Consider the following 57,671-nt stretch of genomic DNA (forward strand, 5'->3'; position numbering starts at 1 on the left):
TCAAATCCGGCTGCACCTTGCCTCCAGTGGCCACCCTGTAATCGGGGATCGCCTCTACGGGACGGCATCGGCACAAAGGCTCCTCCTGCATGCGTATCGACTGAGCCTGCTCCATCCTGCGACAGACCAGCCGCTGGTCTTGACCGCCCCCGTCCCGGCGGGCTGGCCGGAGCCACACGAGTTGGCTATCTCCCCCTGTAACGCCCCAGCGTTATGTTTTAATACTTGCGGGTCTACTTTTCCATAAGGAGTCTACTTTGAGCAAGGTGATGATCATCGGTGCAGGTGGTGTCGGCGGAGTTGTGGCGCACAAGTGCGCGCAGGTGCCGGAAGTCTTTTCGGAAATTGTGCTGGCCAGTCGAACGTTGGAAAAATGCCAAAAGATTCGCGCTCAACTGGCAAGACCCATAGAAACAGCCCGGGTGGATGCGGATAACACATCGGAATTGATTGATTTAATACGAAACGTTCAGCCCCGACTGATCATCAATGTGGCTCTCCCCTACCAGGATCTCTCCATCATGGATGCCTGCCTGGAAACCGCGGTCGACTATCTGGACACCGCCAATTACGAACCACCCGACGAGGCCAGATTTTGCTACAAGTGGCAGTGGGATTATCAAGAACGGTTCCGGCAAAAGGGTCTGATGGCGCTCCTGGGCTGCGGGTTTGATCCGGGTGTAACCAACATTTTCTGCGCCCACGCACTCAAACATCACTTCGATGAGATCCACACCATCGACATCATGGACTGCAATGCCGGAGAACATGGCCATCCCTTCGCCACCAACTTCAATCCCGAAATCAACATCCGCGAAGTGACCGCCCGAGGCAGGTATTATGAAAATGGGAAATGGATAGAAACAGACCCTCTTGCGATACATAAGAGCTTTGATTTTCCGCAAATCGGACCGCGCGAAATGTACCTCATGTACCACGAAGAACTGGAATCTCTGGTAAGAAATATTCCCGGTATCAAGCGAATCCGTTTCTGGATGACCTTCTCCCAAGAATACTTGACCCATCTCAGGGTGCTGCAGAATGTTGGCATGACGCGCATTGATCCGGTGCATTACAAGGGATGTGAAATTATCCCTTTGCAGTTCCTCAAAGCGCTTTTGCCCGAACCTTCATCCCTCGGGGAAAATTACACAGGCAAGACTTGCATCGGCTGCATGATCACAGGCGTACAAGACGGCCGGGAAAGAAAATATTACATCTACAACATCTGTGATCATGCCGCAGCGTACAAAGAAGTGAAGGCTCAGGCCATAGCTTACACCACGGGAGTCCCCGCCATGATCGGAGCAATGCTCATGCTGCAGAGGACCTGGCGAGGCGCAGGGGTGTTCAACGTCGAAGAATTCGATCCTGCTCCCTTTATGGAGAAACTGCCCCAATACGGCCTTCCCTGGACGGAAAAATTTTTGGCGTGAAATGACCATCAACAACATTGCAGACATCCGGACACCCTGCTACATCGTCGATAAAGACGCTCTGCAGCGCAACCTCGAGGTGTTGGACCGGGTGCAGCGCAACTGCGGCTGCAAGATTCTTATGGCCCTCAAAGGTTTTGCCATGTTCAGCGTCTTTCCCCTCATCCGCAGATACCTTCATGGAGTCGCTGCCAGTTCGCTGGATGAGGCGCGTCTGGGACATGAAGAATTCGCCAAACAGGTTCACGTGTTCTCGCCGGCCTACAAACCGGAGGAGTTCGCGGAGCTGCTCACCTACGCCGACCATATCGTGTTCAATTCGTTTACCCAGGTGGAGCGCTTTCGACCTTACCTGTCCACGGCAAACGCAACGGTTTCGTTCGGCATCCGAGTGAATCCCGAACATTCCGAAACCAAGCCGTCCATCTATGACCCGTGTGCGCGGTTTTCCCGGTTGGGAGTAACGCTGAAGCATTTCGATGCGGACCGGCTGGACGGCATCAGCGGGCTGCACTTTCACAATCTGTGCGAACTGAATGCCGATTCCCTGGAGAGGACGCTGGCGGTATTTGAGGCAAAATTCGGGCGCTTTTTGCAGGGCATGCGCTGGGTGAACTTTGGAGGCGGACACCATATCACCAGAAAAGACTACGACATTGATCTATTATGTCGCCTCATCTGCGACTTCAAGAGTCGCTATCCGCTGGAGGTCTTTCTGGAACCGGGTGAAGCCATCGCATTGAACACCGGTTTTCTGGTGACCTCGGTTCTGGACATCGTTCATAACGAAATGGCCATCGCCATACTGGACACTTCGGCGGCGGCCCATATGCCCGATGTATTGGAAGTGCCTTATCGACCTGAAATTCCAGGGGCGGGCAAAGCCGGCGAGTTACCCTTCACCTACCGGCTGGGAGGTCTCACTTGCCTGGCTGGAGATGTGATTGGGGATTATTCATTCGCCCAGCCCCTCGAGGTAGGCTCCAAGCTGGTGCTGCTCGACATGGCTCACTACACCATGGTCAAGAATAACACCTTTAACGGTGTGCGATTGCCGGCCATTGCCATTCAGGAACACGGAAAACCTCTCTGCGTCATCCGCACTTTCAGCTATGAAGATTATCGCAACAGGCTCTCGTGAATCCGCGCCGCGATCGCCATCAACAAACACCGGCTGATCCCGGCACTTGTGTCGGAGCCGCTCCGCTGTTTTCGTCTTGCGCTGACCAATCCAGAGTGACTGCACACCTGAAGCCATCGAGCTCCTCGACCATCGCTTCGCTCATTTGGCCGATCCGATCGAGAGCCTCGAGCATCCGTCGACGCTCTTCCCCTTCCACTTCGCTTTGTTTGAGAAGATTGGCGAAATCCAGCTGCGCCATTTCCGCACGGCTTTTAAACTCCTCCAGCAGTTGGCCGGTTCCTTCATCCAGGATTTTGTACAGGTAGCCGTACTTAAAATTTTGCCGGTAATCCCTGAAATTGTAGATCAGCTCGGACTTGGTTTCCGCTTTTACCAAACCGACAGCCTCCTGAAAGCTCTGGCTCTGTTGGGATTCACCTTCTGCAGGAGTCTTACGCCGGCCGATTTTTCCCTTCAGCTGATTGAGGAAGCGAGTCAGCCTGCCCAGCCCAAACTTCATGAGAAGCGTGCCACGACCGACCACCTGGTTGTCGACGAAAGCACTGAACGAAGGCGGGGTTGTTTTCTCCATGGTTGACCAGCCCCCCTCTTGCGCAACCCCTATCACCCGGAGTTCGATGTTGTATTTGTTGAGCTCCTTGCGGTAATCCTCGAGAGCTGTCGTAAACAGGGACCAAAACGCGCGCGATGAGTGTCTGAGGCGATCCTGCAAAAACTCTTCCTGCTCCTTGGCAAATTCGATCACGCTCAGGTTGACTTTTTCAATCAGGTAGCGCGATAAAGACTGTCTGAATTCCAGGTAGAAACGGTGCAGCTGGCGGAGCAGCTGACGGTAGTCGGACAAATCCTTTTGGTACTGAGAATCGACAGGATAGTGCTCGACTACCTCCAGAGTCTCTTTGATAACCGGCCCATACGTCAGATCAAAATAGCTGCCCACCGCATTATCCATCTCCCTGCGGAGCGATTCCCTGAGCCCGGCTATGGCATTTTCCAGAGTACCCAGCGTGCTCTGCAAAGCTTTCTGTTTGCTCTTGAGATGTTTGCTGGACTGCTTGAGGCTGCCCAGGTCGTGGTCCATGAATCGTTTGTGCACCCGGGTGGTGTCGTTTATGCCCCCCGCCACCATGGTGAGCCTGCTGAGGCCGCTGCCCAGGAGCACTCGCGTCCTCTGGCCGGAGATGCGCTGGGCCACTTCGTCTCGAAAACGGGCATAACCGGCTTCTGTTCGAGCAATCAGCGCGCGATCCTCGCGCCACATTGCAAGTCGTCGCTGGTCCCGCTCTGGAGCCGCTCCTTCAAGCGCTTCAATGAGATGATAGAGAGCCGAAAAAGCATAGAGGCGGGGATTGGGTACAATCCAACTGAGCTCGGTGCGCACCCGCTCGGTGAGCTCCTCCAGGTCCTCTGCCTCGCTGTGCACATCCAGGTCGGCGTTGACGATGAACAGGGTCTGTGGGAACATGCGTAACGTTTTGATGAAATCCAGAAGTTTGAAATCAGCCTCACGCAGCCCGGTGCGACTACTGATCACATAGAGAATGAAGTGGCATTTCAGCAGGTACTGCTGCAGGAGGGCCAGATGGAGGGGGTTGGGTGAATCGCTGCCTTGGCAGTCGGCCACTTCGATTTTGTCGCCGAGCCAGGGCACCGGATAATGTAATTCCATGTCACGAATATAGACGGCCTGCCCTTCTTGCCCCACATAGTTCTGATGCTGTGAAAGGGAATCCCTGTCAAAAATGAGACGATTGACGCTGTCTCCAACATTTGTGTGCAGTCGTTTATATCCTTCCAGGTACGCATTGAGCAGAATGAAATTGGGATCAAGCTGCCCGCCGCTGGTCTGCTGCCATTCTCTCTGAGTTTTGGCAAGCCATTTTTTCAGACGTTGGCGATCTTCGGACGAACGCACATCGACAAGCTCCCCCTCACTCAGCTCTTCTTGGGAAATCGGCAGCATGCGAATGGCATGGTTCATTTCATCGGCAATTTGCGACCAGGATTTCAGTTCAACCCATCCGCTCACCTCCCCATTGGTAAGAATGCGCGTGATGAATGCGGTGATAATACCCGCCCCCCTCTTCAACAGGTCTTTGCCCGCCAGGGCGTTGATCAATGTACTTTTGCCCGATTTGACCGACCCGACAACGGCCATGCGCAGCAAGGAATCCTCGAGCGAACTTTTCACCTGGAGCAAATGCTCACGCCAGCGGGAAGCACTGGATTGGTCGACCAGTTTGAGTTGTTCCAGTTCCTGAATGGATTCTTCCAGAATTTCCAGTCGTTGTTCAATTTTCCTTTTGAATTGAAGATATTCGCTCATGATTCTCCATCATCATCGTCAACCGCAGATAATCCAATCCCATTCGAATGGTGCCGCAGCACCTGCCGAGTTGCCAAACCGAGAACGGAACCGAGATGTGTCGATTTTCCTTATTTCCTCTGGGACTCGAGAAACGCTGCCGTCTGTGTTCACCGGCAGCGGAGCGCTTCGGCCGCGTCAAGCCCGGTAAGGCCGGATCCGCATCCATTGGGCGCGATCGGGCACCCTGTTTTCCCGAGCGGCCTATGACAAGGCGGATGAACCTTTCGAATAGACAGGTGCTACTTATCCAGAAATTAGAGAAAAAATCAAGGAAAGTTAGGAAACTCGGGATGACAGAGAAGAACCGCCCCGAATACCGCTCGCAACACAATCCATGACCTTTTCCAAGTCCTCAGCATGAATCCAGACGAATTCAGGATCGCCACGGAACCAGGTCATCTGCCGTTTGGCGTAACGTCGTGTGTCTCTTTGTATGCGGCCGACCGCTTCCTCCAGGGAAAGCTGTCCAAGCAGGTACCGGCACAACTGTTTATATCCCAGGGATTGCATGGCCTTGAGCTCTGCTCCATAACCCATTCCCATCAGCTTCTCGACCTCTCCAAGAAAGCCCTTGTCCATCATTTCATGGACGCGCCGGTCAATCCTTCGGTAGATCTCCGCACGGTCTCGATAAAGAAATATTTTGACGGTTTGGTGACGTCTCACCTGGAAACGGTGCTGCTGCTGCCAGTGGGACAGGGGCCTGCCGGTCATCCGGAAAACTTCCAGGGCACGCACAATGCGCTGCCGGTCGTTGGCATGTATTTTTGCGGCAAGCAGAGGATCAACCTCGCCCAGTTCCTCGTACAGCACCGGCAGGCCATATTCGTGCAATTCCCTCAGCAGCTGCCGACGGACATTCACATCGGTGGGGGCTGCCTGGCAAAGGCCGCGTATCAGGACCTTCATGTAAAGCCCCGTTCCGCCCACCACCAGAGGAACTCGATTGGCCTGATGGAGGTTTTCGAGGGGCGCGCTTGCCGCCTCCAGATAACGCGCGGCGTCAAAGGATTCATCCGGATCCACAATATCCAGCAGATGATGCCGAATGCGCTTCCTTTCCCCAACTCCGGGCTTGGCCGTACCGATGTCCATGTGGCGGTAGACCTGCATGGAATCGGCATTGATGATTTCAGTTTGAAGCCGTTCGGCAAGATCCAGGGAAAGGGCGGTTTTCCCGACAGCCGTTGGACCCGACAGCAGGATGAGGTAATTTTCGACCGGCAAGGGCAACTCCGCAGGGATCATTTTTGTCGAGAAGGGAACACAATTTGAATTTCTTGTGATCTTTTCAGGCATTCATTCCTTCTATCGCTACAAGGCCTTCCATTAATACTGTGCGAAAGCTTCCGGGTTTAATGTCAGCGCGGACCAGAACAAGCACAAAGGTCGCCGGTTAAGTCCGGTTAAAGATACGGGCGATTTCAGCGTGGGTGAACTTGTGCCAGACAGGCCTTCCATGGGGACAGGTGGCGGAAATGAGCGTACCGTCCAAATCTTCCAGCAACTGTCGGATCTCTTCCTTGTGAAGCCTTTGCCCGGCTCTGACCGCCCCGTGGCAGGCGGCGCTTTTGGCCAAACCGCTGCAGACGTCCCAGTCGGGACCGGGTTGTTCTTCTTCCGCCTGCTCCAACATTTCCCGCAATAAAACTTCCGGCGACTGCCCTCTAAAGATGTCCGGAACCGCCTGTATAATAAAGCTGTGGGGCCCAAAGGGTTCAATTTCGAAACCCACCTGGCTCAGTTTGTTCATCCACCGTCGCAGCATGGCCGCTTCTCTGGGAAAAAGCTCCAGTACAACGGATCTGGTCAGGCGCTGTGTGCCGGATTCACCCAGGTTCCCGACGGAAAGTTTATCATACAGAATTCTCTCATGGGCGGCATGCTGGTCAACCATGACCAACCCGTCCGGTGCTTCCAAAAGGATGTAGGCATTGGCCAACTGGCCCAGCACAAGCAGTTTCGAAAAACATATGCGGGCGGGCGGCGCACTGGTCATCCCCTGTTCGGCAGGACCATCCCATGCTATCTCCCCCGTAGGCTCTGCAGGAAATCCCATCTGACGCGGCGCCGCAGCCGCCGGGCCCGCCCACGGCGCCGTGGAATCGGTCAAGCTGATTTGTCTTTCCCGGATCACCTGCGAGGGACTCTGCAGTCCATTCCCAGGGGCGTTCGGGAGGGGCAGACCGAGGTGACGGGCATGACCCGTTCGAGCCCCCTCCAACACCTTTCTGATGCCGGTTTGTACCAGTTGCATGATCTCGCCGGGTCGGCGAAAACGAATCTCTCTTTTGGTCGGATGCACGTTGACATCGACCAGGGTGGCAGGCAATTTTAGGAACAATACGACCAGCGGGAATTTCCCCCTGGGTATTAACGTGTCGTAGGCTCTCATAATGGACTGATTCATCAATCGATCCCAGATGGGGCGGCCGTTGACATAAACAAAGAGGGATTTGCTGTTGGACCGCTGCACTTCTGGAGATCCGGCAAAACCGTGAATTTCGTACGGCGGACTTGCACAATCAAAGGCCCTCAGATCGCGCGCAGAGTCGGCACCCAAATATTGAAGAATCCTGTCCTCGTGGTTCTTGTCCCGGGGGAAATTGTACAGCATGCGATCTTGATGGGAGAGCTGAAAATGGATGTGCGGATGGGCCAGACACAACCGCACAAATTGGTCGGCAATATTGGCCATTTCGGTTTCCACCGAGCGCAGGAATTTGCGGCGCACGGGCACATTATAAAACAGATCGCGAACCGTCACCAGGGTTCCCGCCGAACAGCCCGTTTCCCGCACATCCTTCAATACCCCTCCTTCCACCCGAATGAATGCCCCGGAAACGGCTTCCGGTTCCCTGGTAGTCAATTCAAAGCGGCTTACCGCAGCGATGCTGGGAAGTGCCTCTCCGCGGAAACCCAAAGACTGTACCGACTGCAGGTCGTCCAGGCTTCTCAGTTTGCTGGTGGCGTGCCGTTCCAAAGCCATGAGCGCATCGTCCGGACTCATCCCCGATCCGTTGTCCGCTACGCGCAGTTCTTTACGCCCGCCTTGGATCAGATTGACGGATATCTTTTTGCTGTCCGCGTCGATGCTGTTTTCCACCAGCTCTTTGACCACCGCGGCGGGCCTCTCAACAACCTCACCGGCGGCTATCTGGTTGCACAGGGTATCGGACAGAATTGCAATTTTCGCCATATTCTATTGCACTCCGGTTTTCCGCGACCTGATCAAGAATTCTACTCTATTGACAGACCGGGAGTCTTACAGTATGCATTCTTGTAACCCACGCCCAATCCAGGCAACTTATCATACCAGACCAGCGCTGGTAGAAATGAGAAACACAGATGCATCCGAATCCTTTCCAGCCGCTTGTAGATCTGCTCAGTAACATATTGGAAGCCCACACTACCGCCTTCTTTCTTGCCAATGCCAAACAACGTAGTTTTCATCTGGTCGCAGCACAATCTTTGAGCCGCCATCTCGGCGAAAATCTCACACTTCCCATGGAGCAGAGCGGTATTCTATCGCAGGTTCATAAAGCAGGTCAGGCAATCCATCTGGATAAGATGCATGAAATAACAATGGCACTCTCTTCTACCCTTCCTTTTTATCGCGAAGGCGAGTCCCACATCAAGGGTCTTTTGATTCAACCGGTCGGACACGGGGACGGGGTGCTTTACGTAGACACCAAGTACAGCTGGGGATTCAACACAAAACAGCAGAAATGGATAAAAGAGATTGCCGAATTACTGCATGAACTGGTCAGGCAGCAGGATTCGGCGCTGCGGCAAATGACCTTCGACCGCATCTGGCAGCTTTTTCGGCGCCTGGATTACGTCAACTACACCGGCGGCACCTTCCAGGATTATTGTCATACACTGGTTCATGAGTGCGCCCAGTTTTTGGGTACCGAGTATGGACTCATGGCCTTAAAAGACGCCTCCGGATCAAAATACCACTTGTTCACCGCGACCCCGAACATTCCCCAAGCTTATTTCCATCAGAAATTCGACATCAAGCAAGGCCTGATCGGATGGATTTTCCGGAACCAGAAACCCCTGTTCATTCCAAGACTCAACTCAGACTCCCCCGAACATTACCTACTGAGTTCGCGGGAAAGCCTCCCCCACCACGGCACGCTGTGGGGCCTGCCGGCAGCATCCACCCTGGGGCATTCGGTAGTGCTGGCATTCCTCGCTCGCGATGTCATGGAATGGAGCGCTGAAGATCGCCATGCCATTTCCCACATATTGTACTATGTGCACCTGCTTCTGGAGCAATCTTATTTCAAGGAAGAGTACGCACACGTGCAGACCTACGATCTTTCAACGGGCCTTTTGAACAACCTGGCATTCGAAGCAAAAGTGGAAGAAACACTGGTTGCATCCATGCAAAAAAGCGTGCCCTGCACCTTGGCTCTGCTGCAACTGGAACCCTGGCAAATCCTGCACACCCGAGTTCCCCCGAAGCGCATTCGAAAATGGCAGCAGCAAATCGCCGAAAATTTTTATCGAGCGGCTCCATCCCATGTATTTGTCGGCCAGGTAGCAGAGAACCGTTATGGCATATTGCTCACGGAATTGTCGCCACAGGAAATAAACCAAATTCTTAAGACGTTGATGGCTGCCGGCCAGCAGTTTGCTCCCGGCGGGTCAAAGCTGGCCACGATCCAGCCGTACTTGAGTACGGCCAGTTTTCCGCAAGATGTGACCAGCTGCGAAGAACTTTGGACCCTGGTGTATCAACGCCTGTTTCAAGCATTTCGGTCAACCAGCTGACGGCGCCCCTTCGTGACTGCATAATCAGTTGGAATCACAAGATTATTTATGTTCGGCATGAGGTCTTGCAAGCTCGTCTCATGCGGCTGTCGGTTGGCGGCGTCAATCAACAAAAGAATTGACCCATGAAATCATTATCGCTACACTTGGCGGCCATTGAAAATCGTTTGATGGAACTGCAGAGGAGAAGGGTTGCGCATGCTCGATAGACTTTTTAGTTATTTTTCCAAAGATCTGGCTATGGATTTGGGAACCGCCAATACCCTCATATACTTGCGGGGCAAGGGCGTGGTCTTGAATGAACCATCTGTAGTAGCCATCAATCAAGATACCCATGAGGTGATCGCCGTCGGGCAGGATGCCAGAAACATCATAGGGCGACACGGTCAGCGCGTGGTGACCATCCGGCCTTTGAAGGATGGGGTAATCGCTGACTTTGAAGTCACCAGCGTGATGATCAAGTATTTTCTCAACAAGGTGCTCAAGAGGCGGCAGCTGGTGCGACCAAAACTGGTTGTGGCGGTACCCACCGGAATCACGGCGGTAGAAAAAAGAGCGGTCATTGAAGCCGCCGAACAGGCTGGGGCCCGCCATATTCATCTGATCGAAGAACCCATGGCCGCCGCCATCGGCACGGGTCTTCCCATAGACCAGCCCTACGGCAATATGGTGGTCGACATTGGAGGCGGGACGACCGAGGTGGCGGTCATTTCCATGTTCGCCATTGCCTACAGCGAATCCGTCAGGGTGGCCGGCGATGAAGCCAACGAAGCCATCTTGCGTTACATGCAGCGGGAACGTCAGATGATCATCAGTGAGGTGCTGGCGGAAAAAATCAAAATGCAAATTGGCACCGCCGTACCCCCGGATCAGCCGCTTTCTATGGATATTACGGGCAAGGAGATCTTGAGCGGTATTCCCAAGACCTTTAAAATAACCGATGAAGAGATCCGCGAAGCTATCAAGGAACCCGTCATGGCCATTGTAGAATCCGTCAAGCGGGCGCTCGAAAAAACCCCGCCCGATCTCGCCGCCGATATTCATGAGAAGGGTTTCTGGCTGGCTGGAGGCGGCGCACTGCTGAATGGTCTGGATCAGCTCCTCAATCAGATGACGCGCCTTAAAGTCAATGTGTCGGATGAACCGCTCACGGCCATTGTGCGAGGAGCGGGCGCGGTGATCGAACACACGGATTTTTATCGCCAGGTCTTTATCAACTGAGGGCCTTCTTAGGCCGTTGACGCAGGAATACCGTCCCATAACTTCGGTGGAACGGCACCTCCAGTCTGTTGCTTCTGCAAGTAGACCGTCCAAAACAAAGCGGATCCCCATCCAGTTGATGATCTGATCAATTGAGCTGGTGCCTATCTTATCAATCCATCATTGCCTGGAAATAAGGATTCCGGGCGAAAATGAGAAGTTGGAGGAAACCATGTATGTCGGCTGGAAAATGAAGACCCACCTGCTTACCGCAACGCCGGAGACTTCCGTTTTTAAAGCCCGTGAAATGATGGACGAACACCGCATCTCGCATTTGCCGGTGACTGACGGCAAAGCGGGCCTGCTGGGCATAGTCACCGATCGCGACTTGAAAGAAGCCTGGGCTTCATCGGCAACAACCCTAAGCGTCTATGAACTGACTTATGTGCTGCAAAAGCTTGTGATCGCCAACGTCATGACCAAGAACGTGATTACCGCCACACCGGATATGACTATAGAGCGGGCTGCGCGCATCATCCTCGATCACAAGATAGGAGCACTTCCCGTACTCAAGAATGGCAAACTGGTCGGCATCATCACCACCACGGACCTGATGGACGTGTTGCTGATGGCCCTGGGTTTGAGCGATGACACCAAACGTTTTTCTTTACTGGTCCGCGATCGCATGGGAGTCCTCGCACAAGTTGGGCAGCTGATGCAGCAGGCCGACATCAACATAAGAAGCATTATGACGGTGCCTTTGGTGGGTTACAAAGGCATCTGGCAGATTTTGCTGCGCACCAATGCGGGCGTCTATGAAAAAGCCATTGAAACTTTACAGCAAGGAGGGTTTAAAGTCATCTCTGAGTATGTGGAAGATCTGACGCCCTTTATGCCTAGAGACTAGCGGGCTTTTCATTCCATCGAAAGTCAGGCACAACACCATGGCCGACATTATCCATTTATCCGAGCGCATCAGCGGCAAAGACAATCTCATAACAGCAGCGCCGCTGGAGTTCCGGCGCGGAGACTGGCATGGGGGCTACGCCATGATGTGCACCCGCAGTGAATCCGCCCGTTTTGAAGATCACAGGAAACAGGCTTTCAGCTTCCCCGGTCATCAACATATCGGCTATGTACCCAACCATGTGAGCCTCGAGAACGGTTATCATTACACTATCCTGGGGCTTTTTCGTTACCGCGGCGATGAAGCAATGATGCGCCGGGTTTATCTTCTGGCGGGTCTGATGGAATGCGTGACCAACGCCCCTTCGGCCATTTTGAGGACAGACCTTTTGCGGCGCTTCTATCAGAAAATACTTGATGAACGAGACAGCCTCAACGTTGTGTGGCGCGGGAATGTAAGGCATTTCCTGCTTCCGCTCCAACCGGATTTGCGCAATCCAAACCTGTTCTTCCACCATATCGCCAATTGTGAGACCCTCAAGGAACTGTTCACCGCAATCGAAGCTGAGACCAACAAGCAGTTTGATCTCATTGCTCACAATTATGTCTTCTATGTGCCCGAGAACTTCGCGCCCTGATCGGTTCACCCCCGCCTGCTGTTGCTCTCCAGGCGCATGACGCGCCTTTCCGCCGAGGACTTGAGGCCGGCGCAAAACCGTTTATGGGCTGTAGCCGCCGAGTCCCTCCAGCGACAGGGCACAACCAAGTTTGGATTAAGAGCACACCTCTCCGGGATAACGGCTACTCAGGTAATTTTCTTCCATGATACCCAAGACAACCGGTAAAGTCTCGATATCGGGCGGTTTGAAAGCGAATATGAGGTGCAAAAATTGCGTCACGATGCGGTAGGTAGCCCCCCAGAGAATTTCGCTGTGACCATGGAGCCTGTAGAGAAAACACGGCATGTCCTGGACACCGCGATTGATCTTCTTTTCCACCTCGGGCGGCACATGCAGACGATAGTTTGCGTAATTCCATGGATTTAGCAGAGAACGCAGGGGAATGGCCACAATCTTTTCCACTTCCCAGCTCGGCACAAATTGTCTCTGCCTTCGAATCCACCCGATCATTGGATAGATAATCCGTTTGAATAGAAGCAACCGCTGTGACGGGAGCGGTCCCAGGAATCGGATACCCAGGGGATTCAAACGCATTTCCTCCCAGCTCTCGCGCAGAGCGGCGGCCAACAGTAAAGCCAGCAGCCTGGCCTGGTGCGGATGGGCAGATCGATAACGCGACCAAAACGGCCAGCGGGTGAGAGGTGAGCGGGGGAGCGACAGCAGTCTGGCCAGGCAGGGATCCAGCTGTGTTTCCACCGTCCCCCCGGGGCAGCACAAGTCACCGGATTGTTTTACCTCTTTGGATCTCTTGTTAAGGACAAGGCAGACTTCTCGAGGCGCACCCGCCTCGACCTCGAGCTGCGCCAATAAGAACATCACGCTGGACAACACGGCTTCCTGAGATGGATTGGGCAGTGACTTCGGCTCCTGTCGCAGTCTTTCCCAAATCACTTGAAGAATTCGTGTTTCCAAAGCCGATGGATCACCCAGCCAATGATCTATTGCTCTGTTGTGCTTTTCCCCCGCCAAATCAACCATTCTCGGTATTTTTCTTCAAGGCGCTTGCCAGAAATTCGCATTCTCGTCTTCACTTCGGGAGCGAAAAGACTGATTCTAAACTCTTCCAGTAACCACCTGAAATCCGCTAGAAACTCCAGGTCATCCTGAGTTGGCTTTTGTGCAACCGCTTTTCTCAGCTCTGCAAAATTTTCCAGATAGGGGACAAGTTGCTCCTCTTTTGCGCGGTCCTTCTCCGGCGCCGCATAGGCTCTTTCCGCCCTGATTTGCAACGCTTTAAGATAGCGCGGCAGCTGCTGAATTTCAAAGCGTCTATATTGCCTTGGAAAAGTGGAAGGCACAAGCATATTTAGCTCGTTAGTGAGGATTTGGATGCGTTGCAGGATGCCGGCATTACCCCTGGCCATTCGCTCGAAGCGCTGCAGGCTGGTTCTCGCCCGCTCCCTTTCCTCCACTGCCGCCAAAACCTCAGCCAGCATCTGACGTCCCAACGGGGCCAGCTTTCCCTTCAGCGCAGCAACGTTTTCCAGAAACTGGCGGCGCTCCGGCCAGCCGTAGGTGAAATGCGTTTGCCTTATGGCAAACAGTTCATTCAGCAAATAATCCAGTAACAACTCATTGGCTCTCGCGGTGCTGCCGATAAATGCGAGTTGCAGCGCCATTTCCTCCGGATAGGTCCAGTCTTTTTTCAATTGCCTGAGCTCCGTCTGAAAATTCAGCTGATAAAGCAGCTTCAAGCCACCATAGGATGCCGCCCTGGCCGCTGCAGGGTCTTTGAATAAGCGCACGGCAGCCCGCTCGTTTTCGGCAACGAGTCCTGGATAGGCAAATCGCGTGATGCCGCAAGCATCGGTTCCCAGTTCTATCCTTGCCTCCAATTCAACCAAATCGGCACCGGTGGAGCCGCTTTGCTCGAAGAGCCTGCAAGCCTTCTCAAATAAGTCGTCATTGAATCTGATGCCACTCAATCCCTTGAGCTCGTTCAGCTCGCGTCCGGCAGCTATCACTGCACCGTCAGGCGCGATCACCTCAAGGCGCAGGCGAAGATGCTGCGGCAGTTCGTCCTCGCTCCAATGACCGTGAGGCACTTCGACATTCTTCACCTCCATCAGGCAGCGGCTCAGCTCCGCATAGAAGTCCCCCTGGCCGTAGTTCAAACATCCCAGGATCTGATGTGCGGTTTCCGCCACGGGGACAAGACGCCGGCGGTAGGCTTTCGGAAGGGACTTGAGAAGCAGGGTGATTTTTTCCAGCAGCATTCCCGGAACCAGCCAATCCAGAGGTTTCTGCTGGAGGGATCTCAGGGCGTGAATGGGAACGGTGGCGGTGACGCCGTCGTGCTCTTCTCCCGGAGCAAAAACGTACTTGAGGGGGAGCTCCAAATCATTGGCCTTGAGTCTGCCGGGGTAGTCCCGCAAAGCACCAAAGTCCGGTTCGGAGCGCAGCAGATCCGCTTCCTGCATGCGCAAAAAATCGTCATTGTCCTGCTGTTTGATGAACTTATTGAAGGTACGCAGGTCGGCAATGACAGGCACATCGGGATCGCCCGAAGTGGGCCGGCCAGGGGAGGGCAGGCGTTTGTCATAAAAATCATAGACAACCGCATCATCGACCAGAAGCTCCCTGCGGCGCATTTTGTTCTCGAGTTCCTCGAGTTTTTCGATCAATTGTTTGTTGTGCTCCAGAAATCCGTACCTGCCGGCGATCTCGCCCTCCACCAGGGCTGATTGAATAAAGATTTTTCGAGCTTCCACCGGGTTGATACGAGCGAAATTGACGGCGCGCCTCTCCACGATCGGCAGTCCGTAGAGGGTCACTTTTTCATACGCCACCACCTGCCCCCGCTTCTTTTCCCAGTGGGGCTCAGAATAGGAACAGCGGCATAGATGCCGGCCCAACTCCTCCAGCCACCCGGGCTGGATGTTGGCAACCGTGCGTGCAAACAGGCGCGAAGTCTGCACCAATTCGGAGGCGACAATCCAACTGCCGCCCTTGTTAAACAACCCTGAACCGGGGAAAAGCATGACTTGCCGGTTTTTTGCCGACAGATAGATATTTTTTTCTTTGCGCAGACCGATGTGGCTGAGGTAGCCGCTGACCAGCGCCCGGTGGATGGCTTCATAACTTGCGGGTGCGCGATTCATTCTGGTCGTTGCCAGTCCCTTGAGGATTTCCTTGACCTCCTGGTAGATGTCTCGCCATTCCCGCATTCTGCGGTAGGACAAAAAGTTTTCCCGGCAAAATTTGCGCATCTGGGCCTGGCCGGCGCGGCCTGCAAAAGATTCCGCAGCCCGTTTGGCCCCCTTGCCCTTTGCCTTTGCCGCATCCTTAAACAGTTCTCCCCCGTCCGCCTGCTCACCATACAATCTTTGTTCATACCCCTGCCATATCTTCAACAGTGCGATGAAATCGGAGTTGCGATCCCGAAACCCGGCATGTGCCTGATCCGCCTGCGTCTCCAGCTCGAGGGGCCGCTCCCGCGGGTCCTGAATGCTCAAAGCGGCAGTGAGGATCGTCAACTCTGCAAGGGAGTCTTCCTTTTTTGCCTGCAGCAGCATCCTGGATAAGCGTGGATCCAGCGGAAGTCTGGCCATGGTGCGTCCCATGGGAGTGAGTTTGCGATGTTCATCCACCGCAATCAATTCTTTCAGCACAGCAAAACCATCCTTGATGGCGCTGGGCGAGGGTGGGTCCAAAAACGGAAAATCTTTGATGTTGCCGAGCCGCAAATAGAGCATTCGCAGGATGACTTCCGCCAGGTTCGAGCGCTGAATTTCCGGAGGCGTAAATAACGGGCGCGCCTGATAATCGTCCTCGGAATAGAGGCGAATGCAGATGCCGGCCCGGACCCGGCCACACCGCCCTTTGCGCTGATCAGCACTGGCCCGGGAGATGCGCACGATGGGCAGCCCCTGTGTCCTCGAACGCGCATTGTACTGGGATATGCGCGCCAACCCACTGTCGATAACGTACCTGATACCAGGGATGGTGATGGAGGTTTCGGCAACATTGGTGGCAACGATGATTTTGTCTTCACTGGTTGTCCGAAAAATCCGCTGCTGGTCGGCTGCCGCCATGCGCCCGAAAAGAGGCATGACCAGCGTGTTGAAATAACGTTTCTCCTCCAGTCGCTGGACCGTCTCGCGAATATCACTTTCAGTCGGCATAAAAATGAGAACATCGCCGCGCGCTCCCTCATTTCTGCGCTTTTTCAGGAGATCCAGCACAGCGACCGCCTGATCGATATAGGTCACATCACTTTCAGCTTCTTCGCTGCTTTCCATGGGTCGGTACCAGACTTCAACCGGATAGGTACGCCCCGATACCTCAATGATGGGAGCGTCGTTGAAGGCACGAGAAAACTTTTCCGGATCGATGGTCGCAGAGGTTATGATTACTTTCAAATCGGGCCGTCTGGGAATGATCTTCTGCACCATGCCGAGCAGGAAATCAATGTTTAGGCTGCGTTCATGCGCTTCATCGATGATCAACGTGTCATAGGATCGGAACAGGCGATCGGACTGAGCCTCCGCCAGGAGGATGCCGTCGGTCATCAATTTTATGCGAGTGGCACGACTGGTGCGATCTTGAAAGCGGATTTTGTATCCCACCCAGTTCGATCTGTCGCTGCCCAATTCTTCAGCAATGCGTTTGGCGAGAGTGACCGCCGCAATGCGGCGCGGCTGCGTACACCCGATCTTTCTGCCCTGGCCGCGGCCGGCCTCAAGGCACATCTTGGGGATTTGAGTGCTCTTGCCGGACCCGGTTTCTCCGGTAATCACCAATACCTGATGGGCGGCTATGGCTCTGACAACCTCTTCCCTTTTTTCTGTAATGGGCAGTTCCGGTGGGTATTTCAGTATGAATGGAGGGGTTTGGTCGCCGCTGGATCCAGCGTCCTGATTGTCTGAACTGATCGAATTCATAAATGCTTCAAAGCTGATTTCTCTGCGTTGTCCTCAAAGCGGTCCCTTCTCTTCTTTTCCCCTCTTGAGCGACCAGGGCTTATCCGCGAATGCCGTGGCCGCCTCCTGCCGGATCAATACGGCCCCCCGGCAGGAATCCCGCGGGCCGCATACGTCCTAAATTCCGCCATTCGTGGGACGACCCGTAAAGCTCGCACGCGCAACCCGCGCGCAGTCTTTCAGCAGGCCACTTGGGATCTTTACAAATCTCACGGGTTATGTCAATTGTCTGGGGCGAGATGCAACGCGATCTATGAATGAATTGGGGCATTAACTTTGGGCAGAAGGTGAAGGAGAACCATGGAGTCCTTTAAGCAGCAGGTAGAAGAAGCCGCAGCGTTTGTGCGAGCTCGCCTGTCCATTAAACCTCTAATCGGCTTGATACTGGGCACGGGCCTCGGTGATCTGGTGACGGACATGGAAAATGCCCGCCAGCTCCCCTATAGCGCAATACCCCATTATCCCACCTCGACCGTGCAGAGCCATGCGGGCAGGCTTGCATGCGGCATTTGGGCAGGCAAACCCGTCATAGCCATGCAGGGTAGAATCCATCTGTACGAAGGGTATACGGCACAACAGGTTTCGTTCCCCATTCGCGTGCTGGCTGCTCTGGGCATTCCCACCCTGATCATTTCCAACGCAGCCGGGGGACTGAATCCCCATTACTCCCCCGGAGACCTCATGCTCATTGCCGATCACATCAACCTGACGGGGCAAAACCCTTTAATCGGCCCCAATGTGGATCAATGGGGACTGCGATTTCCCGATATGACACAGCCGTACAGCCGGCAACTGCAAGCGCTGGCGCTGGAAACTGCAGTGAACGAACGTATTAAGCTGCACAGAGGAGTCTATGCGGGAGTCCTGGGACCAAGTCTGGAAACGGCGGCCGAAACGCGCTTTCTACGCACCATTGGGGCCGATGCGGTTGGCATGTCCACCATCATGGAAGTGATCACCGCTGTTCATGCGGGACTGGATGTGCTTGGAATTTCCGCCATCACCAATGTCAATTTGCCGGATGCTTACCAACCGGCAACCATCGAGCAAGTCATCGCAACCGCTCAGCAGGCCGGACGTGACCTCATGCCATTGTTGGAAAGAACCATAGAGCAATTATGACAGCCCGCTCGCTTTCGACTCTAAGAAACAAGGGGAAACATGGATTCTGATCATACCCCTGTGGATCTTTTGCTTAAAAACGGCCTGGTCCTGACCCTGGACAGCGACGACAACACATTCCAACCAGGCGCCGTGGCCATTCGTGCAGAACAAATCATCGCGGTCGGTCCATCCCTCCAGATCGAAGCGCAGGTGCAGGCAGCAAAGGTGCTCGATGTTGAGGGGTGTATCGTCATGCCCGGACTCGTCAACGCCCACACCCACGCCGCCATGACTCTGTTTCGCGGCCTCGCCGATGATCTGCCCCTGATGGAGTGGCTGCAGAACTACATATTTCCGGCCGAAAAGAGTTTGACTGCCGACATGGTCTACTGGGGTACCATGCTGGCGTGCGCCGAAATGATTCTGTCCGGCACCACAACTTTCTGCGACATGTATCTGTTTGAGCACAAAGTAGCCGAAGCCGCCAGGCAGGCAGGTGTTCGAGCCTTAGTGGGAGAGGTCCTGTACGATTTTCCTTCCCCTCACTACGGAGACATAACCAACGGCCTCAAATTCACAGAAGCCCTGATCGAACAGTGGAAGGGAGACCCTCTGATCAGTATTGCAGTCGAGCCTCATGCGCCCTACACATGCTCGCCGTCGCTGCTGCAGAAATGCCGAGCTTTGGCGGAGCGCCATGATGCATTCCTGATAATGCATCTTTCCGAAAACCAACGGGAAGTCGATGAAGTCCTGCGCACTTACGGCCGGCGGCCGGCGGCTCACCTGGAGGAACTCGATCTTCTCACCCCAAGGCTCATAGCAGACCACTGCGTTGCCCTGGACGATCACGACATGGAACTGCTGGCCACGCGCGGCGTCCAGGTGGTTCACAATCCTGAGAGCAACATGAAGCTGGCCTCGGGCATTGCACCAGTTGCCAGGCTCCTTCAGCTGGGGGTCAATGTGGCGCTCGGAACGGACGGCTGTGCCAGCAACAATGACCTGGATTTATTCGGGGAAATGGATTCGTGCGCCAAGCTGCACAAAGTGGCCAACCTGGACCCAACGGTCCTACCCGCCCGTGACGTGTTGAGAATGGCATCGCAGAACGGAGCGCAGGCGTTGGGAATGACGCATAAAATTGGCCGGATTGCGCCGGGCAAATGGGCCGATGTGATCGTGCTGGATTTGCGCAAGCCTCATCTGGTGCCCCTTTACGAGCCTGTGAGTCAACTGGTCTATTCCGCCCGAGGCGCCGACGTTCGGCACACCATCATTCACGGCCGGCTGGTCATGGAAGATCGGCGGCTTCTCTCCATGGATATACGCGAGGTTATGCACCATGTCAGGGAATTCAGTCAACTGTTCAAATCCTTATGATCCTGATTCGTTGCCGCGCTACGTTGACTGGTTGCTGACCGACATCGAGTGGATTGTGACCTGCGATGGGACGATGAGTTGCATCGAGCGGGGCGCACTGGCCATCGATGGAGAGATGCTGGTTGCACTCGGCCCGAGTGAGCCAATCGCGGCCGCTTATCGCGGCCGCCGGACCCTGAATTTATCCAATCACCTGGTGCTGCCCGGATTGGTCAATTCCCACACACACGGAGCTATGAGCTGCCTGCGGGGACTGGGGAACGATCTTCCGCTGCAGCGCTGGCTGCATGACATCATTTTTCCGACGGAAGCGCAGCATGTGAATCCTGATTTCGTCTATTGGGGCACCCTGTTGGCGATCGTCGAGATGCTGCGAAACGGGGTGACAACGTTCTGCGATGGGTACTTTTTTGAAGAATCCGCGGTTCAGGCCGCCTCCAAGGCAGGCATCAGGGCGGTGCTCGGCCAGGGAATACTTGACTTTCCCGCACCCGATCAACCCAATCTCCAGGCTGCGCGCCGAAGAGCGGAAACCTTTCTGGATTCCTTTCCAAAGGAGCAGGAGCGCCTGCGGCCCTCATTGTTCTGTCATGCGCCCTACACGTGTGGGACGCAGACGTTACAATGGGTCAAAGAGCTTTGTCGGCAACATGCACTTATCTTTCAACTGCATCTTTCGGAAACGGCAGCCGAGGTGAAAGAACTGACCCGCCGGCATCATGTCGGTCCGGTGAAATACTTGGACCGGCTTGGAGTGTTGGACAGCAATACGCTGTGTGCCCATGCGGTTTGGTTGCAGCCCGATGAAATTGAAATCCTGGCCGAGCGTGGGGTGGGCATATCGCACAATGCCGAAAGCAATATGAAACTGGCTTGCGGGGTGGCACCGCTGCCTGCGCTGCTGACAGCGGGCGTCAGGGTGGGACTGGGGACCGACAGTTGTGCCAGTAACAATGATCTCGACCTACTCTCAGAAATGGACAAGGTAGCCAAACTGCACAAGGTTTATCAACTGGATCCGGTCATCTGCAGCGCATCGCAGGTGCTCAAAATGGCCACCGCGGGAGGTGCGGCAGTGCTCGGTTGGGATGATCAGATCGGCAGCCTGCAAGTGGGGAAAAAAGCCGACCTGGTAGCCGTCGATTTGCTGCAACCCCACTTGACTCCCCTCTACGATCCCATTTCACAGCTCGTTTATACGGCCCAGGGGAGCGACGTCCGACATGTGTGGGTAGACGGCCGTAAAGTAGTGACCGATGGGCAAGTAGTGGTTCTGGACGAGGCGGAAGTAATGGAGCAGGTAAACCGCATTGCCAAGGACATTGCCCACGGGCTTCGATGAGGGTCATCAACCGGGCACCGTTCTCGGCCCTGCGACAATTTATTCGAGTGTCCATGGGCACGCTCGATTTCTGGCAGGGACACGAGGCGCACGGCCCATACGGGCAATATATCGTCTCGTGATCACTCCGGGGCCGAACGGCTGCCCCCATATTACGGAAACAACGCATGCGTAAACGACAGAAAATATTGATAGTCGATGACGAGGCTCCCTTCAGATCCGCCATGCGGCGACTACTCGAAAAGAATTACACCATCGCTGAGGCGGAAACGGGTCAGGGAGCCATGCAACTGGCTCACAGCGAAGAGCCCGATCTGATCCTGCTCGACATCGCCCTGCCGGATGCCAATGGACTGGACCTTTTACCGCAACTGAAGGAACTGCGCCCGTCCCCCACAGTGGTCATGATCACAGCCTACGAGCAGGTCAAAGATGTGGTCGCGGCCATTAAGGGCGGGGCCTTCGATTATCTTGTGAAGCCGGTCGACATAGACGAATTTGAATTGACCATACAGAAGGCGCTGGAGCATGCCAGTCTGAAAAATGAAGTCGATCGTCTGCGCCAGGAGGTCCAGAGACTGCAAAAGGTCGACAGACTGGTGGGCAAGAATCCCGCATTCCTGGAAGCCCAGGTGCTTGCCATAAAGAGCGCCCAAAGCCGGGATGCAGGCGTTTTGATTCAAGGGAACAGCGGCGTCGGCAAGGAGCTCTTCGCCCGTCTTATTCACGCCGAAAGCCCGCGCGCCGCTTATCCTTTCGTAGCCCTTAACTGTGCGGCCTTCAGCGCGGAAATCATCGAAAGTGAACTGTTCGGGTATGAAAGGGGAGCTTTCACCGGGGCACGTTCGGAGGGTAAACAAGGTCTCCTGGAAGTTGCCGATGGCGGCACTCTGTTTTTGGACGAGGTGATCGATTTGCATCCCGAGATCCAAGCAAAGCTCCTGCGCGTGTTGGAAGAAAAAGAGTTTTTCCCTCTGGGGGGTACCCGCAAGCGACATGTCGACATCAGAATCGTCTCGGCCACCAATCAGGACCTGTGGAAGGCCGCCGAGCAGGGCAAATTCCGTAAAGACCTTTACTTTCGTCTGGCGACTATTCGCATTGATCTCCCCTCACTTCGCCACAGGCAGGAAGATATCATTCCCCTTGCGCGATACTTTTTGGAGGAATTCAATGACAAATACCACAAGCGTTTTCGCGGCTTGAGTGCCGAGGCCGAACAAATTCTGCTGGCGCACCCGTGGCCCGGCAATGTTCGAGAATTGAGAAACACCATGGAGCGATTGGTCTTACTGGAAAATGAAGAGACCGTATTGGCAAGGCATCTGCACTTTCTGGGTGAAGAACAATCCTCCACAAACGTCCAACCTTCGGCGGATAATTTATTGGTGACTCTGCCCGACGAGGGACTGTCGCTTGAAGCGCTGGAGCAGAGGATCATTGAGCAAGCCTTTGAAAAATGCGGCCGGAACAAATCCAAGACTGCGCGCTTCCTGGGTATCCCCCGCCATGTCCTCATCTATCGACTAAAAAAGCACAACCTGGGAACATGAAGAATATTCTACACATGATCGCAGCATTGGATAATATTGGACAATATAGCCCAAGCTATTGTATCTAAACGTTTTATTTTTAATTTCTGCACTCTTGTTCGACGCACCAGGCGCTGATTGAAGAATTTTCTTCAACAGGACCAGCTACTCAATTTTCATCCTGTTCATGCGTTTCCAAGTATAGAGCCAGCATGCCCTCATTCTTTTACTTTGGCACTTGTTTTGCAAATATCTACTGTCGGAGGCGGAACGTGGAAGTTCAATTTCGAATACTGCTAGCTGAAGATGATGCTCCTCTAAGACGCTCTTTGAAAAAGTTTCTAACTAACGCCGGGTATTCCCTGTGCACCTGCTCCAATGCGCGTGAAGCTCTCGTTGCTGCTGAAGATTTTCGTCCGGATATCGTGATCTGCGAATATCACCTTCCCGATGCCAATGGTGCCATGCTGATTAAGCGGTTGCTGGCGGTTACCCATGATGTTGTCGCGGTGTTGATTTCTGAATTCGATTTCGAGTTGATTGCTGATGAAGTAGCGCAAAGTAATGTTCACGGGTTTCTAAAAAAACCCTTTGACCTGGCGGAGTTAGAAACTGTACTGATGAGTGCTTGTTGTCAAGTTCGTATCTCCATGTGCAATCTGATGTGGAATTCTGTACCGGTTGCTACTGTCTACCTGCCTCCCACACCAAGAGGAAAACTCTCAGAAAGGATGGATCGATATCCAGTTGGTAATCGCTCTCAAGTGCGTGTGACAAATGACCGAGTGATCTAGTTGATGTGCCCGATAACGGTTGATGCCGACGTTCATGATCTTGTTCTCTACTCCAGTACGTGGCTGATGTGAAACGCGAATAGAGTGTACGCCCCATGAATCTCCCAATGCCGATGAAGCGATGAGTGAAAGCTGCATGTGACTTCTTTCTGATTTTCTGCAACCCGGTTTCTGAGAGTGCCTGTTCTGGAGAGGGCCGCAGGGTGAAGCACCCTGTGGCCTTTTTTCGTTTATCGATAGATAGCGTGCCGATCCCCTAACGGAAAAAACTTGCACAAAAAGGCAATTTCAACGAGTATGATCCGAAAAAATCCAATGAATTCAGAAACAGGAGACAGGTATGGAAACACAAAAATTGGAATTGATTCAAAAAATGGAAGAAAAAGGAATGACCCCCGCTCAGGCTGCCGAAGCGATGAGCTTTGATCCGCAGCTGTTGAGCCTCTACCTGGTGAAAGACGCCTATCCGGTTCCGCCCAGAATTCTCAACAAGCTGGCCGAGGTCGTGGGCAACTGAGAATTACTGCCCATTGGCCCTCGATTCCGTTGGAGACTTCCTCGCACCCGAGCTGATGGTTAGACAAACCCGGCCGCATGGGTGGGCACACTGTCTAAACCCCGGCGATTTCAACCCATTGAGTTCCCTTGCCCCGACCCTCTTCCCCCGCGGGAAAGAGGGTAAATGGGGATTCCGGATAAAAGGCGGCTAACTCAGCTCGCCTGCCAAACGTTCCCGCAGCAGGGTGAACCGGCGATCCATTTTGTTGTTCCGCACCGCCATCGCCAGCGCTTTTTTGCTGCCTACAATGACGACCAGCTTCTTCGCCCGTGTTATGGCGGTGTAGAGCAGATTGCGCTGCAACATGACATAATGCTGAGTCACAAGCGGCAGCACCACGGCCTGATATTCGCTGCCCTGTGCTTTGTGCACACTGATTGCGTAGGCCAGTTGGAGCTCGTCCAGTTCAGAAAAGTCATAGGTCACCAACCGGCCGTCCATCAAGACCTTGACTTCCTGGTTTTCCATATCGAGTTGGGCGATTCGCCCCATGTCTCCATTAAACACCTCTTTGTCGTAATTGTTTCGAACTTGCATGACTCTGTCCTGCAAGCGAAACACCCTGCCGTTTCTATTCACCGATTCCGCCCGCGGGTTCAATGCCTCCTGCAGAGCTTGATTCAGCCGCTGCGTGCCTACCGCACCTCTATGCATGGGACTCAGCACCTGCACATCTTCCATGGGATCAAAACCAAAGCGCGCAGGAATCCGATCGGTGCAAAGCTTTAACAGGATATTGAAAGCTTCCTCCGGATCTTCCTTTTGGATGAAGTAAAAGTCCTGCAACTTATCAGATTCATTCTGTGTGCGAGGCAATTGCCCGTTTCTGACCAGGTGCGCATTGACGATTATGCGGCTCTGCCGCGCCTGGCGAAAGATTTCGGTGAGTCGAACAACACTGACGGTTCTCGACTCGATGATATCGTTCAATACATTACCGGGGCCCACCGACGGCAGCTGATCGACATCGCCCACCAGAATCAACACCGCATGACCGGGAATCGCTTTGAGCAGATAATGGCTCAATAAAATATCCAGCATGGAAGCTTCATCAATAATGATTACGTCGGCCTTGAGGGGACGTCCTTCATTGCGCTGAAAACCTCCCAGCTGGGGGCTGAATTCCAGCAGTCGATGGACGGTACCGGCCGGATGTCGCGTCGCCTCACTCAGTCGTTTGGCTGCGCGGCCGGTTGGAGCAGCCAGACAAACACGAGCAGAAATCTGTTTGAACACTGCAAGTATCGCGCGTATCAGAGTTGTCTTACCGGTGCCCGGCCCCCCGGTGATGACGACCACTTGGTCGCTTAAGGCCTGTTTGACCGCTTGCTTCTGCAACGGAGCGAGTTCGAATGGGAGCTTGCCCTGCAGCCAGGCAACAGCTTTTTCAGGATCGAGCCGATGCTGCCGATAGGGAGACAGACGCAAGTACGATAAACGCTGTGCCACCTGCGTTTCGGCAACATGGAAGCCGCGCAGATAGAGGGCATGACGATCACCAAAGTGTGTTGCGACGGTTCCCTGCAACACCTCGCTGACCAACCGCTCGCTCGCCACCAGAGCGCGCAGAGCTTCCCCGGTTCTCACCAGGGGAATTTCGAGAAGTTTCTCAGCTTGCTCCACGAGCTGTCCCTCGGGCACACACACGTGGCCGTCATCACTGGCTTCATACAGTAAGTAGAGCAGAGCGGCTTCCGCCCGCAGGGATGAATCGGCTGAAAATCCGAGGTTGCGTGCAATCTTGTCGGCCGTAAGAAAACCGATGCCCGAAATATCCATGGCCAATCGGTAGGGATTTTCCTGCAACACGGTCAAGGACGCTTTGCCGTATTGTTTGAAAATTCTACTGGCGTGCGCAGCACCGACCCCGTGGCTGCGCAAGAATATCATCAGCTCGCGGATCTCTTTTTGCTCCTCCCAGGCGCTGCCGATTTGCTTGATGCGATACTCGCCGATCCCCTGGATTTCTGCCAGTCTCTCTATTTCACGATCGATGATGTCAAGGGTGTCTTTGCCGAATTGATTGACGATGCGATCGGCCATGACCGGGCCGATTCCTTTGATCAATCCTGATCCCAGATATTTTCGAATACCCTCCAGGGTCGCCGGTTTGAGCGTTTCATAATGATCAACCTTGAACTGTTCTCCGTAGCGGGGGTGAATCGTCCACTCGCCTTCCATGGAGAGGATTTCTCCCGGCATGATGTTAACAAAGCTGCCGACCACCGTGACCAGATCCCTGCGCCCGCGAATCCTCACCCTGACTACTCCATAGCCTTTGTCCTCATCGTTGTAGGTGATGCGTTCAATCTGTCCTTCAATTCTATCCACCATGAACCAACAACCCCTCAGCGCCTTTTCAACTTCCCTGCCCAAACACTCTTTTCTCTGGATTGCAACCCAATATCAATATCCACATGCGTTTAAACCGCTCCCGCAACCCATGGGATGATGCCGCTTCACCATTGAAATTGGGCGGCAAAGTTTTTAATTTTGTGTAGCGGGAGTTTTTGTGGTAGGAACAGTTCATCCAAGCCCGTTAGAGGTAGGTATTCGATCAGCCGACCATTATACCGGGTGAGGGGGGCGAAATTGGTTCATCTAACAGCATGAGGAACGGAGAATTCACCGATGTCTCTTTACATCAAAACGGAAGATTTTCGCAAACACGGCATCAGTAAATATTCTGATCTGGTGCTTGTTCGAGCTGCAGTGCAAAAGGAGCTGAATATCGAGCAACTCTTCGTTTCATTTGTAAACAGGCGCGAATATATACGGGTGGATTTTTTGAGGCCCAGACCCCCGCGGCGCACCAAGCGACGCTCCTATCCAAAGAAACCTGCTGAAAATTCGAGACAGGCTTAGACTTAAGGCAGCCGTTCTGCTGCCATGTTCCATTCATGGCTCATAGTGTACTGTTTGTGCGTTTTTCAACTCATCAAAACCTTCCTCGACGCCGACATGTTTCTCGATGGCTAAGGCAGGCACAACCAGTCCGTGTGCGGATACGCCCCTCAGGCTCTTCGTGTATGGAACCCTCAAGGGGGGGTGCGTTAATCATGCAGCGTTCTGCCGGGGCACTTCATCTGTTGAGCTTGCCCAGGTACGTGGCAGGCTTTACGAACTTCCCACAGGCTTTCCCGTTTTGTTGGTCCCCGCGGGTGACATTCTTGCAGGTCCATGCCGACTTGTGGCTTTGCTAACTCTCCCTCCCCTCAATTGCCCGCAACCAAATCCTTGATCGCCCCGGCAATCTTACTCAATGCACCGAGTCGTTCCCTGGCCCTGTTCAAATAGGGCAATGCATCGGGGTTCTTGTGGCGGCCCAAAGCTTCTGCAGCCCAATTGACTACATAAGGATTCGGGTGTTCCGTCACCACGCACAGCAACTGGAAACTCTCCCCAGTCCGGATGTTGCCCAGCACCGAAATCAGACCGACCTTGAGCTCGTCAAAAGCGGGATCGTTCTGGAGAATTTCTTTGATCTGCATTACCGCTCTATCATTAAATTTCTCAAGGTTGCTCAAGCACTTGTGGGCAAAGAACGGAAACCGAAACATGGAAAGCTCGCCAAGCAGCCGGATACTCGTATCGGTTCCGCATGCCGCCAGCAAATCGGGCACAAAAAGACCCGCCCAGGAAAAATTGTAGGTGAGTGGCAAAAGGTATGGGATTGCAGCCTCACCGGCCCGCGCAATCTGAGTCAAAACCGGTTCCAACGCCTGTTTGCGAGCTTCATACCCTTCGTCCTGCCGGGCAGGAAATCGTTTAACATCATTGGCTATTTTTAAATTGCCGACGAGATTCCGCAACCGCTCATCGTCTTTTGGCGGATAATCCTTCTGATAGGTTCGCGCCCGTTGACTGATCCAGAACTTTTCCAACCAGGTAGAAGGTGAGTAGAAATAGACCAGCTGAGTTCTATCTGTTCCTTCCCGCTTATGGTACCCGTTTTCCTGGTAAAATTCCTTTTCCTCCTGAGCGATCTGCCAGCGGCTGCGACAGATATGGAAGGCACCGTCGTAGTCTTCAACGGCGATCGACGCAATCACCATGATGTCGTGTAAACGGTCGTCTTCGGGATGGGTATCGAGCAGGCGTTGCGCAAATTGTCGGGCCTTGCTAAAGTCTTGCGCGAATAACAAGTCAAAACCGTTCTGAACGTCTTTTTCCAGCCGCTCTCGAAGCCGCTGCTTCTCTTCCAACTCCTGCAACTGATCCGCCGGAATCGCCTTGCGCATCTCTTCCTGCTTGGGAAGACAGCATTTCTTGAATTTCCTGCCGGACCCACAGGGGCAAGGTTCATTGCGACCGACTTTCTCCGTACCGATCTGATCCGCCAAAGCCATTTGACGTCGTGATTCCTGGTACGCATGAAGGCGCTTTTCCAGCTCATCCCGGCTAATCTGGTAGCGCTCACAGATCGCGCCGGCATCACCGCCCTGCATGAGATCAAACACCGGCTGCAAGGGGTTACGGGACGGTTCAACAGGCGATTGAGTCCTTTGCATGCCTTTAATTCCTTTCAACTTCCCATTATAAGCCTTTGCACCACAGGCCAAGAGCATTCGAACAGCAATATTTTTGCTCGCTGGATGCAGGGTCTTTTAACAGCTTTTGTGCTGCATGTAAACCGTCACACTCAAAATGCCGCTATTGACAACTTGATATTCTCGACCCGCTATGAGATAGATATACCAGGACAAGGAAAGACAAAGGCCGGGCGTGATCGAATTCATTATCAAGGCACCCAAAAAGGTATGCTATGACCTGTAACCCTGCTGAAGGCCTTTCAGCGAGTCTGGAAGACTACCTGGAAGTCATCTTTCATTTGGAGGAATCCAACAGGGTCGCCCGTGCCAAGGACATTGCCGATCAGATGAATGTCCAGCGAGCTTCCGTCACTGGTGCGCTCAAAGCTCTGGCCGGAAGAGGCCTGATCAATTACAGCCCGTACAGCTACATCACGTTGACCGCAACCGGCCGTAAAGTCGCCCGTGACATCATCCACCGTCACAACACACTGCTGGAATTCTTTGTGACCGCTCTGCAATTGACTCCCGAGGAAGCCGAGGCCAATGCCTGTCGTATGGAACATTCAATCGACCTGGTGGCCGTCGATCGTCTGGTGCGTTTTTTGGAATTCATCAAGACCTGCCCGCGCACCGGAATCGATTGGTTCGACGCCTTCGCCCGCTATTGTCAGCGTGGCGTGCAGACTTCCAACTGCGAAGACTGCGTGCAACTGTGCCTGCAGAGAGTCGTATCGATAGAGGCAAAAAGGGACTCTCAAGAGCTTCCCGAAGAGCGACCCTCAGGGCCCGCCGTTGAGACGCGCGAGACGAACTCCAAAATCCAGAACGGCTGAACTTTCCTCGTACGCACGGCTGCAGAAGTCCCCCAGGTGCTCGGCACTTTTTTGAAAATCCCGCATGAAAGCATCCAGGTCTTGCCCTTGATACCATTCCTGATAAGAAGAGAGCCCCTGCATGAGTGAAGACAAGATGTCCTTGGTGTATGGATTCATCTGGCTTATGGCCGAATAGAGCGCCCCGTTTTGGGCGAACATTCGGCCCAGCAGGTTGATTTCAAGGCGGTAGCTGGGACTGGTGAATTCCATGGTTTCCGCTATGTCCACGGAAAGCTCACGCAAGACTCGTCCCACCAGCATCGTGGTCATATGAAACAGCACCTGAATGATGCTCATCATTCGGTCATGTTCTTCGGGTGTACATTCCTTGACACGAATGCCCTTCTGTATGAAGAGGTCGCGGATGTCGCCCCAACTCTCAGGGCTGATCCTTACCGGGCAGGCAACCAGTGTTTGCCCGGCCAGCGTGGCTATTCGTCCGCCAAACATGGGATGCAGCCCCACTACTGCGGCGCTCGATCGCAGCATTTCACGCACAGGCCCAACCTTCAAACTGGTCACGTCCATAAGCAATTGGTCGGGGCGCACATAAGGAACCAAATCTCCAATGATCTTCACAGTTTCATGCAGTGGCACGGCAAATAGAACCACATCGGAATCCTCCAACACCTCTCTGCCGGTTCGCTCGGTATCCACATCCGCGATGTCAACCCGGCAGCCCAGGTCCTTGAAGAAATTTGTAAAAAGTCGGCCCATTTCACCATGACCGCCAATCACCCCTACCCTGCTGTTCGGTTTCCAAAAGCCCCGCGCGCCGACCTTCGGTCCGTGCGCAAGATCGGTCAAGCCTTCGTGATCTTTCATGCCCTTTGTTCCTTTTGGATGCGGGAAATACCGAATTAAAAAAGCCGCAGGCCCTTTGAGGATACCCACGGCTTTCGATGCCAATTTCACTGCAGCTTGTCAAAACCGATGCATACCCTTCAGAGCAACAACCTCCTGCGATAAGAATATAGATAACCGGGCGTATGCACCACAGACCTTCCTTAAGCTTTTAAATTTGATGGGTAAATTTAAATTAACGCAGCCAAGGTGTCAAGCGAATTGCAGCAGCTCAACATCAGTTTTCCGCCGTTGCCCTGCCCACCTCCCGATGCGTCGAGCAGATTTCAAGCAAAATCTCGGCTATCTCTTCGGCGCAACCACACCGGGAGAACAAGGAACCGTTCGCACCCTCGAATGCCTCCGACTTCCCCCCAGTACGGCGCAGTTGTTGTGCCAAGACTTCCTGCAATTGCGCTTCCGACCAGACCTTGACACCTGAACCGGCTTCCAGCAATTGCGCTTCTATTTCATGAAAATTGAAAAGATGCGGTCCCCACATGCAGGTCTTGCCCTGAGCCATAGCTTCCAGCGGATTATGCCCGCCAAAGGGCACTAGACTGCCTCCTATGAACGCCACATCCGCCAGCGCATAAAAACGGCTCAGCTCCCCCAGCGTATCCAGCAGATACACGGGCTTGCCCGCGGCCGAATCGCCTGACGACCGCACAGCGGTGGATAAGCCTAAACGCCCGGCGACAGCGATAAGCTCCGGAGCTCGTCTAATATCCCTGGGAGCGAGGATCAGCAGGAGATCCGGATATGCCCTCCGCAGTCCTTGGTGAGCTCTCAGGAGCTTCTCCTCTTCTCCCTCATGGGTACTGCCGGCGATCCACACCCTCCTCTGGACAGCTATTCCAGCAGATTCTCTCAGGCGGTTTGCTTCGCCCTGTGAGACCCGCTCCGGCACTGCATCGAACTTGAGATTACCCAATGCTTGAACCTTGTCCACCTCTGTGCCCAAAAGCAACAAGTTATCTCTATCCCGCGCCGATTGCACAAAGATTTTCTCGAAATATTCAAACGGTGCGAACACCCGTCGAAATGTTCTAAACCGCCTAACCGATGTTGGGGACAACCTGGCATTGGCCAGCACTCGCACCACCCTGCGACGTTCCAAAACTCGCAACAAATTCGGCCAGATGTCCGTCTCGACCAAGACAAAGACCTGGGGATTGAGGCGTCGCACGAAGGCATCCACAACCCACGGGAAATCATGAGGCAGATAATAAAAATGCGCGACGTATTGCTGCAGACGTTGGCGTGCAACCTTCTGCCCTGTCTCGGTTGCTGTTGAAAAGACAAGCTCACAGTCGGGGAGCTTATGCTTGATGGCCTTTGCCAGTGGCACGGCCGACAGCACCTCCCCTACCGAGAGAGCATGCAGCCAGATTCGGCGGTGCCCCGGCAACCGCTCGGGAAGCTTAAGGCCCATACGATACCGCCAGCTCTCTTGATACTTCCCATCGATTGAGATCTGCACACGATAGTAGGCCGCCAGAACGGGCCAGCAAGAGATTGCCGCCAGTTGATAAAGCTGGGAAAATATCGAATTAGCCATGGAGGATTGGGGCTCCGGCCCTCTCTAAAACCAGTTCGGCCACTCTGTTTGCCACTCCCGCACTGCCAAGCTGCTTGCGGATTCGTGCCAGCTCCTCCCTCTGCTTTTCCAGTCGATCCGGATGCAGCAGCAGATCAAGTGCCTTGGCGGCGATTTTTGCAGGCCGCGCATCTCTTTGCAGCAGCTCCGGCACTATGGATCGGCCTGCGATCAAGTTGGGGAGAGCGACAAAGTTCACTCGGATGAGATGCCGTCCTGCATAGTAGGTCAAATTAGACACCCGGTAGATGACGATCATCGGAGTACCCACTATCGCTGCTTCCAGGGTGGCCGTCCCGGAAGCAGTGAGAATCAGGTTGCAAACACGCATCGCAGCGTACGTATCGCCTTCAACGATCCGCACAGGCAAAGCACAACCGAGCAAATGTTCCTCAACCCGCCAGCGCTCCAGTGTGGGCGCCATCGGCAATAAAAAAGAGACTTCGGGCAGATGGCGGTGAATGATCCTGGCCGTCTCCAGAAGAATGGGGAGCAGACTGCGAATTTCACTGTTACGGCTGCCGGGAAGCAGTCCCACCAGCCATTGCGACCTGCCTCTGAGACGCTTTGCCGGCGCCCCTGGGCCGTCTCCGGGGAGCTCTTCCAGAACATCGAGCAGCGGGTGCCCGACGAAATCCACCTTCATTCCATGCCGCTCATAAAAAGCGGGCTCGAAGGGCAAAATCACCGCGGCATCGTCGACCAGGCGTTTGAGGGTGCGCACTCGACCACTTCGCCACGCCCACACCTGAGGCGCGATGTAATAAAAAACGCGGCACCCGATGGTCCGGGCAAACCGCGCCAGCAGCAGGTTGAAATCGGGAAAATCTATGAGCACAATGACTTGTGGGCGTTCCCGGGAGAGGTGATCTTTGATCTTTTGCCAGGCCTTGAAGATGACTTTGCAGTGGCGCAGCACTTCGAACAAACCCACAACGGCCAGGTCGCGGTTGTCGAGCAAGAGCTCCGCGCCGGAGCCTGCGAGCATCGGTCCGCCGAGGCAGGTGATGCTGGCGTGTGGATTTTTGGCCTTAATGGCTCGAACCAGGTACGACCCATGGAGATCTCCCGAAGCTTCACCTGCACTCAGAAAAATTTTGGTAATATTCGTGGGGTAGGATCCCATTTTTACGCATCTGCTCATTGATCTTGTTGGATATTTCCAGCGCCACAGCCAGTGCCCGGCGCCCTTCATGACCACTCACAACCGGTTCGACTCCAGATCGAACAGCATCGAGAAAGGAGATGATCTCTTCTTCCAGAGCATCCGTACCGTAGACCTCCAGTTCTTCGATAGAGATTTGGGGAAATCCGGATTCATCAGGTTCATTTTCCCGATACATGGCGTACGCCTGCTTCTTGCCGAAGTCTGCCACAATATAACAATTTTCCTGAAATATCCTCAGCTTGCGCAAGCTCTTGAGGGATATTCGGCTGGCCGTCAGGTTGGCAATGGAACCATCGGCGAACTCCAGGCGCACATTGGCGATGTCCGGCAGCGAAGTCAAAACCGCCACCCCGGCCACCCGCACCTGCGTCAAGGGGGCTTGTACGATGTGAAGTATGATGTCGATGTCATGAATCATGAGATCCAGTATGACATCCACCTCGAGGCCGCGCTCATTGAACAGTGCCAGGCGGTGAGCCTCCATGAAGGCAGGATGTTTGAGGCGCGGCTGAATGGCATTGAAAGCGGAATTGAATCGTTCCAAATGCCCGACCTGCAGAACACAACCGTTCTTCCCGGCCAGTTCATTGAGATGATCGGCCTCTTCCAGAGTCTGCGTCATGGGCTTCTCGAGCAGCACATGCACGCCCCTCTCCAGGAAATCCCTGGCAATGGTGTAATGGCTCTGGGTGGGCGTAACAATACTGACCGCATCGACTCTGCCAAACAACTCGCGATAATCCGTCAAAGCCTGGGTCTTGACCGATTGTGCGACCGCTGCCGCTTGTGCCGGGTTGATATCCACAACAGCAACAATGTTGGCCTCTGGAAGTCTGGCATATTTTTGTGCGTGGAAACGCCCCAGATACCCGACTCCTATCACTCCAATGCGCATAGAGTCATCCCTGTGGCGTCTCACGAGTACCGGAGATTCATCAACCCCGGGCTCAGCAGCTTTGACGATTGGACTCACCCGGGATTTACGCACGGGTGAAGAGGTTTGAATCTTATTGTCGTCGGCTTGCGCAAGAATTGTGATGCCGGCTTCGTTGGCCGCGTCAATCATCTTGCCCCGATCAAAGATCAAGGTCTTACCGGCTTCGATGACCAGCAGTCGAGCACGAACTCGTTTCATCGTCTCGATAGTATCGAACCCCACCGCCGGCACATCAAATCGCAGGTCCTGGTTGGGTTTGCTCACCTTGATGACCACCGCACCTTCGCGGCACAGCCGTCCACCCCGCATGACGGTCGCATCGGTGCCATCGATTCCTTCAACGGCGAGCACCGCCTGGTTCTTCACAACTAAGCATTGCCCAATATCCAGGTCACCGATTTTCTTTGCTATTTCCCAGCCAAATTCGATATCCGCGGCTTCCCGCCGATTGGGCTTGCGGCGTGTCAATATTCCCGCCGGGGCGATCAGCTCGGGAAGAAAAATGGTCGAGGGTTCAATACGAATGCCCTCGGTTTCGAGCTCTTCGGCCAGCGCCCGCAGCAGGAAATCGTCTTTCTTGTTGCGCAGTTTGTTCATGAACTTCACGGCCCGCCAATCCGGGCGAATGCGTGTGTAGAGCTTGGCCTTATTGATCGCTCCCACCATGGCAGCACGCGTGATCCCGGCACCCTGCAGGGTGCGTATCAGCTTGTTGAGCTGCCCCAACTTGAGCATATGGAGCCGGGCGACATACTTGCCCAGGGCGGGATCCGTTTCTCCTTCAAAACCCACGGCCACTACTTCCACATTCGCCTGGCGGGAAGCGTGAGCAAATAAAAGAGGGAATTGTCCGCTTCCCGCAATGAGACCGATACGGGAGGGAGCATCAGAAGCCTGTGTGACCTGGTCAGACATGCGACATCTACCTCGTGATGCCGCGCCTGGAGCGATCTGCTACAAAGTGCAGGAGATTCACCACCTCCGCCAATGGTTCCACCTCTTGGCGAGCCTTTATGATGGCTTCGTCCAGCGTCAAACCTGAGCGGAACAGTATCCGATAACATTTTTTCAACGCCTGGATTGCTTCATTGGAAAACCCCTTGCGCTTGAGGCCTACCAGGTTTGGCCCATACAGTTTGGCCGGAGCGCCGAAAGCCAGCATGTAGGGTGGCATGTCCATTCTGAGGCCGGATTTGCCCCCGATAAACGCATGCGTCCCGATGCGAATAAACTGGTGAATAGCCACCAACCCACCAATGACCGCATGATCATCGATTCGTACATGCCCGGCGAGAGTTGCTGCATTGGCCAGAATGACATAGTTGCCGATCTTGCAATCGTGCGCCACATGAGCATAGGCCATGACAAAGTTGCGCTCGCCCAGAATGGTGACTCCCCCTCCGCGAACTGTGCCGCGATGGATGGTGGCATTTTCGCGGATAATATTTTCGTCTCCGATGATCAGTTCCGTTTCCTCGTCTTTGTAACTCAAATCCTGGGGCGGATAACCGAGGGTGGTGAAGGGATAGATTTGATTGCGCTCACCAATAGTAGTGCGGCCGTCAATGATGGCATGGGGCCCCACTACGGTCCCCGAACCGATCTTGACATGTGGGCCGATAATGCTGTAAGGGCGGATAATGACATCTTCTGCCAGTTGCGCGTCGGACGCCACAATCGCGGTGGGATGAATCTCCATGAAATTTAAGGTCTCCTGCCATTCTTCAAAAAACTATCGGGACTCCGCTCCGGCCATGAGAATCATCAAGCTTCCACCTCCGGTTTGCTGGAATCCACGGTCGCCATCAGCTCCGCCTCGGCAACCAGTTGATTATCGACAAACGCCTCGCCGCGCATCTTAAAAACCGGCCCCCTCTGTTTCATCACTTCCAGTTTCAGCAGCAGTTGGTCGCCAGGTCGTACCGGCTTGCGGAACCGCACTTTGTCGAGTCCCATCAGGTAAACAGAATTGTTTTTCGGCTCCGGCAACAGCGAGAAGGCCAAAATCCCCCCCACCTGAGCAAGGGCCTCGACAATCATGACACCAGGCATAACGGGATTGCCCGGGAAATGTCCCTGGAAAAACGGCTCATTGATGCTCACATTCTTCAGCCCCACAACCCTGTTCGCTGTCAACTCGGTAATTCGGTCCACCAGGAGGAACGGATAACGATGCGGTAGAATCTTCAAAATTTCCAAAATATCCTTGGCCATAACTCCCTCTTGCCCACTTGTTCGGCTGTCCCCTTACCGGAGCAGCCTCTCCTGTCACACGTGTGATCAGCACCCGTTTACGGGTCGCTGGAGTCCGTACTCGTGTGCAACAACCGCTCAAACTCCTGAACTTTCATTTTCAACTGCCGCAGCTCTTCCCTATAATAGGCGAGGCGCCGAATATGGGCGCTGTTCCTAAGCCATTCCTTGTGCGGCACGGCCGGTATTCCGCTCACATCCTGTGCCGCCTGCACCGAATTGGACACCCCTGACTTGGCGCCGACACGGACCCCGTCACCGATACTGATATGTCCGACCACACCCACCTGGCCGGCCAGCACCACGTGCCGTCCGATACGTGTACTGCCGGAAATTCCCACCTGAGAAACCAAGATCGAATGTTCGCCCACAACCACGTTGTGTCCGATCTGCACGAGGTTATCGATTTTGCAGCCGCAACCAATCCTGGTTTTTCCGAAGGTTGCTCGATCGATCGTACAGTTTGCACCGATCTCCACGTCGTCATCAATTTGTACAATGCCAGCCTGAGGTATTTTAACATGCCGGCCACGCTCATCCTGGGCGTAACCGAAGCCATCACTGCCTATGACGGTTCCGCTGTGAATGATCACCCGGCTTCCGATTTGGCAGCCGTCCAAAATGGTGACTCCCGGGTAGATCAGGCAATCTTTTCCCAGGCGCACACCCGCCCCCAGGTACACATGCCCCATAATACAGGACCCGCTGCCTATGGAGCTGTCTGCTCCAATGTGGACCAGGGCGCCTATCGACACATCCTGCTCCAGTTGGACCCCTTCGGCCAGGTGCGCTGTCGGATGAACGCCGCTGAGGGTGCAGGGCGGCTTGACAAACAGCTGAGCAGTCTTGGCCATGGCCAGGTAAGGCTGTTCACAGACAAGCAGAGGAAATTTCAAATCCTTGAACGCAGGAGGGACGATCAATGCGGCCGCCTTACAATCAGCCAGACTTGGAGCATGGCGGGCATGAGTCAAAAAACTCAGCTGGCTCGGCCCGGCATCCTCCAGTGACGCAATTCCGTCAATAAGAGTTTCAGGGTCACCGCTCAGAACGGCCCCCAGTCGCTCTGCAATCTCACCCAGGGTGATCGATCGCCCCAAAACTCCCATTCGCTCTGCCATGCTTGCTTGCCGCAATCACTTCCGGGGGGTGACTTTATTCAGTTCGTTGACCACTCTCTCCGTCAGATTGTACTCGTCTTTAGCATAGACGATGCCCCCTTTCCCAACCTCAAATACAAAATCATACTTCTCCTTTTTGCCGATATCGATGACGATCTGCAGGATCTTATCAACGATAGGACCCGTGAGATCATTGGACAGTTTGTTCAATTCGGCATTGGATTCCATCAGGGCCTTTTCGCCTTCCTGCTGTTTTTCCAGCAGTTCTTTTGCTTTCTTGGTCCTGGCTGCCTCATCCAGCATGGAGGCCTTTTTCTCGTATTCCTCCCGCAGCTTCTTGAATTGATTGGCCTTGCTTTCCATCTCGCCTTTTATTCTTGCCTGCTTCTGTTCAAATTCCTTTTTCGCCCGCTGACCCCAGGTGGACTTGGCAAGAACCGTCTGAATGTCAAAATATCCAATTTTGGGCGAAGCCGCCCAGCCAGGACTTCCCGACACGATCATGAAGATGGCTGTCAGTACACTGCCACAAAACAACTTTTTCATTTGCATTCTATTTTCTCCTTAGAAAAATGCTCCTGCCGAGAACTGAAACTTGTTGCTGCTCTCACCTTCGCGGCGATCCAGGTTGTAGGCCCATTCTACTCGAAGAGGCCCAAGCGGCGAATTCCAGCGCACCCCCGCCCCTGCATCATAGCGATAATCTTCAAACTTAAAAGGATTACTGCCAAGGTAGGCATTACCGGCATCAAAGAATAACACGCCACGCATTCCCATTTTTTCCAGCAGAGGGAATAACAATTCCACATTGGCCAGGCTATACGTCGTTCCGCCGATGTACTCTCCGTTTTCATCCTGCGGCCCGACTTCACCCCAGTTAAAGGCTCGCAGGGTATTGATACCGCCAAGAAAGAATCGTTCGTAGATGGGCGCCGGATCACTGGAGCTCTCGGTTATCCAGCCGGCCGACCCTTTGACAAAACCTACCAGCTTCCAGTACAGCGGGAAAAACCAGCCTGATTCCAACTCGGATTTGAGAAAATCGCTGTCACTTCCCATATAGGGAGACGCATACTGCAGCGAGACGACATTAATGGAACCTTTGGTGGGCAGAAATGGATGATCGGTACTGTCCCTTTCCAATATTCCCGTAACGGCGCTGAGATTGGTCCGCCCTTCCTGGGATTTGAGAATCGACGATGCATCGTCGGCCACATTGGATATCTTTGCGTTTTCAAACGTATAATAGCCGCTTATCATACTCCAGTTGCCGAACGCATAACCGGAGCGCAACCGCATGCCAACCGAATCCTTGGTAAAATCGGGGTAGTCCCTGACCCAGTTGTAAACATCGAAGCCCGCATTAATGGGCTTATCGAACAACCACGGTTCCGTGAAGCTGAGCACATAGCGCTGGGCCGACTGGCCAAGGTAACCCTTAACCCCCAGATATTGTCCTTTTCCGAACAGATTGCGCTGCACCACTTCACCCGTAACAAACAGACCGTCATCGGAAGAGTAACCTCCACCGACGCTCACCGATCCGGTAAACTTCTCCTTGACCTTCACGTCAAGGTTCATGACCTCGGGCGAGGCCCCCTCGGTAGGCACTATTTCCACATTCTCGAAAAAGTCCAGCTTGCGCAGATCGGTCATGCTTTTTTCCAGTTTGTCGGCGCTGAATTTCTCGCCCTCTGCCAGATCGATCTCTCTACGAATGACCTTGTCGCGCGTCTTGGTATTGCCGGAGATGGTGATCGTTCCGATATGAACTTCATTGCCTCGATCCACCTGGTAGACGATATTGGTGGTATGGGCCGCCTGATCCTGCTTGACGTCCGGATTGACCTCGACGTAGGCATACCCCTGGTTCATGTAGGCCTTGCTGATCTCTTGCACGTCTTCGCGCAGCTTTTCCCGGCTGAAATAATCCTCCTCTTTGACTTTCAGCTTCTCCTGCAGTTGCTCATTGTCTTCCGCCGAGCCGCCGGTTATATTCACATCCTTAACCCGGTAGCGTTCCCCTTCCTGAACGGGAATTTCGATATAGATGCCGTCTTCGCGAAAAGACACGTCAGGCGTACCGACCTTGGCGTCCATAAAGCCGCGGTCATGATAGTACACAGTCAGGCGGTCGACATCGGTGTCTAATATGTCCTTTTGCAGGATTCCACGATCGGTGAACCAGGAGAGCCACATGCTTTTTTGCTTGGTCTGCATCACCCCGCGCAGCTTCCGGTCGGAAAAGTGTTCATTTCCGGTAAAAGAAATCTCCTCGATATCGATTCTTCCCTTTTCTTCGATGTTGAAGGTGACGACGGCGTTTCTGGGGTCGCGCGGGTAGGTGATATCGGTGGCCACCTGCGCGTTATAGTAGCCCTTCTGCTGGTAAAGCTTGAGTATTTTCTGCACATCTTCGTTGATGACATTTTTTTCCAAAACGGTATAGGGCTTGGTGGCGATTGCTGCCAGGATGTCCTTCTCTTTGACTTTCTTGTTGCCCTTGATGTTCACTTCTTGAATGGTGGGGTTTTCCCGTACCACAAAGGTCAGCAGCTTGCCCTTGGAGGTGTCGGTCACCTCGGCCTCCACCTTCTCAAAATAGCCCATCTTGTAGATAGACCGAATGTCCTCCCTCACCTGCTCGGGACTCAGAATCTCACCGACTTTGCTTTTCACATTCAACTGGATGGCGGCCGATTCGATCCTTTCGTTCCCTTTGACCTGGATATCGGCGATCACAGCCTTGGCCAGCAAAAACACGGCGACGTCCTTGCTGACGGTGTCGGCAGCCTTGACGAGATTTTCCATGCCGCTTTCCTGCCCGAAAAGCACTTGCGTCTTCTTCTGACCGGGCGTATGCACCAGCTTGGCATCGATGCTGATGCTGTTGCCGATCTTGTTGAAGCTTCCATACAGCGCATAATCGGCATTCAACCCTCGCGCGACCGCACGAGCCTGGCCTTCGCTGTTCACCACTTCAGTGGATTCAACAGCCTGCAGGCCAAGTTCCGAAAGCTGGCGGACCATGACTTCTCGAAGTGTCTTGCGAACATCGGGCAAATCCTGAGCGCTGCGCACCGTAAATGACGTCACCACCACTTTCGGCGCTTCACTCTGGGCCCAGGCTGCCATGTTCAAACACAACATCAAGCTTACCAGGATCGCTGACTTGCGCATCCGTCCCCCCCATGAGCTCTGCTGTTTTGCGCGAAATGGTTGACTCAACTTGCTTGACCTATACGGGTTAAAAACAAATGGTTGCCTTGTTGCCAACCCTTGGCGGCGCAAACGAAAATCCCACTCCTGAAGGGCTGCAAAAGGATTTAGACTATAGCACTTTCACTCGTTCAACCCAAGCAGATTTAGAGAGTCCCGGAAGGCATCAGGCACTCTTCGCATTTTCCCCCAACTCCTCTTTGAGATGCCCGTCTACCAGGCGCAGCGTGCGGTGCATCATGGATGCCAGCTCCAGGTTGTGGGTGACAATCACCATCGTCAGCCCCAACTCCTGGTTGAGTTCCACCAGCAGTTCGTGCAGGGTTCGTCCGGTTCTCGTATCCAGATTGCCGCTCGGTTCATCGGCCAGAAACAGTTTGGGGCGCAGCAACAAAGCCCTCGCCACAGCCACCCGCTGCTGCTCGCCCCCCGACATCTCCCCGATGCGGTGATGCAGTCGATCCATCAATCCCAATTTGTCGAGCAGATAAACCGCCTGGGCTTCCACATCCTTTTTGCCTCGCCCCGCTATCAAGCCGGGCATCATGACATTTTCCAGGGCGTCAAATTCGGGCAGCAGATAATGAAACTGAAAAACAAAGCCAATGTGATGGTTGCGAAATTTTGCCAGCCGTTTTTCGTCCCACAAAAAAACATCCTGACCACCGTACAGGACTTTCCCTCCGGTCGGCTTTTCCAAGGTCCCGAGAATGTGCAACAGTGTCGATTTGCCCGCTCCAGAGGCACCCACGATAGCCACTCTGTCACCGCTTCGTATCACCAGGTCAAGATCCCGGAAAAGCTCGATCGAGCGGACCCCGCTGCCAAACACCTTGGTCAATCCCATGGCATGAACTTCTACCGCCTGGCGAGGATTATTCATAGCGCAGCGCTTCTGCCGGTTCCAGTTTGGCCGCCTGCCTGGATGGGTAAAGGGTTGCAATGAGACTGATGGCGATCGCCGAAAAAGCAATCACGGCGACATCGAAACCTTCCAGGTGAACCGGCAGAGTGGATATATAATAGACGTCTCTGGGAAGCTCAATGAAGCGGTATTTCTTGAGCACAGCACACAGACCGAACCCGCCTATTAAGCCAAGAATGGTGCCCGACACTCCAATCATGATGCCTTCCAACACAAATATTTTGCGTATGCTCGCCGTGGTGGCGCCCATGGCTTTAAGGATCGCGATATCGCGGGTTTTCTCCATGACCAGCATGATCAGGGAGCTCACTATATTGAATGCCGCCACGAGCACAATCAGGGTCAGGATGATGAACATGACCACCTTTTCCAGCTTCAGAGCGGAAAACAGGTTCCTGTTCATCTGCATCCAATCCCGCACCCAGATGGATGGACCGAGGCGCGCGCGAAGCCTCTTGGCAATGGTTTGAGCAGCATAGATGTCCGTCACGCGCACTTCGACGCCGGACACCACATCGCCTATGCCCAGGAACTGCTGGGCCGCTTTCAGACTGATGTAGGCAAGGGTGTTGTCGTATTCAAACATGCCCGATTGAAAAATGCCGACCACTTGAAACAATCTGCTCTTGGGAGTCTGCCCGATGGGAGTCAGACGGCCCGTGGGGGAAATGACCGTCACCCAGTCTCTTTGATGAATCCCCAGGTTATTAGCCAGCTCAACACCCAGAATGATCCCGGGGGAGCTCTCCTCCGCTGAGATGTCCGATGGCTCTTCCAGGTCGGTGAGGTTGCCGCGTATCATGTCCTTTTGAATATTGACCACTTCGCCTGCGGTGCCGGGGTCGATTCCACGCAGCAAAGCACCTGAAACTCCCCGGCCCGAACTGAGCATGACCTGTGTGTACACATAGGGGGAAGCTCCGGTAACTCCCGGCTCCTGCTTTATCTCGTCGATGACTTTGGGATAATCGGCAATGGTCGCATCAAAACGGCCCACAACAATGTGGGAAGTGATCCCCAGAATGCGGTCCCGCAAGTCCCTTTGAAATCCGTTCATGACCGCCAGGACCACGATCAGGGCGGTCACCCCGACCGCCACCCCGGCTATGGATATGAAGGTGATTAGAGAAATGAACGTCTGTCGACGCTTTGCCAGCAAATAACGGAGACTGACGAAAAATTCAAAATTCATAAGATCTTATGTTTTCTTTTCGGGCCGAAGGTGAGGAAAAAGAATCACATCGCGAATCGATGCCGAATCGGTGAACAGCATGACCAAACGATCGATTCCAATGCCCTCGCCGGCCGCCGGCGGCATGCCGTACTCCAACGCCCTCAGGTAGTCGTCATCCATGAGATGAGCTTCCTCGTCACCGGCCTGGCGCGCCTGCAACTGCAGCATGAAGCGCTCCCTCTGATCACGGGCGTCGTTCAACTCGGAAAAGGCATTGGCCATTTCCCGCCCGCCAATGAAGAGCTCAAACCGATCGGTGAGTGTCGGGTCGGCTTCGTTGCGACGCGACAGCGGCGAAACCTCCAGCGGATAATGGCTGACAAAGGTAGGCTGAATGAGCTTAGGCTCCACCACCTGATCGAAAATCTTGGTCAGCAGTTTGCCGTGCCCTTCGTAACGTTCCGTTTGAATGCCTATGGAACGCGCATAATCCCCAGCAGCTCCAACATCGTCAATGACCGGGCCGGGAACATCTCCGACGGCAACCAGAGCCTCCTTCAAGCGAAAACGCCGCCACGGGGGGGTCAAATCAATCCTATTTCCCTGATATTCCACCTGCAGTGATCCCCCGTTGACAGCCGCGGCGATGGCGCTGAACAGCTGCTCGGTCAACTCCATCAGATCCTGATAGGTGGCATAGGCCTCATAAAATTCCAGCATGGTGAATTCGGGGTTGTGTTGGGTGGAAACACCCTCGTTGCGGAAGTTTCGGTTGAGCTCAAACACCCGCTCGAACCCTCCCACCAGCAATCGCTTGAGATAAAGCTCAGGGGCTATGCGCAAATACAGATCCATTCCCAGCGCATTGTGAAACGTCTTAAAAGGCTTTGCCGTAGCTCCACCCGGAATGGGCTGCATCATGGGGGTTTCCACCTCGAGATAGCCCCGGTCGTTGAGAAACCGACGAATCGTCTGTATGATTCTGGCGCGCTTGCGAAATATCTCGCGCACCGACTCGTGCACAATCAAATCCACATAGCGCTGCCTGTAACGTGTCTCGACATCTTTCAGGCCATGGTACTTTTCGGGCAGAGGGCGAAGGTTCTTGGTGAGAAGCAGCAATTCCTTCACCAGAAGGGTCAATTCCTGGGTCTTGGTGCGGAAAAGAGTGCCCGTTACCCGAATTATGTCGCCAATATCAATTTTTTTCGCCAGACCATAGGATTCCTTGCCCACCTGATTTTGCTGAATGTAGATCTGTACCCTGGCACCACCATCGAGAATGTGCATGAAAATGGACTTGCCAAAAGAACGCACAGCCAGAACGCGCCCCGCAATGGTAAACACCTGGGGATCGGCTTCCAGCTCTTCCTTGGTCCTGTTGCCAAACTTTTCGATGAGGTCCTGGATGTGATCGGGAACCGGATAACCATTGGGATAAATTGCAATACCCGCCGCCTCCATCTGCTCAGCTTTTTCCATCCGCTCCCGCATAATCACGTTGAGATCTTCCATTCGCCTCGCTTCCTTTCCCGCATTTCGTAATGCACCGCATTGCCTGTTGAATCGGGGGAAATTAGTTGATTTGCCTGATAACGTCAAGGACATTCCCGGATCATTTTTTCTGCTTTGCTTTCAGTAAGCTGGAGGAACTAAACGCTATAATCAACAGGCCGAGAATGAAGAGGATCCAGTCTCCCTCCTGGAAGAGCTTCTTCAATCCGAGTGCCAATACAAAACAGCCGCCGACTAAACTGATCCATAATGTTTTACGTTCCATCGAGTTTTTTCCTGTTCAATTCCGTGACCCCACAGAGGCCGGAAGCCGGAAGCCGGAAGCCAGAGGTCAGAGGTCAGAAGCCAGAATGAAAACAATTTCTTATCCGATAGCTATTGAGAAAGCCAGCACTAATCCGTTAAATCGATGACGACGCTGCCGGAATCTGTCTGTTCAGTCCTCCCATCGACGTACCCTCTGGCTTTCTGCAGATCGGCCGCCAGTTCGGGGGATGCGAGTCGTAGATATTCATGGTAAAGAGTGTCAGCCCTTGAGTAGGTGGCTCCATCCAAACTGAGCTTACCACCGGCCATGGACCGCAATGCGGGCATGGAATCGGCAACGAGTAGCAGGGTTTGCCAGATCATGTAAGGATTGTTGTTGAGAATCCGGTAGAGTTCGGTCTTATGACGGGAGTAGAGATTGTTGAACATTCCCGCAGCGTTTTGAGGCACCACAATCTCACCCAGCAAGTTTTCCAGACCCATCATGCCCTCTTCCTGCACTGCAGGATCTTGAGCCGGCGAGCTTGCTTCGAGGGAAACCGTCTCGGGGGATTTTTCCGCTGCGGAAACGGGGATATCGCCTGTCGGCACCAAAGCCGCCATGATCGGCAATATCATGATCAGCAATAGGTTGAGTCGCATGCTTCCTCCTTAGCCGGTATTGGCGCAGCGCATCAAATTGATGGAATATTCTCCATCCACAACCCGCTATCTTAATGCTCTTTGCATGATGGAGCAAGCCGCCACATAACACTTGATAAACCCTGGCAGGCGCCCCACCGCCTTATATCCTTTTCAATACGGCCCACTTCTGCTATTTTTCAACCTTCGCTCGCAAGCACATCAACGGGCAGACGGCCGGCCCCTCTCGCCGCACAAGGAGACAGAAAGTTGATGGCTGGAATAACCAGGAAACGCTTCTGGTTTGCCGCATTCATTGGCCTGTTCATACTGTACTACACGATCAAGCAGGCTGATTTAAAGAAGCTCATCACAGAATTTCAGGATATTGACCTGTTTTGGGGTTTCATGGCGCTGGTGACCAGCGCGCTGAGCTACTCCTGCATTGCCGCCGTGCTGCACCGCCTGCTGAAAAATATGGGGCGTATGCTGCCCTTTTACGTTACCTTTCAGATTGCGCTGCTCTCCTGCACCATGAACTATTTGATGGCCCTGGGAGGGCTGAGCGGAGTTGCAGCCAAAGTTTACCTGCTCTCGCGCGAAAAAATTCCCCCCAGCAACACTCTCTCCATTTCCATGGTACACGGGTTTCTCACCAATACGGTCGCTGTCGTTTTCATTTATCTCGGCTTTTTCTTCCTTTACAGCAATTACAAGATGGATACCCGCCAAATGGAGTTTGGCATAGTCGTCCTGCTGGTTGCCTTTATCCTCACCTGGCTGACCGTCCAAATCCTGGTGCATGAAGCGTTCAGAAAGCAGCTTTGGCAATGGATGATGCGGCTCAGTCTGGCTGTACCGCAAAAATTTCTTCACCCCCGTTGGCTGCAGCGAGACCGCGCCGCAGGATTTTTTGAAAACTTCAATGACAGCATGAACATGTTGATCAAGAATGCTCGAAACCTGGCTGTACCCGCCGGTTATGCGCTCATGGATTGGCTGCTCATGTTCCTGTGCCTCAAATGCTCTTTCCTGGCGGCGCATTATCCCATTGATAACAGTTCCCTGCTGGTCGGGTTTTCCGTGGGCATCTTTGCCACTCTGTTCTCCCTGACCCCGGCTTCCATCGGCATCATGGAAGGATCTATGGCAGGCTCCTTCTACCTGATGGGACTGGATTATGATCGTGCCCTGATGGCCACCTTGATATACCGGTTTGCCTACTACGTGCTGCCGATCATCATCAGCCTTTTCTACTACAAGCGATTTTTCCCGGACAGGCAAGAGTCCGTCCGCATGGCGACCAAGTCCGAGGGGCCGTGAGTTTCCGGCTCCTCGCGGATTTCCATTAAGTCAATTTGCTGGTCAGCATGCTGAACGGCCACAGCAGAAGCGGCTGCCAGAAGGTGTCAACTTGCACAAAATCACCGTCCTGGAAGACCTTCTCCAACGCAAGCTCAGGATTGTTCTGCCATTTCAGCAGAGGTGATTCGGCGGACGTGATGGAGAGCAGCATGGGACTGTGCCTGTTAGCCGGAAGAATCTGACCCCGCCAGGTAAAATGGTAAGCCTCCTCGATGGGAACGCCTCCGGGAAAGCTGGTATAGCAGAAATGGAATCGACTCCACGGCATCACCGGGCGCACCAGGATGGTTCCGCCCGTGGGCCAGGATTCAAAGCGCGCAAAGGGGATCGGAATGAGCAACAACAAAACGATGATTATGGTCACCCAGCGGTCCCACCGCCTGGCCCGTTTTTGATACAAGGTTTCATTGAGCATAGTGCAACTGTGACTCGAATGTCAGCGGTTAACAACTGGGGCTTTCGCCGGGACTGCAGCCCTTAAGCGTGCGCCGGGCATTCATCGGTGCCGCCATGGGCAAGGCGATGATAGCAAAAAGAAACGAGGTTCGGCAACTGCCACGCCTTTGATTCCAGTCGGACACGGTGCAAGCCCGTCCCTGCATACCGCAATTCCGGGACCGCCACGCACTATTCTTGACCCTCAAGGGTGCTGCGGCTATGTTTAGATGCCCAGATAATGAAGCCCATCTCAAAGCTCATCCAACGGAGTGGATCACATGCAGGAAATTGGAGATACGTCACACAACTCTGTCGCCTGGTTGCGCAACCTGATAGAAAAATTTGCTGTCGATTGGAGACAATCTCACGAGACGCCCGATTACTGGCGATCTCCGCTGGTTGGCGTGGCCTCGGCTGAAGACCCCCTGCTCGGCGAATTGAAACGCGTGGTGGACCCCAAACACGCAATGCCCGATGAAATCCTGCAGGGGGCCAGGTCGATCATCGTATTCTTTCTGCCCTTTCAACGCTGGCTGGCAGAAGAAAACGACGAGCACGGCACCTTTGCCGCCCAAAGTTGGGCGCACGCCTACATCACCACCAATCAGCTGATCGGCGCCATCAACGAGCACCTGCAGGACCGCTTGCGAGACCAGGGGCAGCAGGCCGCGGTGACCCCTGCAACGCACAACTTCGACCAGCAGAAGCTCGTCAGCCTCTGGTCGCACAAGCACCTGGCATACGTTGCGGGGCTGGGCACTTTCGGCCACAACCATTTGCTCATCACTGCCTCCGGTTGCTGCGGTCGCCTGGGAAGTCTCGTAACCACCATGCCCATCGAGGCCACTCCGCGCCCCGCCAGCGAATGGTGTCTGCACAAGGCCGGCCGGCGCTGCCTGGCATGTGTTTCCAAGTGCCGCTACGGCGCTCTTTACAAAACACGCTACAACCGGCAGGCCTGTTACCGGCAATGTCTCAAAAATGATGCTCACTACAGCCAGCTGCCATTGGTGGATGTTTGCGGAAAATGTGCCTGCCAGGTGCCGTGCAGCCATCAGATTCCGCAGGTACCGGGGCAATGAGGATGGGATTCGAACACTCCCGGCATGTTCCCTTGTCGTGGCCGGTTGCACCCTGTGAACTTTGACTCCGCCGCAATTTTTCCCGAGGGGCCGGGTGGATTGATGCGTCTACCGATTTCCTACAGTTGCGCAAGCACTTCCCGCAGATGGTCCAGCCAGATGGCAACTATCTCCGGGTATTCCGCAGTGCCTGTGAGGATCGTCCGGCATTCGAAGCCGTGGCGCGACAGCACGGACTTCCAGCTGTCCCGTTGTTCTCCTGCCATGTCTTTTCTGGCGTGCTCACCGGCTACCGACATGAACGGCATCAGATAAACCTTCCCGATATTCCTGCCCACCAGCCTGGGCAGCACATCACTCAAGGTCGGATGCCCTTGTGCCGTCGCGACATAGGTGTTGGGGGAAACGTCCTGGAGGATGTAGTTCATTGCAGAGTACAAGGCGCCCGCAGGGTGATTCCTGCTGCCGTGCCCCATAAAAAGCACGCCATCTTGCGGCCCGCGAGATTGCGGGATGCGCTGCAGCAAGCATTGGATCACCCGCCCCATGTCCTCCTGGGAAGATAGCAGGGGACGGGCGACCACAACGCGCTGCAATCCTCCGTGCATCCGTTCGAACAGCTTTGCGTTGTGGCAAAGGTTGTGGAATTCAATGCCCGGTATGGTGTGCAGCGAAAGCACCGCCGCGTGCCTGTAGCCTTCGTCCATAAGCCGTGCCAGAGCGATTTCCGGGGAATCGATCGGTATTCCTCGCCCGGACAGCTTTTTTCGAATGGTGGGCGAGGTATATGCCCAGCGGATTTCTGTGCCGGGAAACGCCGTCCTGGTCTGAACGTCAATGTGTTCAAAGGCCCTCTGAGCTTCTGGAACGCTCGTACCAAAAGTAACCAGCAGTATGGCTTGCTTCATCACCGCTTCTCTCCCGACCCTGCAAATCGCTCCTTCGACTACCCAAATACCCGGCATAGTGAATAACACAAAGGCGCTTGTTTGGCACGCTTCAACCACACAGTCTGAATGGCCGCCCTTCGGCCTTGACCACGTTTCCGGCCATGTCATAACTGGCTCTCATGCAGGCTATGTGCTGCATTCCGCGGGTGACCATATACCACCAGCCATACGCCAATTCCGTTTCGGATGTGGCCAGACAGAGCTCATCGGCGTTCAAACCTTGCTTCGTGATGGTCAGATCCATCCAGTCATTAAGGTCCTCGCGTCCTTCGGATACATAGAGGATGATCCCCTTTTTCATGAATTGCTCCTTTCTTTGTGATAGGAAAAAAAAATCCCTGGAACGATGAGCTCCAGGGATTGCACCCAAATTTACTTGGTCCCGTTGAGCAAAGGCTCGGCATCAACCCGTACCGCCTCCACTCACGCTCAGGCAGGTATTCTGGCTCTCGGATCGACCTACTCACCGCCCCTTCCCGCCATCAGATGCCGGATAACCGATGTCAAAGCCCCATGCCACAGATCCGACGACTTTGCCGTCCATCCTGGGCCGGCTTTTGCTTTCCGGTTTTCGACCTCCGTTGTCGCAGTGGGTCTTTGCGGCTTTCGTCCCCGATCACAGCGGCGGGACCGCTCCCGATTCACACGGGATTCCCTATCAAGCTTATGAGCACCTGAGCGTTTCTTATCAGATTACACAGGTGTCTAGCAGTCGGACCAGGCACTGTCAAATCATTTCGACAGGCGTTTCTCCCGGCACGCAAAAACGAAACAGGCAAAAGCACGAAGGGCGACCGTCCAGCGTGATTTCTCGGAATCTGCCCTGACACTTCGATCTTGCTTTTGCGGTGCGCCTGTGTTAGGAAAACCGGGTTTCACCGTCGGGGCGTAGCGCAGACTGGTCAGCGCACCTGCCTTGGGAGCAGGGGGTCGGAGGTTCAAATCCTCTCGCCCCGACCAGAATTAAAGACCGCATGATTCCAACATCGATGATAGCGTTCGCATGGTATTTTGCAGCGCCGATCCGGCCAATAACGCTCAACATCAGCCTCCGACCTCGCTTCCTGGGTATCGAAGGTAGTTCTTCGTTGATTTTCAGAAATTGGGACAATCGGGCCATCCACTGGGAGAGAAGTTGCTGCCGGTGGGTCAGAATGAGGGTGTTCACTTTTCGTTCGGCGATCAGTCCGGCTGCAACCACTGTCTTCCCAAACGCCGTGGTGGCAGAGAGGACCCCGCAGTCATGCTTTGACATCTCCTCCGCAGCGATTTCCTGCTCCTCCCCCAATGCCCCGGTGAAGGTGACTAGGATAGGCCCTCCGGCTTAGGCTTTGTCCATCCATTGATTCCCACTTCAACGTCCCTAAGCACGGTCTCAAGATCAACATCACACTCTCCTGGCAGGCACAGGTACTCCTCTGTTTCTTCAGAGCACGAGATGATTGGCGGTTCTCTGTACCTCGATTGGCGCGTCGCCTGGAGACGGTAGAACTCGGGATTGTTGAGGCGCCCAGCCTTTTCATTACGTTTAAAGCCTTCCTGGCTTTGAAAAGGCCGTTACCGAGGCCGGGGCTGCGATCAATTCGGCTCATACGGAGGCAAAGGGAGCGAGGAACGGCATCGGCCTGGTGAAGCTCATGGGGCGCGAATCGGGTTTCATTGCGGCATTCGCAGCCTTGGCCCACAACGATGTGAATTACTGTTTGGTGCCGGAACTGCCATTCACCCTCGTGGGCTTTCTGGAAACTCTTGAAAAGAGGTTGGACAAAAAAGGCCATGCGGTCATCGTGGTGGGAGAAGGAGCAGGTCAGGACCCCATGCAACAAACGCAGCAGCCGGACGCTTCTGGAAATATCCGGTTTGGAGATATCGGGATATTTCTGCGTGATCGTGACGGTACCGCGCCAGGACTTTCTGGAGAGCACCGTGGTACTCGGCGTAAATGATCATGTGCTGACCAAGGAAGCCAAGATCATCAGCAATGCCAGTTGCACCACCAACTGTGCGGCACCGCTCGCTTTGGTGTTGCATCGGGATTTCGGCATCAAGCGCGGGCTTCCGACCACCGTACATGCGCTCACCGCCGACCAGCGGTTGGTGGATGCACCCCACAAGGATTTCCGCCGTTCTCGTCATGCCAGCGTGAACATCATTCCAACAGAGACCGGTGCGGCCCGCGCCATTGGTCGAGTCATTCCGGAACTGGCGGGCAAGCTGGACGGGATGGCGATGCGTGTCCCAGTGCCGGACGGAAGTGTGGTGGACCTCACAGTGGAGCTCAACAAGGCAGTGACCAAAGAAGAAGTGAACGAACCGGTTCGAAAGGCCGCCGTGGAAGATCTCAGGGACATCCTTCAGTATCAGGAGGACCCCGTGGTTTCCACCGATATCATCGGAAACCGTCATTCGAGCATTTTTGACCAACTTTTCTTTGGCAAATCCCCAGAAGCGCTCGATTAAGTTCAGGGTTTGGTACAATGGCAAGTCTTGGGTACGCTTGGATGAAAGCGAAAACACTTACTCCAAAATTGATGTGCCAGGGAATTTCGACCTAATCCTTAATTATATCATCAATACTTATCAGCTGCAGTTGCTCCCTGCCGACTTTCTCGACACTGACACCGCGGTTGCCCTCAAAGAATATCTTATTTATTCCAATGACTTAGGTCGGCAAAACGTTAAGGATTTTGACTGTCACCATCTATCTTTTGAGAGCGCCGGCGGCGACTGGCAGCTCTGGGCAGAAGCCGACGCTTTACCCGTGCCGCGGAGCACGACTGCCGAACGGGAAGGTCAGCGGCCGAGCGCAAGCGAGGTCCGCTGCACCGATTTGTTGCCTGTCTTTCTCCTTCTAATCTCAAGACTTGCACTGGACTTGGCAAGCTCCAGGCATGCTCGCCTGAGTTGAGCGACCTGCCTCAATCGGAGCGTGACCGCAACCCGACTCATATCAATCTTCATCAATAATGCTCCTTAAAAAATCAATATCATCCTGATCTTGGCCGCTTCTGCGAAATGACTTGAGAAGGATTAAGCCTTCCGGCGAGACGACATCAATACTACCATGTTCCCATTCAACTTTCATGCGGCTGTCCCACGCGTTCTTTATTTCGGGCGTAACGATCAGCAAATCCAAAACCAGAATCTCTCCGCTTTTGGGCTCGATTTTGCTGACCCGATGAACATGGACTTTTCCGTCATGGAATTCCATCGGCGCAGATTCCAACTTGAATCCCAAATCGTGAACGGCTCGTCTCGCAGCATCAAGTGAGCTCGATTCGATCAATAGGTCAATGTCGAGAGTCGCCCTTGGCAAAGCGTATATGGCCATTGCCAACCCGCCGCAGAGGGCATATTCGATCTGTTCTTCGTTGAGCTTAATGATGAGCTCTTTCAGTTCCTCCAAGATATCCATTTATGCCACCCCTTCAGGCCGACGACCAGGATTCAATTCGTCCAATTCCCATTGGGTCGGGTTGTTGCGAATGTATTCGCGGATCCGGTTACATTCCGATTCGTTGCGAATGATGTGTTCCCAGTAATTGCGTTGCCACAGTTTTGTGCCTGGTATGCCGTAGATTTCATTGACGCGTTTGGTTGATATTGTTTTAAACGCTCCGATCAAACGACCGAGGGGTTTGCGATTTCCCGTAGGGGCGGTTCGCGAACCGCCCCTACTGCAAATCTCGAATGCATACGATGTGAACCATTTGCGACCCATCAATCAATTCTCCCAGACAATCAATGATAATTCCGTCGAGAAGGATTCGTTCGTGCAAGGATTTTCGCCTTTGGATATTACCGCATCATTGCGTCGAAATTCAACACGAGCATGTGAAACCGCATTACAGATCATCTGACAAGGCAGGCCTCATCACCATGATGGGCTACCGTCCTTTATATCTAAGGGACTTGGAAGGGTGGTCCAAGGAGACATTGCCGACCCCGAGAACCATTTCTAACATTTTGGAGCGTCATGACTACCGGTTACGCAGTTGACAATAGCAAAGTCCAAAAACGGCGGAAACCGATGCGATCTTTGAAAAGATCAGGGAAGTAAACAGCACTGCCGATATGGACCCGGCAACCTAACGAATCAGTGTGGATACGAAAGCGACCGTTCATACGCCTTCTTTTTTGCCCGGAAAAGGCTCATAGCCAGCCTGGGCATCCATGAAACCAAGATAAGACTACGAAGATGGGAAAGTAGTCTCTGGATGCTTTCGGAGAGATTTTGGACCGGCACTTGTTCAGTGTGTTTCTGACCCTAATCCAATCTTTAGGCCCAAGGAGAAAATTTTGAGGTATGTCGTTGGTTGGAGGGGCACCGGATCTCAGCCGCAAAAGGTTTGCTTTATGGCCGGCTTGACTGTAAGTAAGATGTTTTGCCGGGTTTTTCCCTCACAGTCTGGTGTAGAATAGCCCCCTCTCAAGATCAGTTTCTAAAAAGGAATGTCCGGGTGCCATTGGAAGGATTCAACTGCAGACAATGCGGACTGTGCTGCAAACTGCGCGGCGCATATCAAAATTATGCCACCGACGAGGACTACCGACGCTGGCAGCTCGAAGGAAGAGAAGACATCCTTGCGTTTGTGGCGGTGAATGACCTGGGATGTGACATGAACGGCGATGAGCGCCGCCTGTATAACGTGTGGGTTGAACCGGGTACGGAAATTTATCTGGACGGCTGCCCGTTTCTGCTGGAATTGCCGGACGAGCACAAATTCATCTGCTCAATTCATGACACCAAGCCGTGGCACTGCCGATCCTTCCCGTCGGAACGGGAATACGCCGAGCGGATAGGGTGCAGAGGATTTGACGCAACGCATTGAACTGCCCGGTCTGCCCGCGCTATTGGTAACGGCTTGGCGGCTCATTCATTATCTAAGAGGATGAAGCAAACTCGATTTCCATCGTCAGATCGATGGATTTGGCCGAATGCGTGAGGGCTCCGCAACTGATGAAATCGACCCCCGTGGCGGCGATCGCTTTCACCGTCTCCAGGACCACCCCGCCTGAAGCCTCGAGGACTGCTCGACCGGCGTTGCGCCGGACCGCTTCGCGCAGCATCTCAAGCGAGAAGTTATCGAGCAAGATGATGTCGGCTCCCGCCCCCAGAGCCGTATCAAACTGATCCAGATCATCCACCTCCACCTCGATTTTCAGGGTATGAGGAGCGTGCTGCTGCGCTTTTTCGATGGCTTGCCGGACTCCTCCCGCCGCCGCGATGTGGTTGTCCTTGATCAAGACTCCGTCCGCCAATCCAAACCGATGGTTGGCTCCGCCTCCATGGCTCACCGCTTCTTTTTCCAGTTTGCGCCACAAGGGTGTCGTCTTGCGGGTGTCCAGAAGCCGGCAGGAGGTACCGGAAATTTCCTGCACCATCCGATGGGTGAGGGTGGCTATTCCGCTCATTCGCTGCAAAAAATTCAGAGCGGTTCGTTCTCCCATCAATATGGCCTGCAGCGAACCCTCCACTACAAGCACTGGAATTTCCGGTCGAATTGTCTCGCCGTCTCGAAAGTAACACTCGACTTGGACCGCAGGGTCGAGCAGTTGGAAAATACGCCGGAAAACGCGAGTCCCTGACAGCACGAACGGTTCCCTGCCCAAAACCATCGCCCGCCCTTCCACATCCTGTTCGACCACCGAAGCGGTGGTCACATCGCCGTGGCCCACGTCTTCCTGGATAGCCAACTGCAGCAAAAAGTCCAACTGCTCCACATCATTCTCCTGCAGCAGCGGTTTCCCTCAAGGCATGGATCATGTCGCTGTGATGGCGCAACTTGTCCACTTTTTCCCCCAGACGCTGCTCTTTTTCTCGTTCCTTTTCAACCACTTCAGGAGGAGCCTTGGAAAGGAAATCCTCGTTCGACAATTTTTTCCGGATCACACCATACTCTTTTTCCAATTTCCCCAATTCTTTCTGCAGCCGTTTTGATTCACTGTCAAAATCCAGAATATCCTGCAGCACGACACAGACTTCGATGCCTTTGACCACGGTGCCGGCGGCAACACGCGGCTTGTTCAATTCTCCTGTCCTGCCGATGCGAAGATGTTCCAGCCTGGCGAGATCCCTTATGGTCCCGGCGTAATTGCTCAGCAGAGTGGTCTCCGCCTCCTGTTCGCACAAGCAAAAGACATCAACCCGCATGGAGGGCGGAACATTCATTTCTCCGCGGATATTTCTGATCCCACTGACCACCCCCATGACCACTTCCATCTCATTTTCCGCCGGCGTATCCAGCCGAGCCTTTTCCACCAGCGGAAATCGGGCCGCCATCACAGAACCCTTCGCTTGCGGCAACTTCTGCCAGAGCTCCTCGGTGACGAAAGGCATCACAGGGTGCAACAGAATCAGTATGTTCTCCAGGACCCTGGCGGCCAGCGATTGAGCCAGCGCTTTTGCCGCCCGATTGTCCCCATAGAGATCGGGTTTGATCATTTCCAGGTACCAGTCGCAGTATTCATGCCACACGAAATGGTAGAGCGTTTGAGCATACTGATTGAAATGAAAGTTGTTCATGGCATCTTCGACTTCCCCGATCACCCGCTGCAAGCGACTGAGCATCCAGCGGTGCATGAGTCCTTCGGGACGCTGCGGGATCTCCGCCAACTCTGTTGTTCCCTGCAAATTCATCAGTACCAGGCGGGACGCGTTCCACAACTTATTGACAAAATGGCGATACCCTTCAATCCGTTCCTCGGAAAGCTTGACATCCCGTCCCTGCACTGCAAGGGCTGTCAGAGTGAACCTCAAAGCATCAGTGCCGTACTGATCCATAATGACCAGCGGATCGATCACATTGCCCTTGGACTTGCTCATCTTCTGCCCCTGGGCATCGCGTACCAGGGCATGAACGTAGACTTCGCGGAAGGGCACCTGCCCCATGAAGTGAATGCCCATCATCATCATGCGGGCCACCCAGAAAAATAGAATGTCAAAACCCGTGACCAGCACGGCGGTCGGATAGAACTTTTTCAGCTCCTCCGTTTCGTCCGGCCAGCCGAGGGTGGAAAAGGGCCACAGGGCCGAACTGAACCAGGTATCCAACACATCCGCATCCTGCTCGAGGCGCGATCCTCCACATCTGGCGCAGGTGGACGGGTCTTCAATGGAAACAATGATTTCGCCGCAATCGTCACAATACCAGGCAGGGATCCTGTGTCCCCACCAGATTTGCCGGCTCACACACCAGTCCTCGACATTTTCCAGCCAGCCGAAATAGTCTTTTTCCCATTTGTCCGGAATGATCCTGGTTTCACCCTCTCGCACCGCGGCCATCGCCTTTGCGGCCAGCGGTTGAGTCGCCACAAACCACTGTAGAGACTGCATCGGCTCGACCGCGCTCTTGCACCGGTAGCAATGCCCCACCCGATGCTTGTAATCTTCGATCTTGACGAGAAATCCGCCCTTTTCGAGATCCTGCACGATTTGCTTGCGGCACGCATTGCGCTCCAGCCCCGCATAAGATCCAGCCGCCTCGGTCATGATGCCGTTTTCGCCGATGACCTGGACGAGGTCGAGCTGATGCTGACGGCCAATTTCAAAGTCGTTGAAGTCATGGGCAGGGGTAATTTTGAGAGCACCCGTTCCAAATTCCCGGTCCACATAGGTGTCGGCAATGACCGGAATAGGTCTCTCCACCAGCGGAAGGATGACCGTCTTGCCAACATATGCACTGTATCTGGGGTCTTCCGGGTGGACGGCCACGGCGGTGTCGCCCAGCATGGTTTCGGGACGGGTGGTGGCGACCACCAGGCCACCCTCCCCGTTTTCCAGGGGATAACGGATCAGGTAGAGACGCCCGTCGAGCTCCTCTCCCTCCACTTCAATATTTGCCAGCGCAGTCATGCAGCGGGGGCACCAGTTGATCATCCGCTTGCCGCGGTATATCAGCCCCTCCTCATGTAGCCTCACAAAAACCTGGCGCACCGCTCGCGACAACCCTTCGTCCATGGTGAAGCGCTCCCGCTGCCAGTCGCAGGAAGCACCCAAATGCTTCAACTGCTTGATGATGATACCACCGTATTTTTCCCTCCATTGCCAGACTCTTTCGAGGAATTTCTCTCTACCCAATTCGTGTCGCGACAGCCCGGCTTCGGCCAGTTGGCGCTCTACCACATTCTGCGTGGCGATGCCGGCGTGATCCGTGCCGGGCATCCACAGAACCTCGAACCCCTTCAACCGCTTGTAGCGGCACAGAATATCCTGCAGTGCATTGTTCAGTGCATGTCCCATGTGCAACTGACCCGTTACATTTGGCGGTGGAATCACAATACTGAAAGGTGGCTTGGGGCTCTTCACGTCCGCATGGAAAAAACCTTGCTGCTCCCAATACGCATAGCAATGCCGTTCCACTTCTTTGAATTCATAAGCTTTAGGCAGACCGCCTTCTTTCATCTAAACACTCCCTATGGTTTTTCTTTTCCCAACTCCTGCTGCAGACGATCAATCTCTTCGCGCAACACGCTGCGAACAATGTCAGGCAGTCTGGATTCGACCATTTGCTTGAGTGCCTCGAGCAAACGATCCTCAATTTGAGCGACAAAATCCTCTATCGAGATCTTCTCATTGCCTGTATCGCCCTCCTCAGACGGAGCGACATGCAATGACGCATGGCCCCCGGG

47 protein-coding genes, 1 tRNA gene, 3 pseudogenes and 1 riboswitch (2 of these 52 running past the window's edge) are annotated in these 57,671 nt (G+C 54.0%); of the genes and pseudogenes, 22 read left to right on the forward strand and 29 right to left on the reverse strand.

Going from position 1 to position 57,671, the window contains the following annotated elements; translation table 11 throughout:
* The 3 genes in view from K1V27_RS02470 to nspC are tightly spaced (at most 10 nt apart) and all read left to right on the forward strand, a layout consistent with a single transcriptional unit that may run on beyond the window.
* Window positions 1-247 carry the final stretch of an RluA family pseudouridine synthase gene (locus tag K1V27_RS02470; protein WP_258927933.1) on the forward strand. The gene continues 752 nt to the left of window position 1, outside the view, so the window shows 247 of its 999 coding nt (coding positions 753-999); the start codon falls outside the window, past its left edge; the stop codon is at window positions 245-247.
* 10 nt (window positions 248-257) lie between these two features.
* On the forward strand, window positions 258-1,436 hold the full coding sequence (locus K1V27_RS02475; RefSeq protein WP_353740502.1) for a saccharopine dehydrogenase family protein: 1,179 nt from the start codon (window positions 258-260) through the stop codon (window positions 1,434-1,436).
* Window position 1,437: 1 nt separating this feature from the next.
* Complete coding sequence (gene nspC, locus K1V27_RS02480) at window positions 1,438-2,577, forward strand: carboxynorspermidine decarboxylase (protein WP_258927934.1); 1,140 nt, start codon at window positions 1,438-1,440, stop codon at window positions 2,575-2,577.
* 19 nt (window positions 2,578-2,596) lie between these two features.
* Here nspC and K1V27_RS02485 read toward each other — a convergent pair whose 3' ends face one another.
* From K1V27_RS02485 to mutL, 3 genes are all read right to left on the reverse strand, one after another.
* Window positions 2,597-4,906, reverse strand: coding sequence for a dynamin family protein (locus K1V27_RS02485; protein WP_258927935.1), 2,310 nt, complete (start codon window positions 4,904-4,906; stop codon window positions 2,597-2,599).
* A gap of 318 nt (window positions 4,907-5,224) precedes the next feature.
* Window positions 5,225-6,247: a tRNA (adenosine(37)-N6)-dimethylallyltransferase MiaA gene (miaA, locus tag K1V27_RS02490; protein WP_258927936.1), complete on the reverse strand. Its 1,023-nt coding sequence runs from the start codon at window positions 6,245-6,247 to the stop codon at window positions 5,225-5,227.
* Between the two features lie 97 nt (window positions 6,248-6,344).
* Complete coding sequence (gene mutL / locus K1V27_RS02495) at window positions 6,345-8,147, reverse strand: DNA mismatch repair endonuclease MutL (RefSeq protein WP_258927937.1); 1,803 nt, start codon at window positions 8,145-8,147, stop codon at window positions 6,345-6,347.
* A 149-nt stretch (window positions 8,148-8,296) separates the two neighbouring features.
* Here mutL and K1V27_RS02500 point away from each other — a divergent pair, with 149 nt between their 5' ends.
* From K1V27_RS02500 to K1V27_RS02515, 4 genes are all read left to right on the forward strand, one after another.
* Window positions 8,297-9,730 carry a GAF domain-containing protein gene (locus K1V27_RS02500; protein WP_258927938.1) on the forward strand — a complete coding sequence of 478 codons (1,434 nt, stop codon included), beginning with the start codon at window positions 8,297-8,299 and terminating at the stop codon, window positions 9,728-9,730.
* Between the two features lie 198 nt (window positions 9,731-9,928).
* Window positions 9,929-10,951, forward strand: coding sequence for a rod shape-determining protein (locus K1V27_RS02505; RefSeq protein WP_258927939.1), 1,023 nt, complete (start codon window positions 9,929-9,931; stop codon window positions 10,949-10,951).
* A gap of 211 nt (window positions 10,952-11,162) precedes the next feature.
* Window positions 11,163-11,837 carry a CBS domain-containing protein gene (locus K1V27_RS02510; RefSeq protein ID WP_258927940.1) on the forward strand — a complete coding sequence of 225 codons (675 nt, stop codon included), beginning with the start codon at window positions 11,163-11,165 and terminating at the stop codon, window positions 11,835-11,837.
* A 37-nt stretch (window positions 11,838-11,874) separates the two neighbouring features.
* Window positions 11,875-12,474, forward strand: a complete 600-nt coding sequence (locus K1V27_RS02515; protein WP_258927941.1) for a hypothetical protein — start codon at window positions 11,875-11,877, stop codon at window positions 12,472-12,474.
* Between the two features lie 135 nt (window positions 12,475-12,609).
* Here K1V27_RS02515 and K1V27_RS02520 read toward each other — a convergent pair whose 3' ends face one another.
* Both K1V27_RS02520 and hrpA read right to left on the reverse strand, forming a co-directional pair.
* Window positions 12,610-13,494, reverse strand: a complete 885-nt coding sequence (locus K1V27_RS02520) for an NUDIX hydrolase (protein ID WP_258927942.1) — start codon at window positions 13,492-13,494, stop codon at window positions 12,610-12,612.
* The gene (hrpA, locus tag K1V27_RS02525; RefSeq protein WP_309573994.1) at window positions 13,455-17,417 is read right to left on the reverse strand and encodes an ATP-dependent RNA helicase HrpA; all 3,963 of its coding nucleotides are present in this window, start codon (window positions 17,415-17,417) and stop codon (window positions 13,455-13,457) included. Before hrpA ends, K1V27_RS02520 begins: the two co-directional genes overlap by 40 nt.
* Window positions 17,418-17,738: 321 nt before the next feature.
* Between hrpA and K1V27_RS02530 the strand changes: the two genes are divergently transcribed.
* The 6 genes from K1V27_RS02530 to K1V27_RS02555 all read left to right on the forward strand — a co-directional run bounded on the left by K1V27_RS02530 (window position 17,739) and on the right by K1V27_RS02555 (window position 24,110).
* Window positions 17,739-18,560, forward strand: a complete 822-nt coding sequence (locus K1V27_RS02530) for a purine-nucleoside phosphorylase (protein ID WP_258927944.1) — start codon at window positions 17,739-17,741, stop codon at window positions 18,558-18,560.
* A gap of 39 nt (window positions 18,561-18,599) precedes the next feature.
* Entirely contained in the window at window positions 18,600-19,925 is a 1,326-nt protein-coding gene (locus K1V27_RS02535) for an amidohydrolase (protein WP_258927945.1), read from the forward strand.
* Window positions 19,888-21,267, forward strand: a complete 1,380-nt coding sequence (locus K1V27_RS02540) for an amidohydrolase family protein (protein WP_258927946.1) — start codon at window positions 19,888-19,890, stop codon at window positions 21,265-21,267. Before K1V27_RS02535 ends, K1V27_RS02540 begins: the two co-directional genes overlap by 38 nt.
* Before the next feature lie 167 nt (window positions 21,268-21,434).
* Window positions 21,435-22,820, forward strand: coding sequence for a sigma-54-dependent transcriptional regulator (locus tag K1V27_RS02545; RefSeq protein ID WP_258927947.1), 1,386 nt, complete (start codon window positions 21,435-21,437; stop codon window positions 22,818-22,820).
* Between the two features lie 251 nt (window positions 22,821-23,071).
* The gene (locus K1V27_RS02550; protein WP_258927948.1) at window positions 23,072-23,593 is read left to right on the forward strand and encodes a response regulator; all 522 of its coding nucleotides are present in this window, start codon (window positions 23,072-23,074) and stop codon (window positions 23,591-23,593) included.
* A gap of 340 nt (window positions 23,594-23,933) precedes the next feature.
* On the forward strand, window positions 23,934-24,110 hold the full coding sequence (locus K1V27_RS02555) for a helix-turn-helix domain-containing protein (RefSeq protein WP_258927949.1): 177 nt from the start codon (window positions 23,934-23,936) through the stop codon (window positions 24,108-24,110).
* A gap of 189 nt (window positions 24,111-24,299) precedes the next feature.
* Here K1V27_RS02555 and recD2 read toward each other — a convergent pair whose 3' ends face one another.
* The gene (gene recD2 / locus K1V27_RS02560; RefSeq protein WP_258927950.1) at window positions 24,300-26,486 is read right to left on the reverse strand and encodes an SF1B family DNA helicase RecD2; all 2,187 of its coding nucleotides are present in this window, start codon (window positions 26,484-26,486) and stop codon (window positions 24,300-24,302) included.
* Window positions 26,487-27,123: 637 nt separating this feature from the next.
* Here recD2 and K1V27_RS22705 point away from each other — a divergent pair.
* Entirely contained in the window at window positions 27,124-27,393 is a 270-nt protein-coding gene (locus K1V27_RS22705) for a gamma-glutamylcyclotransferase (protein ID WP_353740503.1), read from the forward strand.
* Here K1V27_RS22705 and K1V27_RS02565 read toward each other — a convergent pair.
* Window positions 27,368-28,663 carry an SEC-C metal-binding domain-containing protein gene (locus tag K1V27_RS02565; protein WP_258927951.1) on the reverse strand — a complete coding sequence of 432 codons (1,296 nt, stop codon included), beginning with the start codon at window positions 28,661-28,663 and terminating at the stop codon, window positions 27,368-27,370. The genes K1V27_RS22705 and K1V27_RS02565 overlap by 26 nt on opposite strands.
* Window positions 28,664-28,917: 254 nt before the next feature.
* Here K1V27_RS02565 and K1V27_RS02570 point away from each other — a divergent pair, with 254 nt between their 5' ends.
* Window positions 28,918-29,520 carry a metal-dependent transcriptional regulator gene (locus K1V27_RS02570; protein ID WP_258927952.1) on the forward strand — a complete coding sequence of 201 codons (603 nt, stop codon included), beginning with the start codon at window positions 28,918-28,920 and terminating at the stop codon, window positions 29,518-29,520.
* Here the strand turns inward: K1V27_RS02570 and K1V27_RS02575 are convergent.
* The 14 genes from K1V27_RS02575 to K1V27_RS02640 form a co-directional block, all read right to left on the reverse strand.
* Window positions 29,467-30,387 carry a prephenate dehydrogenase/arogenate dehydrogenase family protein gene (locus K1V27_RS02575; RefSeq protein WP_258927953.1) on the reverse strand — a complete coding sequence of 307 codons (921 nt, stop codon included), beginning with the start codon at window positions 30,385-30,387 and terminating at the stop codon, window positions 29,467-29,469. The genes K1V27_RS02570 and K1V27_RS02575 overlap by 54 nt on opposite strands.
* A gap of 256 nt (window positions 30,388-30,643) precedes the next feature.
* Window positions 30,644-31,966 (reverse strand): 3-deoxy-D-manno-octulosonic acid transferase, encoded by a 1,323-nt coding sequence (locus K1V27_RS02580; protein ID WP_258927954.1) that lies wholly within the window; start codon window positions 31,964-31,966, stop codon window positions 30,644-30,646.
* Entirely contained in the window at window positions 31,959-33,131 is a 1,173-nt protein-coding gene (gene lpxB / locus K1V27_RS02585; RefSeq protein WP_258927955.1) for a lipid-A-disaccharide synthase, read from the reverse strand. Before lpxB ends, K1V27_RS02580 begins: the two co-directional genes overlap by 8 nt.
* Window positions 33,082-35,025, reverse strand: coding sequence for a UDP-2,3-diacylglucosamine diphosphatase LpxI domain-containing protein (gene lpxI / locus K1V27_RS02590; RefSeq protein ID WP_258927956.1), 1,944 nt, complete (start codon window positions 35,023-35,025; stop codon window positions 33,082-33,084). The genes lpxB and lpxI overlap by 50 nt, the downstream gene beginning before the upstream one ends.
* Window positions 35,026-35,032: 7 nt before the next feature.
* The gene (gene lpxA / locus K1V27_RS02595) at window positions 35,033-35,809 is read right to left on the reverse strand and encodes an acyl-ACP--UDP-N-acetylglucosamine O-acyltransferase (RefSeq protein ID WP_258927957.1); all 777 of its coding nucleotides are present in this window, start codon (window positions 35,807-35,809) and stop codon (window positions 35,033-35,035) included.
* A gap of 65 nt (window positions 35,810-35,874) precedes the next feature.
* A complete protein-coding gene (gene fabZ / locus K1V27_RS02600; RefSeq protein WP_258927958.1) occupies window positions 35,875-36,324 on the reverse strand; it encodes a 3-hydroxyacyl-ACP dehydratase FabZ in 450 nt (149 codons plus the stop codon).
* A gap of 77 nt (window positions 36,325-36,401) precedes the next feature.
* Window positions 36,402-37,484, reverse strand: coding sequence for a UDP-3-O-(3-hydroxymyristoyl)glucosamine N-acyltransferase (lpxD, locus tag K1V27_RS02605; RefSeq protein ID WP_258927959.1), 1,083 nt, complete (start codon window positions 37,482-37,484; stop codon window positions 36,402-36,404).
* Between the two features lie 15 nt (window positions 37,485-37,499).
* Window positions 37,500-38,030: an OmpH/Skp family outer membrane protein gene (locus K1V27_RS02610; protein WP_258927960.1), complete on the reverse strand. Its 531-nt coding sequence runs from the start codon at window positions 38,028-38,030 to the stop codon at window positions 37,500-37,502.
* Between the two features lie 18 nt (window positions 38,031-38,048).
* On the reverse strand, window positions 38,049-40,664 hold the full coding sequence (gene bamA, locus K1V27_RS02615) for an outer membrane protein assembly factor BamA (protein WP_258927961.1): 2,616 nt from the start codon (window positions 40,662-40,664) through the stop codon (window positions 38,049-38,051).
* Between the two features lie 205 nt (window positions 40,665-40,869).
* Complete coding sequence (locus K1V27_RS02620; protein WP_258927962.1) at window positions 40,870-41,586, reverse strand: ABC transporter ATP-binding protein; 717 nt, start codon at window positions 41,584-41,586, stop codon at window positions 40,870-40,872.
* Entirely contained in the window at window positions 41,579-42,820 is a 1,242-nt protein-coding gene (locus K1V27_RS02625; RefSeq protein ID WP_258927963.1) for a lipoprotein-releasing ABC transporter permease subunit, read from the reverse strand. Before K1V27_RS02625 ends, K1V27_RS02620 begins: the two co-directional genes overlap by 8 nt.
* Window positions 42,821-42,826: 6 nt before the next feature.
* On the reverse strand, window positions 42,827-44,317 hold the full coding sequence (gene lysS, locus K1V27_RS02630) for a lysine--tRNA ligase (RefSeq protein WP_258927964.1): 1,491 nt from the start codon (window positions 44,315-44,317) through the stop codon (window positions 42,827-42,829).
* A 100-nt stretch (window positions 44,318-44,417) separates the two neighbouring features.
* Window positions 44,418-44,582, reverse strand: coding sequence for a hypothetical protein (locus tag K1V27_RS02635; RefSeq protein ID WP_258927965.1), 165 nt, complete (start codon window positions 44,580-44,582; stop codon window positions 44,418-44,420).
* A 128-nt stretch (window positions 44,583-44,710) separates the two neighbouring features.
* Window positions 44,711-45,226 (reverse strand): hypothetical protein, encoded by a 516-nt coding sequence (locus K1V27_RS02640; protein WP_258927966.1) that lies wholly within the window; start codon window positions 45,224-45,226, stop codon window positions 44,711-44,713.
* A gap of 252 nt (window positions 45,227-45,478) precedes the next feature.
* On the opposite strand from K1V27_RS02640, the gene K1V27_RS02645 reads away from it, so the two are divergent.
* A complete protein-coding gene (locus K1V27_RS02645) occupies window positions 45,479-46,528 on the forward strand; it encodes a lysylphosphatidylglycerol synthase transmembrane domain-containing protein (protein ID WP_258927967.1) in 1,050 nt (349 codons plus the stop codon).
* Window positions 46,529-46,553: 25 nt separating this feature from the next.
* Here K1V27_RS02645 and K1V27_RS02650 read toward each other — a convergent pair whose 3' ends face one another.
* Window positions 46,554-46,934, reverse strand: coding sequence for a hypothetical protein (locus K1V27_RS02650; RefSeq protein ID WP_258927968.1), 381 nt, complete (start codon window positions 46,932-46,934; stop codon window positions 46,554-46,556).
* Between the two features lie 352 nt (window positions 46,935-47,286).
* On the opposite strand from K1V27_RS02650, the gene K1V27_RS02655 reads away from it, so the two are divergent.
* Complete coding sequence (locus K1V27_RS02655) at window positions 47,287-48,090, forward strand: epoxyqueuosine reductase (protein ID WP_258927969.1); 804 nt, start codon at window positions 47,287-47,289, stop codon at window positions 48,088-48,090.
* 119 nt (window positions 48,091-48,209) lie between these two features.
* On the opposite strand, the gene K1V27_RS02660 is transcribed toward K1V27_RS02655, so the two are convergent.
* Window positions 48,210-48,998 carry a sirohydrochlorin cobaltochelatase gene (locus tag K1V27_RS02660; RefSeq protein WP_258927970.1) on the reverse strand — a complete coding sequence of 263 codons (789 nt, stop codon included), beginning with the start codon at window positions 48,996-48,998 and terminating at the stop codon, window positions 48,210-48,212.
* 91 nt (window positions 48,999-49,089) lie between these two features.
* Window positions 49,090-49,341: a hypothetical protein gene (locus K1V27_RS02665; RefSeq protein ID WP_258927971.1), complete on the reverse strand. Its 252-nt coding sequence runs from the start codon at window positions 49,339-49,341 to the stop codon at window positions 49,090-49,092.
* Between the two features lie 114 nt (window positions 49,342-49,455).
* Window positions 49,456-49,733: riboswitch (cobalamin riboswitch) on the reverse strand.
* Between the two features lie 189 nt (window positions 49,734-49,922).
* On the opposite strand from K1V27_RS02665, the gene K1V27_RS02670 reads away from it, so the two are divergent.
* A tRNA-Pro gene (locus tag K1V27_RS02670) sits at window positions 49,923-50,000 on the forward strand.
* 139 nt (window positions 50,001-50,139) lie between these two features.
* Here K1V27_RS02670 and K1V27_RS22710 read toward each other — a convergent pair.
* A pseudogene (locus tag K1V27_RS22710) lies at window positions 50,140-50,328 on the reverse strand (DEAD/DEAH box helicase family protein); the annotation flags it as partial.
* A gap of 253 nt (window positions 50,329-50,581) precedes the next feature.
* On the opposite strand from K1V27_RS22710, the pseudogene K1V27_RS22715 reads away from it, so the two are divergent.
* The 3 genes and pseudogenes from K1V27_RS22715 to K1V27_RS02685 all read left to right on the forward strand — a co-directional run.
* Window positions 50,582-50,929, forward strand: a pseudogene (locus tag K1V27_RS22715) (6-phosphofructokinase); the annotation flags it as partial.
* Window positions 50,925-51,467 (forward strand): annotated as a pseudogene (locus K1V27_RS02680) (type I glyceraldehyde-3-phosphate dehydrogenase); the annotation flags it as partial. The pseudogenes K1V27_RS22715 and K1V27_RS02680, both read left to right, overlap by 5 nt.
* 4 nt (window positions 51,468-51,471) lie before the next feature.
* Entirely contained in the window at window positions 51,472-51,948 is a 477-nt protein-coding gene (locus K1V27_RS02685; RefSeq protein ID WP_258928026.1) for a DUF2092 domain-containing protein, read from the forward strand.
* Window positions 51,949-51,990: 42 nt separating this feature from the next.
* Here K1V27_RS02685 and K1V27_RS02690 read toward each other — a convergent pair whose 3' ends face one another.
* Window positions 51,991-52,455, reverse strand: a complete 465-nt coding sequence (locus tag K1V27_RS02690; RefSeq protein ID WP_258927973.1) for a nucleotidyltransferase family protein — start codon at window positions 52,453-52,455, stop codon at window positions 51,991-51,993.
* Window positions 52,456-53,500: 1,045 nt separating this feature from the next.
* On the opposite strand from K1V27_RS02690, the gene K1V27_RS02695 reads away from it, so the two are divergent.
* Window positions 53,501-53,872: a YkgJ family cysteine cluster protein gene (locus tag K1V27_RS02695; RefSeq protein ID WP_258927974.1), complete on the forward strand. Its 372-nt coding sequence runs from the start codon at window positions 53,501-53,503 to the stop codon at window positions 53,870-53,872.
* Between the two features lie 52 nt (window positions 53,873-53,924).
* On the opposite strand, the gene nadC is transcribed toward K1V27_RS02695, so the two are convergent.
* The 3 genes in view from nadC to K1V27_RS02710 are tightly spaced (at most 11 nt apart) and all read right to left on the reverse strand, a layout consistent with a single transcriptional unit that may run on beyond the window.
* Entirely contained in the window at window positions 53,925-54,764 is an 840-nt protein-coding gene (gene nadC / locus K1V27_RS02700) for a carboxylating nicotinate-nucleotide diphosphorylase (RefSeq protein WP_258927975.1), read from the reverse strand.
* 1 nt (window position 54,765) lies between these two features.
* Window positions 54,766-57,444 (reverse strand): valine--tRNA ligase, encoded by a 2,679-nt coding sequence (locus tag K1V27_RS02705; RefSeq protein WP_258927976.1) that lies wholly within the window; start codon window positions 57,442-57,444, stop codon window positions 54,766-54,768.
* An 11-nt stretch (window positions 57,445-57,455) separates the two neighbouring features.
* A protein-coding gene (locus K1V27_RS02710) for a hypothetical protein (protein ID WP_258927977.1) crosses the window boundary here: on the reverse strand, window positions 57,456-57,671 show its end. It continues 402 nt past the right edge of the window; 216 of the gene's 618 nt are visible here — the last part of the coding sequence; its start codon lies off the right edge, out of view; its stop codon occupies window positions 57,456-57,458.

Origin of the sequence: Desulfoferrobacter suflitae (genome assembly GCF_022603395.1) — a bacterium.
In the GTDB taxonomy this organism is placed as follows: Bacteria; Desulfobacterota; Syntrophobacteria; order Syntrophobacterales; family Syntrophobacteraceae; genus Desulfoferrobacter; species Desulfoferrobacter suflitae.

Coding starts and splice junctions, on each gene's coding strand:
- K1V27_RS02620 (WP_258927962.1), bottom strand. CDS start 41,586: ATGAATAATCCTCGCCAGGCGGTAGAAGTTCATGCCATGGGATTGACC.
- K1V27_RS02545 (WP_258927947.1), top strand. CDS start 21,435: ATGCGTAAACGACAGAAAATATTGATAGTCGATGACGAGGCTCCCTTC.
- K1V27_RS02625 (WP_258927963.1), bottom strand. CDS start 42,820: ATGAATTTTGAATTTTTCGTCAGTCTCCGTTATTTGCTGGCAAAGCGT.
- K1V27_RS02640 (WP_258927966.1), bottom strand. CDS start 45,226: ATGCGACTCAACCTATTGCTGATCATGATATTGCCGATCATGGCGGCT.
- K1V27_RS02485 (WP_258927935.1), bottom strand. CDS start 4,906: ATGAGCGAATATCTTCAATTCAAAAGGAAAATTGAACAACGACTGGAA.
- K1V27_RS02515 (WP_258927941.1), top strand. CDS start 11,875: ATGGCCGACATTATCCATTTATCCGAGCGCATCAGCGGCAAAGACAAT.
- lpxI (WP_258927956.1), bottom strand. CDS start 35,025: ATGTCTGACCAGGTCACACAGGCTTCTGATGCTCCCTCCCGTATCGGT.
- K1V27_RS02705 (WP_258927976.1), bottom strand. CDS start 57,444: ATGAAAGAAGGCGGTCTGCCTAAAGCTTATGAATTCAAAGAAGTGGAA.
- K1V27_RS02645 (WP_258927967.1), top strand. CDS start 45,479: ATGGCTGGAATAACCAGGAAACGCTTCTGGTTTGCCGCATTCATTGGC.
- K1V27_RS02505 (WP_258927939.1), top strand. CDS start 9,929: ATGCTCGATAGACTTTTTAGTTATTTTTCCAAAGATCTGGCTATGGAT.
- K1V27_RS02535 (WP_258927945.1), top strand. CDS start 18,600: ATGGATTCTGATCATACCCCTGTGGATCTTTTGCTTAAAAACGGCCTG.
- K1V27_RS02665 (WP_258927971.1), bottom strand. CDS start 49,341: ATGAAAAAGGGGATCATCCTCTATGTATCCGAAGGACGCGAGGACCTT.
- K1V27_RS02510 (WP_258927940.1), top strand. CDS start 11,163: ATGTATGTCGGCTGGAAAATGAAGACCCACCTGCTTACCGCAACGCCG.
- K1V27_RS02530 (WP_258927944.1), top strand. CDS start 17,739: ATGGAGTCCTTTAAGCAGCAGGTAGAAGAAGCCGCAGCGTTTGTGCGA.
- lysS (WP_258927964.1), bottom strand. CDS start 44,317: ATGGAAGATCTCAACGTGATTATGCGGGAGCGGATGGAAAAAGCTGAG.
- K1V27_RS02635 (WP_258927965.1), bottom strand. CDS start 44,582: ATGGAACGTAAAACATTATGGATCAGTTTAGTCGGCGGCTGTTTTGTA.
- K1V27_RS22705 (WP_353740503.1), top strand. CDS start 27,124: ATGGCTAAGGCAGGCACAACCAGTCCGTGTGCGGATACGCCCCTCAGG.
- K1V27_RS02540 (WP_258927946.1), top strand. CDS start 19,888: ATGTCAGGGAATTCAGTCAACTGTTCAAATCCTTATGATCCTGATTCG.
- lpxA (WP_258927957.1), bottom strand. CDS start 35,809: ATGGAGATTCATCCCACCGCGATTGTGGCGTCCGACGCGCAACTGGCA.
- K1V27_RS02500 (WP_258927938.1), top strand. CDS start 8,297: ATGCATCCGAATCCTTTCCAGCCGCTTGTAGATCTGCTCAGTAACATA.
- fabZ (WP_258927958.1), bottom strand. CDS start 36,324: ATGGCCAAGGATATTTTGGAAATTTTGAAGATTCTACCGCATCGTTAT.
- lpxB (WP_258927955.1), bottom strand. CDS start 33,131: ATGGGATCCTACCCCACGAATATTACCAAAATTTTTCTGAGTGCAGGT.
- bamA (WP_258927961.1), bottom strand. CDS start 40,664: ATGCGCAAGTCAGCGATCCTGGTAAGCTTGATGTTGTGTTTGAACATG.
- K1V27_RS02570 (WP_258927952.1), top strand. CDS start 28,918: ATGACCTGTAACCCTGCTGAAGGCCTTTCAGCGAGTCTGGAAGACTAC.
- nspC (WP_258927934.1), top strand. CDS start 1,438: ATGACCATCAACAACATTGCAGACATCCGGACACCCTGCTACATCGTC.
- K1V27_RS02555 (WP_258927949.1), top strand. CDS start 23,934: ATGGAAACACAAAAATTGGAATTGATTCAAAAAATGGAAGAAAAAGGA.
- K1V27_RS02690 (WP_258927973.1), bottom strand. CDS start 52,455: ATGGATATCTTGGAGGAACTGAAAGAGCTCATCATTAAGCTCAACGAA.
- K1V27_RS02520 (WP_258927942.1), bottom strand. CDS start 13,494: ATGGTTGATTTGGCGGGGGAAAAGCACAACAGAGCAATAGATCATTGG.
- K1V27_RS02660 (WP_258927970.1), bottom strand. CDS start 48,998: ATGAAGCAAGCCATACTGCTGGTTACTTTTGGTACGAGCGTTCCAGAA.
- K1V27_RS02610 (WP_258927960.1), bottom strand. CDS start 38,030: ATGAAAAAGTTGTTTTGTGGCAGTGTACTGACAGCCATCTTCATGATC.
- K1V27_RS02575 (WP_258927953.1), bottom strand. CDS start 30,387: ATGAAAGATCACGAAGGCTTGACCGATCTTGCGCACGGACCGAAGGTC.
- K1V27_RS02580 (WP_258927954.1), bottom strand. CDS start 31,966: ATGGCTAATTCGATATTTTCCCAGCTTTATCAACTGGCGGCAATCTCT.
- recD2 (WP_258927950.1), bottom strand. CDS start 26,486: ATGGTGGATAGAATTGAAGGACAGATTGAACGCATCACCTACAACGAT.
- mutL (WP_258927937.1), bottom strand. CDS start 8,147: ATGGCGAAAATTGCAATTCTGTCCGATACCCTGTGCAACCAGATAGCC.
- K1V27_RS02565 (WP_258927951.1), bottom strand. CDS start 28,663: ATGCAAAGGACTCAATCGCCTGTTGAACCGTCCCGTAACCCCTTGCAG.
- lpxD (WP_258927959.1), bottom strand. CDS start 37,484: ATGGCAGAGCGAATGGGAGTTTTGGGGCGATCGATCACCCTGGGTGAG.
- miaA (WP_258927936.1), bottom strand. CDS start 6,247: ATGCCTGAAAAGATCACAAGAAATTCAAATTGTGTTCCCTTCTCGACA.
- K1V27_RS02655 (WP_258927969.1), top strand. CDS start 47,287: ATGCAGGAAATTGGAGATACGTCACACAACTCTGTCGCCTGGTTGCGC.